This window comes from Streptomyces sp. CG 926, assembly GCF_003148825.1.
GTDB lineage: Bacteria > Actinomycetota > Actinomycetes > Streptomycetales > Streptomycetaceae > Streptomyces.
In genome coordinates, this window is record NZ_QGGZ01000011.1 from 338,143 (window position 1) to 394,253 (window position 56,111).

General features: G+C 71.9%; 55 protein-coding genes and 1 riboswitch (2 of these 56 only partly in view). Of the genes, 32 read left to right on the plus strand and 23 right to left on the minus strand.

Annotation, left to right across the window (positions count from 1 at the left end):
* Positions 1-14, minus strand: a riboswitch (cobalamin riboswitch); it reaches 139 nt to the left of the window's first position.
* Positions 15-160: 146 nt separating this feature from the next.
* Together BCL76_RS28615 and BCL76_RS28620 are read right to left on the minus strand one after the other, a co-directional pair.
* Entirely contained in the window at positions 161-382 is a 222-nt protein-coding gene (locus BCL76_RS28615; protein ID WP_030762632.1) for a hypothetical protein, read from the minus strand.
* Between the two features lie 40 nt (positions 383-422).
* Positions 423-1,724, minus strand: a complete 1,302-nt coding sequence (locus BCL76_RS28620) for an inorganic phosphate transporter (RefSeq protein WP_109782250.1) — start codon at positions 1,722-1,724, stop codon at positions 423-425.
* A 321-nt stretch (positions 1,725-2,045) separates the two neighbouring features.
* Between BCL76_RS28620 and BCL76_RS28625 the strand changes: the two genes are divergently transcribed.
* Positions 2,046-3,173 (plus strand): alpha/beta hydrolase family protein, encoded by a 1,128-nt coding sequence (locus tag BCL76_RS28625; protein ID WP_109782251.1) that lies wholly within the window; start codon positions 2,046-2,048, stop codon positions 3,171-3,173.
* Positions 3,174-3,352: 179 nt separating this feature from the next.
* Positions 3,353-4,777 (plus strand): hypothetical protein, encoded by a 1,425-nt coding sequence (locus BCL76_RS28630; protein WP_375137973.1) that lies wholly within the window; start codon positions 3,353-3,355, stop codon positions 4,775-4,777.
* Positions 4,778-4,819: 42 nt separating this feature from the next.
* Here the strand turns inward: BCL76_RS28630 and BCL76_RS28635 are convergent, their stop codons facing one another.
* The gene (locus BCL76_RS28635; protein WP_109782329.1) at positions 4,820-5,215 is read right to left on the minus strand and encodes a VOC family protein; all 396 of its coding nucleotides are present in this window, start codon (positions 5,213-5,215) and stop codon (positions 4,820-4,822) included.
* A 63-nt stretch (positions 5,216-5,278) separates the two neighbouring features.
* Positions 5,279-6,175 carry a KPN_02809 family neutral zinc metallopeptidase gene (gene ypfJ / locus BCL76_RS28640; protein WP_109782252.1) on the minus strand — a complete coding sequence of 299 codons (897 nt, stop codon included), beginning with the start codon at positions 6,173-6,175 and terminating at the stop codon, positions 5,279-5,281.
* Between the two features lie 290 nt (positions 6,176-6,465).
* On the opposite strand from ypfJ, the gene BCL76_RS28645 reads away from it, so the two are divergent.
* The 8 genes from BCL76_RS28645 to amaP all read left to right on the plus strand — a co-directional run bounded on the left by BCL76_RS28645 (position 6,466) and on the right by amaP (position 11,859).
* The gene (locus tag BCL76_RS28645; RefSeq protein ID WP_030010788.1) at positions 6,466-8,064 is read left to right on the plus strand and encodes an ABC-F family ATP-binding cassette domain-containing protein; all 1,599 of its coding nucleotides are present in this window, start codon (positions 6,466-6,468) and stop codon (positions 8,062-8,064) included.
* Between the two features lie 364 nt (positions 8,065-8,428).
* Positions 8,429-8,650: a helix-turn-helix domain-containing protein gene (locus BCL76_RS28650; protein ID WP_030010789.1), complete on the plus strand. Its 222-nt coding sequence runs from the start codon at positions 8,429-8,431 to the stop codon at positions 8,648-8,650.
* Positions 8,651-8,809: 159 nt separating this feature from the next.
* A complete protein-coding gene (locus BCL76_RS28655) occupies positions 8,810-9,589 on the plus strand; it encodes an enoyl-CoA hydratase/isomerase family protein (RefSeq protein WP_030762652.1) in 780 nt (259 codons plus the stop codon).
* Positions 9,590-9,716: 127 nt separating this feature from the next.
* Positions 9,717-10,148, plus strand: a complete 432-nt coding sequence (locus tag BCL76_RS28660; RefSeq protein ID WP_109782253.1) for an Asp23/Gls24 family envelope stress response protein — start codon at positions 9,717-9,719, stop codon at positions 10,146-10,148.
* 15 nt (positions 10,149-10,163) lie between these two features.
* A complete protein-coding gene (locus tag BCL76_RS28665; RefSeq protein ID WP_030762666.1) occupies positions 10,164-10,349 on the plus strand; it encodes a hypothetical protein in 186 nt (61 codons plus the stop codon).
* A gap of 7 nt (positions 10,350-10,356) precedes the next feature.
* Positions 10,357-10,722, plus strand: a complete 366-nt coding sequence (locus BCL76_RS28670) for an Asp23/Gls24 family envelope stress response protein (protein WP_109782330.1) — start codon at positions 10,357-10,359, stop codon at positions 10,720-10,722.
* Positions 10,623-11,297 (plus strand): DUF6286 domain-containing protein, encoded by a 675-nt coding sequence (locus BCL76_RS28675; protein WP_219933983.1) that lies wholly within the window; start codon positions 10,623-10,625, stop codon positions 11,295-11,297. Before BCL76_RS28670 ends, BCL76_RS28675 begins: the two co-directional genes overlap by 100 nt.
* A gap of 4 nt (positions 11,298-11,301) precedes the next feature.
* Positions 11,302-11,859 carry an alkaline shock response membrane anchor protein AmaP gene (amaP, locus tag BCL76_RS28680; protein WP_109782254.1) on the plus strand — a complete coding sequence of 186 codons (558 nt, stop codon included), beginning with the start codon at positions 11,302-11,304 and terminating at the stop codon, positions 11,857-11,859.
* Between the two features lie 15 nt (positions 11,860-11,874).
* On the opposite strand, the gene BCL76_RS28685 is transcribed toward amaP, so the two are convergent.
* The 6 genes from BCL76_RS28685 to BCL76_RS28710 form a co-directional block, all read right to left on the minus strand.
* Entirely contained in the window at positions 11,875-12,630 is a 756-nt protein-coding gene (locus BCL76_RS28685) for an SDR family oxidoreductase (RefSeq protein ID WP_109782255.1), read from the minus strand.
* A 9-nt stretch (positions 12,631-12,639) separates the two neighbouring features.
* Positions 12,640-13,431, minus strand: coding sequence for an SURF1 family cytochrome oxidase biogenesis protein (locus BCL76_RS28690; RefSeq protein WP_109782331.1), 792 nt, complete (start codon positions 13,429-13,431; stop codon positions 12,640-12,642).
* Between the two features lie 121 nt (positions 13,432-13,552).
* A complete protein-coding gene (locus BCL76_RS28695) occupies positions 13,553-13,786 on the minus strand; it encodes a hypothetical protein (RefSeq protein ID WP_051782373.1) in 234 nt (77 codons plus the stop codon).
* A 92-nt stretch (positions 13,787-13,878) separates the two neighbouring features.
* Entirely contained in the window at positions 13,879-14,856 is a 978-nt protein-coding gene (locus BCL76_RS28700) for a DEDDh family exonuclease (RefSeq protein WP_109782256.1), read from the minus strand.
* A gap of 53 nt (positions 14,857-14,909) precedes the next feature.
* Complete coding sequence (locus BCL76_RS28705; protein WP_109782257.1) at positions 14,910-17,513, minus strand: MXAN_6230/SCO0854 family RING domain-containing protein; 2,604 nt, start codon at positions 17,511-17,513, stop codon at positions 14,910-14,912.
* Positions 17,514-17,663: 150 nt separating this feature from the next.
* A complete protein-coding gene (locus BCL76_RS28710) occupies positions 17,664-18,365 on the minus strand; it encodes a TetR/AcrR family transcriptional regulator (RefSeq protein ID WP_109782258.1) in 702 nt (233 codons plus the stop codon).
* A gap of 130 nt (positions 18,366-18,495) precedes the next feature.
* On the opposite strand from BCL76_RS28710, the gene BCL76_RS28715 reads away from it, so the two are divergent.
* The 4 genes from BCL76_RS28715 (at position 18,496) to BCL76_RS28730 (ending at position 22,797) form a co-directional block, all read left to right on the plus strand.
* Entirely contained in the window at positions 18,496-19,305 is an 810-nt protein-coding gene (locus BCL76_RS28715; protein WP_109782259.1) for an acetoacetate decarboxylase family protein, read from the plus strand.
* A 1-nt stretch (position 19,306) separates the two neighbouring features.
* Positions 19,307-20,191, plus strand: coding sequence for an SDR family NAD(P)-dependent oxidoreductase (locus tag BCL76_RS28720; RefSeq protein ID WP_109782260.1), 885 nt, complete (start codon positions 19,307-19,309; stop codon positions 20,189-20,191).
* Positions 20,192-20,278: 87 nt separating this feature from the next.
* A complete protein-coding gene (locus BCL76_RS28725; protein ID WP_109782332.1) occupies positions 20,279-21,580 on the plus strand; it encodes an amidohydrolase family protein in 1,302 nt (433 codons plus the stop codon).
* On the plus strand, positions 21,577-22,797 hold the full coding sequence (locus tag BCL76_RS28730) for an amidohydrolase family protein (protein WP_109782261.1): 1,221 nt from the start codon (positions 21,577-21,579) through the stop codon (positions 22,795-22,797). The genes BCL76_RS28725 and BCL76_RS28730 overlap by 4 nt, the downstream gene beginning before the upstream one ends.
* 24 nt (positions 22,798-22,821) lie before the next feature.
* On the opposite strand, the gene BCL76_RS28735 is transcribed toward BCL76_RS28730, so the two are convergent.
* Positions 22,822-25,890 carry an NACHT domain-containing protein gene (locus tag BCL76_RS28735; protein WP_109782262.1) on the minus strand — a complete coding sequence of 1,023 codons (3,069 nt, stop codon included), beginning with the start codon at positions 25,888-25,890 and terminating at the stop codon, positions 22,822-22,824.
* A gap of 115 nt (positions 25,891-26,005) precedes the next feature.
* Between BCL76_RS28735 and BCL76_RS28740 the strand changes: the two genes are divergently transcribed.
* Genes BCL76_RS28740 through BCL76_RS28750 form a run of 3 tightly spaced genes read left to right on the plus strand, consistent with a single transcriptional unit; the run spans position 26,006 to position 28,841 of the window.
* Positions 26,006-27,058 carry a sterol desaturase family protein gene (locus BCL76_RS28740; RefSeq protein ID WP_109782333.1) on the plus strand — a complete coding sequence of 351 codons (1,053 nt, stop codon included), beginning with the start codon at positions 26,006-26,008 and terminating at the stop codon, positions 27,056-27,058.
* Entirely contained in the window at positions 27,055-27,741 is a 687-nt protein-coding gene (locus BCL76_RS28745) for a lysoplasmalogenase (RefSeq protein WP_109782263.1), read from the plus strand. Before BCL76_RS28740 ends, BCL76_RS28745 begins: the two co-directional genes overlap by 4 nt.
* A 56-nt stretch (positions 27,742-27,797) precedes the next feature.
* Positions 27,798-28,841 (plus strand): zinc-dependent alcohol dehydrogenase family protein, encoded by a 1,044-nt coding sequence (locus BCL76_RS28750; RefSeq protein WP_030773053.1) that lies wholly within the window; start codon positions 27,798-27,800, stop codon positions 28,839-28,841.
* A 120-nt stretch (positions 28,842-28,961) separates the two neighbouring features.
* Here the strand turns inward: BCL76_RS28750 and BCL76_RS28755 are convergent, their stop codons facing one another.
* Positions 28,962-30,518, minus strand: coding sequence for a S8 family serine peptidase (locus tag BCL76_RS28755; RefSeq protein WP_109782264.1), 1,557 nt, complete (start codon positions 30,516-30,518; stop codon positions 28,962-28,964).
* A 263-nt stretch (positions 30,519-30,781) separates the two neighbouring features.
* On the opposite strand from BCL76_RS28755, the gene BCL76_RS28760 reads away from it, so the two are divergent.
* The 3 genes from BCL76_RS28760 to moaA all read left to right on the plus strand — a co-directional run bounded on the left by BCL76_RS28760 (position 30,782) and on the right by moaA (position 33,940).
* Positions 30,782-31,147, plus strand: a complete 366-nt coding sequence (locus tag BCL76_RS28760; protein WP_109782265.1) for a DUF485 domain-containing protein — start codon at positions 30,782-30,784, stop codon at positions 31,145-31,147.
* Positions 31,144-32,772: a solute symporter family protein gene (locus tag BCL76_RS28765; protein WP_109782266.1), complete on the plus strand. Its 1,629-nt coding sequence runs from the start codon at positions 31,144-31,146 to the stop codon at positions 32,770-32,772. Before BCL76_RS28760 ends, BCL76_RS28765 begins: the two co-directional genes overlap by 4 nt.
* Positions 32,773-32,950: 178 nt before the next feature.
* Positions 32,951-33,940, plus strand: coding sequence for a GTP 3',8-cyclase MoaA (gene moaA, locus BCL76_RS28770; RefSeq protein WP_109782267.1), 990 nt, complete (start codon positions 32,951-32,953; stop codon positions 33,938-33,940).
* A gap of 25 nt (positions 33,941-33,965) precedes the next feature.
* Here the strand turns inward: moaA and BCL76_RS28775 are convergent, their stop codons facing one another.
* Positions 33,966-34,217 (minus strand): hypothetical protein, encoded by a 252-nt coding sequence (locus BCL76_RS28775; RefSeq protein ID WP_109782268.1) that lies wholly within the window; start codon positions 34,215-34,217, stop codon positions 33,966-33,968.
* A 136-nt stretch (positions 34,218-34,353) separates the two neighbouring features.
* Positions 34,354-34,695, minus strand: a complete 342-nt coding sequence (locus BCL76_RS40015) for a DUF3099 domain-containing protein (RefSeq protein WP_037884192.1) — start codon at positions 34,693-34,695, stop codon at positions 34,354-34,356.
* Between the two features lie 176 nt (positions 34,696-34,871).
* Between BCL76_RS40015 and BCL76_RS28785 the strand changes: the two genes are divergently transcribed.
* On the plus strand, positions 34,872-35,147 hold the full coding sequence (locus BCL76_RS28785) for a GlsB/YeaQ/YmgE family stress response membrane protein (protein WP_109782270.1): 276 nt from the start codon (positions 34,872-34,874) through the stop codon (positions 35,145-35,147).
* 100 nt (positions 35,148-35,247) lie between these two features.
* Here the strand turns inward: BCL76_RS28785 and tyrS are convergent, their stop codons facing one another.
* The 3 genes from tyrS to BCL76_RS28800 form a co-directional block, all read right to left on the minus strand.
* Positions 35,248-36,516 (minus strand): tyrosine--tRNA ligase, encoded by a 1,269-nt coding sequence (tyrS, locus tag BCL76_RS28790; protein ID WP_109782271.1) that lies wholly within the window; start codon positions 36,514-36,516, stop codon positions 35,248-35,250.
* A gap of 72 nt (positions 36,517-36,588) precedes the next feature.
* Positions 36,589-37,989 (minus strand): metallopeptidase TldD-related protein, encoded by a 1,401-nt coding sequence (locus tag BCL76_RS28795; RefSeq protein WP_109782272.1) that lies wholly within the window; start codon positions 37,987-37,989, stop codon positions 36,589-36,591.
* Complete coding sequence (locus BCL76_RS28800) at positions 37,986-39,509, minus strand: TldD/PmbA family protein (protein WP_109782334.1); 1,524 nt, start codon at positions 39,507-39,509, stop codon at positions 37,986-37,988. Before BCL76_RS28800 ends, BCL76_RS28795 begins: the two co-directional genes overlap by 4 nt.
* Positions 39,510-39,693: 184 nt before the next feature.
* On the opposite strand from BCL76_RS28800, the gene fabG reads away from it, so the two are divergent.
* From fabG to BCL76_RS28815, 3 genes are all read left to right on the plus strand, one after another.
* Positions 39,694-40,413 carry a 3-oxoacyl-[acyl-carrier-protein] reductase gene (gene fabG / locus BCL76_RS28805; protein WP_109782273.1) on the plus strand — a complete coding sequence of 240 codons (720 nt, stop codon included), beginning with the start codon at positions 39,694-39,696 and terminating at the stop codon, positions 40,411-40,413.
* A 5-nt stretch (positions 40,414-40,418) separates the two neighbouring features.
* Positions 40,419-41,189, plus strand: a complete 771-nt coding sequence (gene fabI / locus BCL76_RS28810) for an enoyl-ACP reductase FabI (protein ID WP_109782274.1) — start codon at positions 40,419-40,421, stop codon at positions 41,187-41,189.
* 267 nt (positions 41,190-41,456) lie between these two features.
* Positions 41,457-41,825, plus strand: coding sequence for a hypothetical protein (locus BCL76_RS28815; RefSeq protein ID WP_181382777.1), 369 nt, complete (start codon positions 41,457-41,459; stop codon positions 41,823-41,825).
* Here BCL76_RS28815 and BCL76_RS28820 read toward each other — a convergent pair.
* Positions 41,806-42,510: a FadR/GntR family transcriptional regulator gene (locus BCL76_RS28820; protein ID WP_109782276.1), complete on the minus strand. Its 705-nt coding sequence runs from the start codon at positions 42,508-42,510 to the stop codon at positions 41,806-41,808. The genes BCL76_RS28815 and BCL76_RS28820 overlap by 20 nt on opposite strands.
* A gap of 102 nt (positions 42,511-42,612) precedes the next feature.
* On the opposite strand from BCL76_RS28820, the gene BCL76_RS28825 reads away from it, so the two are divergent.
* The 4 genes from BCL76_RS28825 (at position 42,613) to BCL76_RS28835 (ending at position 45,014) form a co-directional block, all read left to right on the plus strand.
* Positions 42,613-43,905, plus strand: coding sequence for a CynX/NimT family MFS transporter (locus BCL76_RS28825; RefSeq protein ID WP_109782277.1), 1,293 nt, complete (start codon positions 42,613-42,615; stop codon positions 43,903-43,905).
* 5 nt (positions 43,906-43,910) lie between these two features.
* Complete coding sequence (locus tag BCL76_RS40020) at positions 43,911-44,030, plus strand: SGM_5486 family transporter-associated protein (RefSeq protein WP_252309064.1); 120 nt, start codon at positions 43,911-43,913, stop codon at positions 44,028-44,030.
* Positions 44,031-44,201: 171 nt separating this feature from the next.
* Positions 44,202-44,432 (plus strand): hypothetical protein, encoded by a 231-nt coding sequence (locus BCL76_RS28830; RefSeq protein WP_030720123.1) that lies wholly within the window; start codon positions 44,202-44,204, stop codon positions 44,430-44,432.
* 60 nt (positions 44,433-44,492) lie between these two features.
* Complete coding sequence (locus BCL76_RS28835) at positions 44,493-45,014, plus strand: SixA phosphatase family protein (protein WP_030720119.1); 522 nt, start codon at positions 44,493-44,495, stop codon at positions 45,012-45,014.
* Positions 45,015-45,100: 86 nt separating this feature from the next.
* Here the strand turns inward: BCL76_RS28835 and serB are convergent, their stop codons facing one another.
* Together serB and BCL76_RS28845 are read right to left on the minus strand one after the other, a co-directional pair.
* The gene (gene serB, locus BCL76_RS28840; protein WP_109782278.1) at positions 45,101-46,300 is read right to left on the minus strand and encodes a phosphoserine phosphatase SerB; all 1,200 of its coding nucleotides are present in this window, start codon (positions 46,298-46,300) and stop codon (positions 45,101-45,103) included.
* A gap of 136 nt (positions 46,301-46,436) precedes the next feature.
* Positions 46,437-48,071: a streptophobe family protein gene (locus BCL76_RS28845; RefSeq protein WP_109782279.1), complete on the minus strand. Its 1,635-nt coding sequence runs from the start codon at positions 48,069-48,071 to the stop codon at positions 46,437-46,439.
* Positions 48,072-48,303: 232 nt separating this feature from the next.
* Between BCL76_RS28845 and BCL76_RS28850 the strand changes: the two genes are divergently transcribed.
* The gene (locus BCL76_RS28850) at positions 48,304-50,853 is read left to right on the plus strand and encodes an FHA domain-containing protein (RefSeq protein ID WP_109782280.1); all 2,550 of its coding nucleotides are present in this window, start codon (positions 48,304-48,306) and stop codon (positions 50,851-50,853) included.
* A 114-nt stretch (positions 50,854-50,967) separates the two neighbouring features.
* Here BCL76_RS28850 and BCL76_RS28855 read toward each other — a convergent pair whose 3' ends face one another.
* From BCL76_RS28855 to BCL76_RS28865, 3 genes are all read right to left on the minus strand, one after another.
* Positions 50,968-51,648, minus strand: coding sequence for a transglycosylase SLT domain-containing protein (locus BCL76_RS28855; protein WP_109782281.1), 681 nt, complete (start codon positions 51,646-51,648; stop codon positions 50,968-50,970).
* Between the two features lie 282 nt (positions 51,649-51,930).
* Positions 51,931-53,103: an S-adenosylmethionine:tRNA ribosyltransferase-isomerase gene (locus BCL76_RS28860; RefSeq protein WP_258309948.1), complete on the minus strand. Its 1,173-nt coding sequence runs from the start codon at positions 53,101-53,103 to the stop codon at positions 51,931-51,933.
* Positions 53,100-53,819 (minus strand): SDR family NAD(P)-dependent oxidoreductase, encoded by a 720-nt coding sequence (locus tag BCL76_RS28865; RefSeq protein ID WP_109782282.1) that lies wholly within the window; start codon positions 53,817-53,819, stop codon positions 53,100-53,102. The genes BCL76_RS28860 and BCL76_RS28865 overlap by 4 nt, the downstream gene beginning before the upstream one ends.
* A gap of 157 nt (positions 53,820-53,976) precedes the next feature.
* Between BCL76_RS28865 and BCL76_RS28870 the strand changes: the two genes are divergently transcribed.
* The 3 genes from BCL76_RS28870 to BCL76_RS28880 all read left to right on the plus strand — a co-directional run.
* Positions 53,977-55,140: a GAF domain-containing sensor histidine kinase gene (locus BCL76_RS28870; protein WP_109782283.1), complete on the plus strand. Its 1,164-nt coding sequence runs from the start codon at positions 53,977-53,979 to the stop codon at positions 55,138-55,140.
* Positions 55,133-55,795, plus strand: coding sequence for a response regulator (locus tag BCL76_RS28875; protein ID WP_181382770.1), 663 nt, complete (start codon positions 55,133-55,135; stop codon positions 55,793-55,795). The genes BCL76_RS28870 and BCL76_RS28875 overlap by 8 nt, the downstream gene beginning before the upstream one ends.
* A 150-nt stretch (positions 55,796-55,945) precedes the next feature.
* Positions 55,946-56,111, plus strand: the 5' portion of a protein-coding gene (locus BCL76_RS28880) for a chaplin (RefSeq protein ID WP_109782337.1). Its footprint extends 80 nt past the window's final position; 166 of the gene's 246 nt are visible here — the first part of the coding sequence; it begins with the start codon at positions 55,946-55,948; its stop codon lies off the right edge, out of view.

Consider the following 56,111-nt stretch of genomic DNA (forward strand, 5'->3'; position numbering starts at 1 on the left):
ACGCACCTCGAACGCCCGTCAACTCGCCGTTGACCTGCGGTGCGGCGGGGGCGGAGGGCGCGGGATGGACCGGTGGGCGGACGCGGGAGGGAACGCGAAAGCTCCCCCCGGGACGAACCCGGAGGGAGCCTTCAGACCCGACCCGCCCTGCGAGGGCGGATCAGGCGACGATCAGGTAGATCCCGTACGTCACGGCCGCCGCGACGAGCGCGAAGCACAGGTACGCGCCGGTGCGGGCGAGGGTGGCGGTGCCGCCCTGCTCGGTGGCGGTCTCGTGCTTGGACAGGCCCACCAGGCCCAGGGTGAACAGGGCCACGAGCGCGACGGTGGCGGAGAGGCTGACCCCGAAGACGGAGCCGAGTGCTTCCCAGTCGATCTTCATACTGCCACTTTCTGAGTGTCCGGGTCTCTGTATGTCTCGGTCAGACCGCGGCGGCCGGAGCCGGTGCGGTCGTCGGTGCGGTCGTCTCGGCCGGGATGGTTGCCTTGAGGTCCTCGTCCGTGACCGCGGCGGTCGTACCGGCGGCCGCTGCCGTGGACGGACCGGCGGCCGCGACGGTCGGCGGGACGGTGACGGCGGCGATCGCCGTGGTGACGACACCCGGCTCCTGCGCGGTGGCCGACTCCACGTCGTTGACGTTGTGGTGGTCGACGACCTGGCGGCGGGAGATGACCCAGATGGCGAAGCAGGAGGCGACCAGGAAGACGGCGACGGCGGCGATGCCGATGTCACCGGAGCGCATGACCAGCTCGGCGCCGGCCGAGACCAGCGCGGCGGCCGGCAGGGTCAGGCCCCAGGCGGCGAACATGCGGGTCGCGGTGGACCAGCGGACCACACCACCCTTGCGGCCCAGGCCCGAACCCATGACGGCGCCGGAGCACGCGTGGGTCGTGGAGAGCGAGAAGCCGAGGTTCGAGGAGGCGAGGATGACGGACGCGGCCGAGGTCTGGGCGGCGAAGCCCTGCTGCGGCTGCAGGTCGGTCAGGCCGGTGCCCATGGTGCGGATGATGCGCCAGCCGCCCAGGTAGGTACCCATCGCGATGGCCATACCGGCGGAGACGATGACCCAGACCGGCGGGTTCGCGTCGGGCGCGATCGCGCCGCCGGCGATGAGGGCCAGGGTGATGATGCCCATCGTCTTCTGCGCGTCGTTGGTGCCGTGCGCGAGGGAGACGAGACCGGCCGAGGCGATCTGACCGGCGCGGTAGCCCTTGGCGGAGGTCTTCTCGCCGACCTTGTCACCCAGCTTGTACGTGACCTTGGCGGCCAGGTACGCGGCGATGCCGGCCACCAGCGGGGCGGCGATCGCGGGGATGAGGACCTTGGTGACGACGACGCTGCCGTTGACGGCGCCGATGCCGGCGGAGGCGACCGCGGCACCGATCAGGCCGCCCATCAGGGCGTGCGAGGAGCTGGAGGGGAGACCGACCAGCCAGGTGACGAGGTTCCAGAGGATCGCTCCGACCAGGGCGGCGAAGATCACCTCTGGCTGGATGCCTTCCTCGTTGACCAGGCCCTTGGAGATCGTCTTGGCGACCTCCACGGACATGAACGCGCCGACGAGGTTGAGCACGGCGGACATGGCCACCGCCGTCTTGGGCTTGAGGGCGCCGGTCGAGATGGTGGTAGCCATCGCGTTGGCTGTGTCGTGGAAACCGTTCGTGAAGTCGAACACGAGAGCGGTGATGATCACGATCCCGAGGAGAAGCGTTATGTGCTCCATTTACCCAGGCTTCTGTTTGACGTCAGTGGCTCGGCGACCGTAGGCAATCTGGGTGAACGGAAGATGAACTGGCGCGGGCGGAGCGGTGTACTGGCGCGGGGTGTGATCGGGCCATTCGTCCTGATTCTTCCGTAGATAACGCGATTAATGCACGTCAAAGCCGGGTGAATGAGCCCCTCCGGCGGCTGTCCCACGCACGTCCGCCCCCACCGCCGGAGCGCCGAAAGAGACTTAGATCACTCGGCGGCGGACCGGCTCGCGGCGACGGCGGAGGGATCCGCTCCGGTGGCCCGCCGAAGACCCCGACCCGACACTGGAGCAGTGCGTACCGCGACAGCGACGGCAGCGGCCGTCACCACGACTCTGCTGGGTGCCGGCGCGGCCGCCGTCGTCATCGGCAGGCACGCCGCCGACGCGGCCCTGCGGCCCGAACCCGGACGACCCCTGCCCGGCGGACGGCTCAGCGTCCACTCCGTGGCCGACGGCCGGATCACCCTGACCCGCTCGCTCGCCTCCCTGCGCCCAGGTACCTACGGCCTGGTCGCACCCGGCGTGCACGCCGTCGTCGGGCCCGTGGTCCCGGGCGCCGACCCCGGCCCGGACGCGGTCGTGCGGCGACTCGTCTCCGTCGGTCACGGCACCCTCGCGCCCGGCACCCGGGTCTCCCTCACCCCCCAGGTGTACGTGGGCAACCCGCGCACGGCCCTCGGGCTCGACCACGCCGACGTGGACATCCCCGGGGAGCTCGGCGCCCTGCCCGCCTGGTTCCTGCCCGCCGCTCGGGACACCTGGGTGATCACCGTGCACGGGCTCGGCGCCGGCCGCGAGCACCCGATGGTGGTCATGCCCTTCCTGCACCGCCATCAGCTGCCCGTCCTGGACCTCGGCTACCGGGGCGACCTGGGCGCCCCCGCCTCCCCGGACGGCCTCGGCCACCTCGGTGAATCCGAATGGCGTGACCTGGACGCCGCCATCCGCTACGCCCTGCGCTACGGAGCCCGCCGCGTGATCCTGTACGGCTGGTCCACCGGCGCCACCATGGCCCTGCGCGCCTTCGAGCGCTCGCCGCTGGCCCACCGGATCTCCGGGCTGGTCCTCGACTCCCCGGTGCTCGACCGGGACGCCACCCTGCGGGGCCTCGCCGCGGCGCGCGGCGTCCCCCGGGTGGTCCTGCCGCTGGCGGTCCGGGCCGCCGAGGGCCTCACGGGCCTGCGCGCCGCCCCCCGGCCGGCGGACGCCGACCCCACAGTGCTGCGCGTCCCCGTACTGATCGTCCACGGCCCGGACGACAGCCTCGCCCCCTGGGGCCCCTCCCGCGCACTCGCCGCCGCCCGCCCCGACCTCGTCACGCTGCACACCGTGGCCGGGGCCGGGCACGGCGCGATGTGGAACGCTGACCCGGCCGGTTACGAGGAGGCCCTGCGCCGCTTCCTCACCCCTCTCATGTGAAGACCGTGTCGAGGCCCGCGCCGAAGCCCTCGTGAACGGCCGTGTGAAGGGGTCTCATGTGAAGGCCCTGTGACGGACAGGGCCTCACGGGCGGCTTGTCCCGGTCTGCGCTGCGGGTGGGCGGCGGCAACGGCCGGTTCCGTTTGGGCTTTCGGCCAGTGACGGGCGAGACTGCTTCCGTGACGTCCCGAAAGCCTGATGAGCAGTTGGCTCGCGACTCCAGACTCCGACTCGTCTCGCCGCGTTCCGTCGCCGCGGCCCGCAAGGCGGTGACCGACCGACGCACCCGGCCCGCGCCCAGGCCCCCGGCGGGTACACCCGCCACGGCCGACCTCGCGAACCGGGCCCGGGCCTCGCTCGCCGACGCCGTACGCCTGACCCGCTGGGCCGAGCGCAACCTCGGCGCCGGAGACGGCGGCCGGCCCGCCCCCACCGGCGCCCTGCCCGCGTCCGACGTCGAACGCGCCGCCGAGGAACTGGGCCTGACGCACGGCCAGATCCAGGTCGGCTGGGACCGCGCCCGCCTCGCCGGACTGGTGGAGGTGCACGGCGGTCACGCCCGCCCCGGCTGGCGGCTGCGCGCCTGGGACCGCGACGACACCGCCGTACTGCGCGGCTGGGTCGCCCTCTTCGACGCCTGGTCGCTGGTCCATCCCGCACCCGCCGACATCGCCCCCTCGGCCGTCGCCGAGGTCGTCGAGGCGATGCCCCAACTCCTCTCCCTGCTCCAGCTGTCCGCCGGCCCGGTGACCGTCCCCGACCTGCTCGACCTGCTCGGGCAGCGCGTCACCGAACTGCGCGACGAGCGGTGCGAGATCCCCTACGAGTCCGAGCCGACCGTGGCACTGACGTCCGCCGCGGGATCCGCGGAGGCCCGCCCCGTCCCGCTCGCCCGGCTGCTGCGCTGGGCGCTCGGCGGACTCGCCGCCGTGGACGCCGTCACCCTCGGCCCCGCCCGGGCCACGCTCACCCCGCTCGGCAGCTGGGCCGTCTGGGTCAAGCTGGAGCAGATCTGCGTCGCCGCGCAGAGCCCCGCCGGGAACATCGAGCAGTCCGCCGCCGCCATGCTGCACGGCTGCGCGCGGCTCACCCCGGGACCCGCCCGCGCCGAGTACCAGGCCTGGCTCGCCGCCCGGCCCGTCGGCCACGCCGTGACCGAGCTGCTGCAGGCCGCCCGGGGCGAGGACGCCCTGCTGCGCGGCCTCGCCTTCGAGGCGCTGCGCGTGGTCGGCGCCCCCGCCGAGCCCGAGGTGCGCGCCGCCGTGCGCGAACCGGCCCTGCGCCCCTACGCCCTGCTCTGGCTCGCCGTGCACGACGGGGTCGACCCCGACGACGCCCAGGACGTCCTGACCGCCGAGGAGTCGACCTGGCTCTGGGTGGACACCGCGGCCGCCATCGCCGACCACGGGGAGGCCGAGCTGCTGGCCCGCCACCTGGACTCCGCCGTGCGGACCACCGTCCCCCGGCTGCTGGACGAGGTCCGCGCGGTCGGCCATCCGCGCACGGTGCAGGTGCTGGTCGCGCTCGCCGCGGCTCACCCCGACCCGACGCTGGCCAAGGCGGTCCGCCGGGCCGCCTTCCAGGTCCACACCGGCGGCGAGTGATCCCGTAGGAGAACGCGGGTGGGAACGGGCGCGCCGTCGGGGTCAGACCTGCGGCGCGTACGTCCCGAAGCTCCAGACGTTGCCCTCCGCGTCACGGGCCATGTAGTCACGGGAGCCGTAGTCCTGGTCGGTGGGCTCCATCACGATCTCCGCGCCGTGCTCGACCGCCCGCCGGTGGTGGGCGTCCACGTCGGCGACCACCACATAGACCCCCGAGGGGCCGGCTCCCTCCATGGCCTTGTCGAAGGCTCCGCCCCGGCCCGAGCTGCCCAGCATCACCATGCCGTTGCCGTACGCCAGCTCGGCGTGCATCACCGAGCCGTCCTCACCTTCGTAGACGGCGACCTGGCTGAAGCCGAAGGCCTCGGTCAGCAGCTTGATGGCCGCCTTCGCGTCGCGGTAGACCAGGGTGGGACAGATGGACGGAACGCCTGACATGACGATCACTCCCTCTCGTGACGGTGACCCGCGTCACACCAGCATGGCAGGCGTCACCGACAGTCAGCGGAAGGTGTTGCACTGGGCCATGTCGCCGGTCCGGTAGCCCTGGTAGAACCACTGCTGACGCTGCTCGGCCGAGCCGTGCGTCCAGGACTCCGGGGACACCCGGCCCTGGAACTTCTCCTGGATCCGGTCGTCGCCGACCGCGGCCGCCGCGTTCAGCCCGTCCCGGATGTCCGCCTCCGTCAACGACGTGATCAGCGGGCGCCCGGTGGAGGCGTCCGCGACGTTCGTCGCGTTGTGCGCCCACACCCCGGCGTAGCAGTCGGCCTGCAGCTCGACCTTGACCGCGTTGCTGTTCGGACCCACCCGGCCGTCCTGGGCCCGCTGGAGGGTTCCGGTCAGGTTCTGGATGTGGTGCCCGTACTCGTGGGCGACGACGTAGGCCTGGGCGAAGGGGCCGCCGGTCGCGCCGAACTTCGTCCGCAGGTCGTCGAAGAAGCCCAGGTCCAGATAGACCTGCCGGTCCGCCGGGCAGTAGAAGGGGCCCACCGCCGCGCTCGCGGTCCCGCACGCGGTGTTCACCCGGTTCTCGAAGAACACGGTCGACGCCGGGCTGTACCGGCCGCCGCGCTCGGCGAACTCCTGCTTCCAGAAGGCCTGGGTGCTCCGGACGACCGCCACCAGCCGGCAGTCCTCGCGCGCGTTCGCGTCCCGCCCCGACTTGCAGGCCTGCTGCACCTGGTTGAGCGACGAGGAGATCGGCGTCGGCTCGGGCTCACCGGTGGACAGCCCCAGCTGGTCCGGCCCCACGCCGAACAGCAGCCCGATGACCAGCGCGATCAGACCGACGATGCCGCCGCCGACGGTGGCCTTCCCGCCCGGGATCCGGCCGCCACCGCCCCGCATGTCCTTGACCTCGGAGCTGTCGAGACTGGCGTCGTCGTCGAACTGCATCCCGCACCGCCCTCCATCCGTGACCCAGGCGCGGTCGCGTCTCCGCCCATGCGGCGAGTATCAACCCAATCGTCCCTGTATGCGCCTCGGCCGCTCCGTGGGGCCGCCGGCCCGAACGGGGGATACGGGGGAGCGGATCCCGCAGGCCGGACGGCCGGGCCCGGGCCCGGAAAGTAGTTGCGCACCCCCGGTAGAATGTCTCTCATGGCAAATCTCCTCGCGGATTAGCGGCGTCGAAGCTTCGCGTCCTGCCCCCCTTCCGCCGACCCGACCCGCCCTGGAGTATTTCCGTGATCACCGCCACCGGCATCGAGCTGCGCGCCGGCGCCCGCGTCCTTATCGAGTCCGCTTCCTTCCGTGTCGCCAAGGGCGACCGCATCGGCCTCGTCGGCCGCAACGGAGCGGGCAAGACCACCCTCACCAAGTGCCTCGCCGGCGAGGGTCAGCCCGCCGCCGGCTCCATCGCCCGCTCGGGCGAGGTCGGCTACCTCCCGCAGGACCCGCGTACCGGCGACCTCGACGTGCTGGCCCGCGACCGGATCCTGTCCGCCCGCGGCCTCGACGTGCTGATCAAGAAGATGCGCGCCAACGAGGAGCGCATCGCCACCGGCACCGGCGGCACCCGCGACAAGGCGATGAAGCAGTACGAGCGCCAGGAGACGGAGTTCCTGACCAAGGGCGGGTACGCCGCCGAGGCGGAGGCCGCGACCATCTCGGCCGCCCTCGGCCTGCCCGACCGGGTGCTCGGACAGCCGCTGCACACCCTCTCCGGAGGTCAGCGCCGGCGCGTCGAGCTGGCCCGGATCCTCTTCTCGGACGCCGACACCCTGCTCCTCGACGAGCCCACCAACCACCTCGACGCCGACTCCATCGTCTGGCTGCGCGACTACCTGAAGACCTACCGCGGTGGCTTCATCGTCATCTCCCACGACGTCGACCTGGTCGAGACCGTCGTCAACAAGGTCTTCTACCTGGACGCCAACCGCTCCCAGATCGACGTCTACAACATGGGCTGGAAGCTCTACCAGCAGCAGCGCGAGGCCGACGAGAAGCGCCGCAAGCGCGAGCGCCAGAACGCCGAGAAGAAGGCCGCGGCCCTCAACTCGCAGGCCGACAAGATGCGCGCCAAGGCCACCAAGACCGTCGCCGCGCAGAACATGGCCAAGCGCGCCGACCGGCTGCTGGCCGGCCTGGAGGCCGTCCGCGTCAACGACAAGGTCGCCAAGCTCCGCTTCCCGGACCCGGCGCCCTGCGGCAAGACCCCGCTGACCGCCGAGGGCCTCTCGAAGTCGTACGGCTCGCTGGAGATCTTCACCGACGTCGACCTGGCCATCGACAAGGGCTCCCGCGTCGTCATCCTCGGCCTCAACGGCGCCGGCAAGACCACCCTGCTCCGTCTGCTCTCGGGCACCGAGAAGCCGGACACCGGCACGGTCGTCCCCGGCCACGGCCTCAAGCTCGGCTACTACGCCCAGGAGCACGAGACCCTGGACCCGGAGCGCACGGTCCTGGAGAACATGCGCTCCTCCGCGCCCGACCTGGACCTGGTCGCCGTACGCAAGACCCTCGGTTCCTTCCTCTTCTCCGGGGACGACGTGGACAAGCCCGCCGGGGTGCTCTCCGGCGGCGAGAAGACCCGTCTGGCCCTGGCCACGCTGGTCGTCTCCTCGGCGAACGTCCTGCTGCTCGACGAGCCCACGAACAACCTCGACCCGGCCAGCCGCGAGGAGATCCTGGGCGCGCTGCGCACGTACAAGGGCGCGGTCATCCTCGTGACGCACGACGAGGGCGCGGTCGAGGCGCTGGAGCCGGAGCGGATCATCCTGCTCCCGGACGGCGTCGAGGACCTCTGGGGACCGGACTACCGGGACCTGGTCGCCCTCGCCTGATCGGGTTCCGGTTCCGGTTCCGCTTCTGATCCAATTCCTTATGGATCATTCGGCTCACGGGTGATCCATCATCTGAGTGAGACGGTCTCGTACCGTTGCGCGTCGTACGACGGCCCCGGCCGCACCTTCGAGGGTGCGCGACCGGGGCCGTTCATTTTCCGCTTCCGCGCCCCTGACCTGGAGATTCCTGGCGCGGGCAGCGGAGTGTGACGGAAGTCATGCAGCGGAAGGGAAGATTCCGTTCTGCTCGGGTGTCCACCGGTCGAGAAATGCCGTCGTACCGACCTTGCTGAATGGGTGGCCAGGAAGCGTGGGAGGGGTGATCATGAGAAGTCCAGAGCGCACTTCCCATGAGGAGGCACGGGTGGCCGAGACTCTGAAGAAGGGCAGCCGGGTAACCGGCGCCGCGCGCGACAAGCTCGCGGCAGACCTGAAGAAGAAGTACGACTCCGGTGCGAGTATCCGGGCGCTGGCCGAAGAGACCGGCCGGTCCTACGGATTCGTCCATCGGATGCTCAGTGAGTCCGGGGTGTCGCTGCGTGGTCGCGGAGGCGCGACGCGAGGCAAGAAGGCTGCTACGGCCTGACCCCGGGCCCATCGGTTCCGACGTTCCAACAGCTTCAAGGTTCATCATGATCCGACGGTTCCTTCGGTGACCCCCGGTCGGCCTTCCGGTCGACCGGGTGGTTACTGTGCAGTCACTTAGGCCGAGCTTGCGGCCGACTGCACACCGGAGGCATGAGAGATGGCTCTGCTCGACAAGGACGGCGTACGACTCACCGTCGACGACACGGTCGCCACGGTGACACTGACCAATCCGGCCAAGCGAAATGCCCAATCCCCCGCGCTCTGGCGGGCTTTGGCCGAGGCCGGGAGGTTGTTGCCGGGCACCGTCCGGATCGTTGTGCTGCGCGGTGAGGGTATGTCCTTCTCCGCAGGGCTCGACCGGCAGGCGTTCACCCCCGAAGGTTTCGAGGGCGAGCCGTCCTTCCTCGATCTGGCACGCGGTTCGGACGAACTGCTCGACTCCACGATCGCCGAGTACCAGGAGGCATTCACCTGGTGGAGGCGTAACGACATCATCTCCGTCGCCGCCGTGCAGGGGCACGCGATCGGCGCCGGCTTCCAGCTCGCGCTCGCGTGCGACCTGCGCGTGGTCGCGGACGACGTGCAGTTCGCCATGCGCGAGACCAGCCTCGGTCTGGTCCCCGACCTGGCCGGTACCCAGCCCCTGACCTCCCTGGTCGGCTACGCCCGCGCGCTGGAGATCTGCGCGACGGGCCGTTTCGTGCACGCCGAGGAGGCGGAACGGGTCGGCCTCGCCAACCTCGTCGTGCCCGCGGACGAGCTCGACGCGGCCGTCCAGGACCTCACCACGGCCCTGCTGGCACCCCCGCGCGACGCCGTGATCGAGACGAAGACGCTGCTGCGTTCCGCCCAGGCCCGCCCCTACGACGACCAGCGCGCCGCCGAGCGCGCGGCCCAGGCCCGCCGCCTGCGGGACCTGGCCGGTCTCTCCGACTGAGGGTCGCCGCGACACCGGAGCCCCGGGCGAAGTCGGCCAGCCGACCGGCGTAGTCCCGGGGCGCCGTCGCGTTCCGGCGCCTAACGTGGTGCGGAGTGAGTCCGCTCTCCACGCGAAGGGACACGCGATGACCGAATCCGTATCAGGGGGCTCCGGCAAGGAGCCCGGCGACCGGGGACGTACGAGCATCGCCGACGGGGTGGTCGAGAAGATCGCCGGACTGGCCGCCCGCGAGGTGGTCGGCGTGCACGCCATGGGCAGCGGCAGCGGCCTCTCCCGCACCTTCGGCGCCGTCCGCGACCGGGTACCAGGCGGCCAGAAGGCCCAGGTCAGCCGCGGGGTCAAGGCAGAGGTCGGCGAGGTCCAGACCGCCCTCGACCTGGAGATCGTCGTGGACTACGGGGTCTCCATCCGCGACGTGGCGCGGGCGGTCCGGGAGAACGTCATCTCGGCCGTCGAGCGGATGACCGGCCTGGAGGTCGTCGAGGTCAACATCGCGGTGAGCGACGTCAAGCTGCCGGATGAGCCCGACGAGGAGCCGGAATCCCGACTCCAGTAGCCGAGAGGACCCCGCATGAGCATGGCGATCGCCGGAATGTTCGCCGGCATGGCCCTCGCGTTCGCCGGCTACTTCGGTGGATTCGGGGCCTTCCTGCTGGTGGCCGCCCTCGGCGCCATCGGTTTCGTCGCCGGACGGTTCCTCGACGGGGACCTGGAACCGGGTGACCTGTTCCGCCGCCGAGACGACCGGCGCGGGTGAGGCGCCGATGAGCAGCCCACCACGCTCCGCCCCGCCCCGGGTGGACGCCGCCGAGCGCGGTGCCACCCGAATCGCCGACCGGGTCGTCGCGAAGATCGCCGCCCAGGCCGCCCGGGAGGCGCTCACCACCACCCCGGGCACGCCCCCGCACGCCGCCGTCACCGTGCACCACGACATCGCCCGGGTCCGGATCAGCCTGGAGCTGGACTACCCCTCCGACCTGGCCGCCCAGTGCGCGTCCGTCCGCCGGCAGGTCGCGCTGCGGATCGAGGAGTGCGCGTCGATGTCCGTACCCGAGGTGGACATCGACATCGAGCACCTGCACTCCGCCCAGGCCCGGACCGCCACCGGGCGCGACCGGCGGCTGCGGTGACGGCCCGCGGATCCGGGGCAGGCCCGGCCTCGGGCTCTCGCCGGGTCCACCGCCTCCGCTCCGCCCGCCGGGTGCCCGCCGCGCTCACCGCCCTGGTCGTGCTCGGGGTGGCGGGCTTGTTCCTGTACGACCTGGCCGCCGTACGGGCCGGCCGACCCGGGATGAGCTGGCGCGGCGACCTGGCCGACCGGCTGGCGACGCACACCCCCGCGGACCTGGAGGTACAGCTGATCGCCGGGGCCCTGGCCCTGGCCGGGGCGCTCCTCCTGCTGCTGGCGATCACCCCCGGGCTGCGCCGGATCCTGCCGATGCTGCCCCCGGACCGGCCGGCGGGCGTCCGGGCCGGGCTCGGCCGCAAGGACGCCGCGCAGATCCTGCGGGACCGGGCCATGGAGGTGTCCGGAGTGCGGTCGGTCCGGGTCAAGGTCGGCCGGTCCCGCGTCGGGGTGCGGGCCACCTCGCACTTCCGTGAGCTGGACGACGTACGGGCCGACCTCGACGCGGTGGTCGCCGTCGGCATCGAGGAACTGGGTCTCGCGCGTCCGCCGCAGCCGCGCGTACGGGTCAGGAGGTGAACGGATGCTCGCGACGGTGAACCGGATCCTGCTGGCCGTGGTCGGAACGATCCTTCTGGCGGCCGGGATCGTGGTGCTGAGCGGCGTTCGGCCGCTGCACGGTCGCCACGCGCCGCTGCTCGGCGAGGCGACCAGGGACCGGTACTGGCACGCCGACGGCTGGTGGTGGTGGGCGGTCATCGCCGCTCTCGCGGTGACCGTGCTGCTGGCGCTGTGGTGGCTGCTGTCCCAGCTCAGGCGGCCGCGACTGCCGGCGGTGGTCGTGGACACCGGGGACGGGGCGTACGCCGTGCTGCGCGGGCGGGCGCTGGAGGAAGCGGTGGCCGCGGAGGCCGGAGCCCTGGACGGGGTCGCCGGGTGCCGGGTCGCCCTGCGCGGGCGGCGCGGATCGCCGGCGCTCCGGGTCGCGCTGGAGCTGGAACCCCACGCGGTCCCCGCCGACGCCCTGGCCGCTGTGGCCGGCCCGGTCCTGACCCACGCCCGAACCTCGGCGGGCCTCCCGGAACTGCCCGCGGAGGCCCGCCTCAAGGTGACGTCCCACCGCGCCCAGCGGGTGACGTAGCCAGGTCGCGGTGGGTCAGAAGCCGTGCCGGGAGCCGCCGTCGACCGGCAGCATGACGCCCGTCAGGTACGACGCCGCCGGGGAGAGCAGGAAGGCCGCCGTGCGGCCGAACTCCTCCGGGGCGCCGTAGCGGCGCAGCGGAATGCGGGACTCGTTGCCCGCCCGCGCGGCGGCCGCGTCACCGGACAGCGCGTCGAGCTCGCGCACCCGGTCGGTGTCGATGCGGGCCGGCAGCAGGCCGACCACCCGGATCCCGCGCGGGCCGAGCTCCAGCGACAGGGACTTCGCGAACCCCGCGAGGCCCGGGCGCAGGCCGTTGGAGATGGTCAGGCCGGGGATCGGCTCGTGGACCGAGCCCGACAGGACGAAGCCGATCACCCCGCCCTCGCCCAGCTCGGCGGCCGCCGCCCGGGCCAACCGGACCGCGCCCAGGAAGACCGAATCGAAGGCCGCCGACCACTGCGCGTCGGTGTTGTCCGCGGCGAAACCCGGAGCCGGGCCGCCCACGCTGATCAGGATGCCGTCGAGGCGGCCGAAGCGCTCCCGCGCGGTGGCGACCAGCCGCGCGGCCGCCTCCGGGTCGGAGTTGTCGGCCGCCACACCGGCCGCGTTCGGGCCGAGCTCGGCGGCGGCGTCCGCCGCCCGCTTCTCGTCACGGCCCGTCAGGAGGACCTTCGCGCCGTCGGCGGTCAGTTCCCGGGCGGAGGCGAGGCCGAGGCCGCGCGTGGCCCCGGTGACGATGTAGACACGGTCTTTCAGTCCAAGATCCATGCCGACACGCTACGCCGTCGCCGGCTCCTGCCGGGAGGTCTCGGCCCGGGCGGCCTCTTCCTCGCGCTCGCGCTTCTCCCGCCGTACGAGGACCACCCAGCCCACCGGAACCGCGGCGGCGAACAGCCACCACTGGACGGCGTACGCCATGTGGGGGCCGATCGAGTCGTGGTCGGGGTCGGCGACGGTCTCCGGGCTGCCGTCCGCCGGGGCCGGAGCGGTGAGCTCCAGGTATCCGCCGAGGACCGTCCGGCCCAGGTACTGCGCCTGCTGCTCGCTGTTGATCAGCATCACCTGACGGTCCGGCAGGCCCTTGCGGTCCTTGATGCCGCTGCCGCCGCTGGTCTCGTCGGCCTTCAGCCGGCCGGTGACGGTGACCTCGCCCGCGGGCGCGGTCGGCACCGGCGGGTAGGCGCGCGGGTCGTCGCCGCCCGGCACCCAGCCCCGGTTGACCAGGACCACCCGGCCGTCGGAGAGGACCAGCGGGGTCAGGACGTGGAAGCCGACCTTGTCGTCGTTGTCGGTGCGCATCCGTACGACGACCTCGTGCGCGGTGTCGTACGTGCCGGTCGCGGTGACCGCCCGCCAGAAGTCCGCGCGGGGCACCCGGTGCCCGGGGGAGGTGACCTCGGTCATGGGGACCGGCTTCGCCCGCAGGTTGGCCTCGATCAGCTGGTTCTGCGCGACCCGGTGCTCATGGCGGTGGTACTGCCAGAACCCCAGCTTGATCATCGCGGGGATGAGGGCGAGGGCCATCAGGGTGAGGAACACCCACTGCCGGGTCAGCACAAAGCGGTACACGCCCACGACGGTACCCGCAACGCGAAGGACCCCGGCGGCCGGGTGGCCGTCCGGGGTCATGGCGTACGGATCGGGGTGTCGGCGCGGGGATGCCCGCACCGGGTTTCGAGGGCCGCGGGCGTCAGACGCGGTCGACGATGCCCACCTTCCCCTCCTCCCGGGCGCAGTGCGCCCCGCAGAACCACTGCCCCTCGACCTCGACGCCCTGACCGATGATCGAGACCCGGCAGTGCTCGCAGACGGGCGCCATGCGGTGGATGGCGCAGGAGAAGCAGTCGAAGACGTGCACGGCGCCCTGCGCGTGCACCTCGAAGGACATGCCGTAATCGTTTCCGCAGACCTCACAACGTGCCATGGCCCGAATGCTGCGCACGGGGAACGAGCGGAACAAGATCCAGCGGGGTGAGTCGCCGCGCCTGCACCCGGCCGGCGCAACGGCCCCGCCGTTCAGGACTCGGCCGCAGCCACGTCCCGCAGCAGCTGGGTGAAGGCCGCCTCGTCGACGACCGGCGTCCCGAAGCTCTTCGCCTTGACCGTCTTGGAGGTCGCCGAATCGGGGTCGTTGGTCACCAGGAGGCTGGTGAGCCGCGACACACTCGTCGCGATGTGCAGACCCGCCTCGACGGCACGGTCCTCCAGCAGCTCCCGCTCCACCGAGGTGTCACCGGAGAAGGCGATCCGCATGCCCTGCTTCAGCGGCTTGCCGTCCTCGAAGCGCCCCGGATTCGGGTGCGGGCACGGCGGCCGCTTGCGCGAGGGCCGCCAGCTGTTGCCCCGGTAGGAGGCCTGGTATCCGATCCGCGGGGTGACGGGGGAGTCCGACCACTCCGTCAGCGGCCGGCACTCCAGCAGAGGAAGCCGTACGCCGCCCTCCGCGGCCGCGTGCAACGAGGGGCGGAACGCCTCCGCGAGCACCCGGGCGTCGTCGAGCGCGTGGTGGGCGCGCTGCTGGACCACACCGAAGTGCGCGGCGAGCGACTCCAGCTTGTGGTTGGGCAGCGGCAGGTTCAGTTCCTTCGACAGGGCGATGGTGCACAGCCGCTGACGGACCGGTGCGGTCGCGGCGGCCCGCGCGTACTCCCGGGCGATCATCTGCCAGTCGAAGATGGCGTTGTGCGCGACCAGCACCCGGTCGGCGAGCCGGTCGGCGAACTCCTCGGCGATGTCCTCGAAGAGCGGGGCGTCGGCGAGCATCGCGCTCGTCAGCCCGTGGATCCACACCGGTCCCGGGTCCCGACGCGGATTGACCAGCGTGTACCAGTGGTCCTCCACATTGCCCTGGGCGTCGAGCCGGTAGACGGCGGCGGAGACTATCCGGTCGTCGCGAGCGAGCCCGGTGGTCTCCACGTCGACGACCGCGTACCCCTTTGGGTACGCGGTCGGCCACATCGTCTCTGCGGTCGTACGGTCGTCGAGCATGGTCACAGAGGATATCGGCCCCGACTGACACCCGTGGCCGCGCAGGCGCTTCCCGGCCGTCAGCCGAGGGCGGCGACCAGGTCGCCCGCCGCGAGCTGTTCGAGGCCACAGCCGTCAACCGGCCCCGGCAGCAGCCGGTATACGGAGCCGCTCGCGCCCGCGGGCGCCACCTCGCCGTCCACCAGCGCGAGGAACACCGACCGGCCCGAGGCGGCGCTGCCGGCGAGGGAGTCGACCTCCGCGGAGGCCAGCACGGCGTCCGGATCGCGCAGCTCGACGAGCCGCGCGGCGAAGGCCGCGGTGTCCTCGCCGGAGCCCCGGCGGTAGGTCCACAGCTCGTCGGGATCGCTCGGCCGAGGGGTGCGGCGCAGCACGGTCACCTCGCGGCAGCGCGCGGCCGCGTGCCAGCCGGCCAGCTCCCACAGCGTGGTGCGGCCGGTCGAGAAGTACTGGAACAGGTCGCGCCCGATCCGCGCCAGGTCCTCCTGGTGCGCCCACACGCTGTGGTAGCCCTCGTCGTCGGGCAGGTGGACGTCCGTCCACAGGAAGCCGCGCCGCTCCAGGTCGACGAGGAGCGGCACATGGATCCGGGAGTTGCCGACCAGGTCGTAGCGCTGGCGCACGGTCCGGGGGTCGTAGCGGGCGGTGCGGCCGGAGCGGGTGGGCAGGGCCATGAAGCCGGCGAAGGCGTCGGGCAGCAGCTCGAAGGGGATGTTGTTGTAGCTGAAGACGACGGGCATGGCGAAACGCACACCGGTGTCGGCGAGGGCGTCCAGGTCGATGTCCACGTACTCGCTCGCCCCGTGGGGCGCCGGCGCCGAGACGAGGTCGCCGGAGTGGACGACGGCCCGCGCGCCGTGGACGAGGTTCGTGTAGTCGCACAGGCCCACGTAGTTCCAGTCGGTGTCGAACAGCACCACCGACAGGTCCAGGTCCACGCGGTTGCGCGCGGGTTCCATCCAGTGCAGGAACATGCGCAGCACCTCGCCGTCCGGCAGCGCCTGGAAGCTGCCCTTGGGTACGGTGACCAGCGCCTTGGCCGCCGCGCGCTCGGCGGAGGGGACGTGCAGGTGGGCGAGGCGGGAGTCGAGGACCGCCAGGTCGCAGGGGTCGGCCGAGGCCAGCCTGCGCAGCACCTCGTTCTCGAACAGCGCGCACACCGAACGGGTCACCGCCTCGGCCAGTGGGGCCCGGTCGTCCGTGACGGTGAAGGAGTGGGCGACCTGCCCGCGCGGGAAGAACACCCGCCGGGTGCCGGGCAGATGGCGGATCCGCAGCCGTCCGAGCGCGGACAGCAGGGGTCCGGGGCCGGCCTTCGGCAGCCGCTCGGCCAGCACCTCGGCGACCCGGGGCGCCAGGGTGTCGGCCGCGTACAGCCGCAGCAGGTGGTCGAGGCGCCGGACGAGTTCGCCGGGGCGTTCGGCCAGTACGGCGAGCGCCCGGTCCGGATCCCCGCCGCGCAGGGCCTCTTCGGCGCGCGCGAGCCAGGTGGCCGCCCGGACCCGCGAGCCGTCGACCCGGACCGCGTGCGGGTACGCGGCGGCGGTGGCGAGCAGTGCGGTGCCGAGGGCGGTGCCGGTGGTGGCGGTCCCGGTGATGTCGGTGCCGCGCAGTACGGCGAAGGCGAGGGCGGCCCGCGGGTGGCGGGCGTGCTGCTCGAAGGGGTGCAGGATCTCGGAGGCCCGCTTCCACAGGTCCTCGTGGCGCAGTACGTCCTCGACGAGCAGCGCGGGATCGAGCCCGTCCAGGACGGCCAGCAGTTCACGCCGCAGCGGGCGCGGCAGGGAGCGTACGCGCGGGGGTTCCAGGAGGTCGGCCTCCCCGCCGGACCACACGGCGAGCAGCCGCAGCACATCGGTGGCGGTGGTGAGCCGCTCCGGCAGCAGGGCCCGTACGGCCTCCCGCGTACGGCGCTCGCGCAGCAGGGTGCCCAGGACCAGGGCCTTGGTCTCCCGAACCGGTATGTCGTCCGGGAGCCAGTCGAGGTCGGCCGGCGCGTGGGCGAGGAGCACCCGGGTCTCGGTCCTGTCCTGCGGGGAGAGCGGGGTACGGCGGGCGAGCAGCTTCCCGAGGGCGGTGACGGAGTCGGCCGCGCGGTCGGTGGAGAAGGCCAGCAGCCGCAGCGGGCCGCCCCCGGTGGGCACCTCCCCCGCGGGCGGGGACGGCCGGATGAACGGGTCGGCGGGGTCGACGCGTCGGTGGCAGACCGGGCAGCCGCTGTAGTCGGCGCCGTCCCAGCAGGTCCGGCAGACCAGGTGGGCGCACGGCGCGACGGGATGCACGCTGCCGACGGCCCGACACAGCACGCACGGCTGGTCCGGCCACTGCAGGAGCAGGGTCAGGACCCGGTCGGTCCACAGCGCGAGGGTGTCGTCGGGCACCGAGGCCGGGAACGAGCGGAACAGCGGCATGTGGGTGCGGTCCGCGCCCAGCAGGATGTCGATGTCCCGGATCAACTGCGCGCCGGCGGCGGCGAGTCCGGCGGGTCCGAGCCAGGCGAGCGCCGAACGCAGCGGGACCGTGAGGGCGTAGCCCCGGTCGAGCAGTTCGGCTTCCAGGGCCGTCAGGCCCTCGGTCGTCGACGGGTCGCTCGGGCGTGGCCCGGCCTGGTCGACGTAGACGGTGTGCAGACGGCGCAACAGGACGGTCGACAGCTCGGGCAAAGGGGGGAGTCCTCCGGAACCGGAAAGGGAGAGTGGGCGGGGCCGGAGAGGGGACGCGCTACGGTTTTCGGAGAAGTGAGAAGGAAGCACGTCGCGGAGCCGCCCCCGCGCCGCAGATACAACCACGGGCACGGGAGCGCGCCAAGCGATTTATCGCGGCGGGGCGGCGCCGGTCGCATCGCACGCGTCGGTCGCATCGGACGTGCCGGACGCGCCGGCAGCGTCGGCCGCGCCGCCCGGCGCGAGCAGGGCGTGCACCAGGGCCCGTACGGACAGCAGGAACAGCCGGTCCGGATCGGCCGGGCGGGCCAGGGCGCGGGCGAGGGCCGGATCGTGAGGGGCCGCGGCCGGGTCCCAGAGCTCGCTCTCGGCCGGGGACTGCGCGGGGGAGCGCTCACGGTTGCGCTCGACGAGCAGGTACCCGACGACCTGGAACTGGACGGCGCGCACCGCGTCCGCCGCCCGGGCGCCGCGCAGCCCGGCGGCGTGCACCTCGTGGACGAGCGCCTGCTGGGCGGGCAGGAACATCCGCTCGGTGAGCCCGCGTTCGTGGACCATCGCGATCAGGTGCGGACGCTTGCGCAGTTCCCGGCGCAGGACCCGGGCCACGGACAGGATCCGGTCGGCCGGGGTGCGGCCGGTGGGCCGGATCGCCCCCATCTCCTCCACGGTCCGCTCGACGAGGGCGTCCAGCAGCGACTCCCGGTTGCCGACGTGCCAGTAGATGGAGGTCACGGCGGTGCCCAGCTCGGCGGCGAGTTTGCGCATGGTGAGCGCGGCCGGACCGTGCTGCATCACCAGGGCCGCGGCGGCGTCGAGCACCTCGTCGCGAGTGAGCGTGGTTCTGGCCACGGCGGCCCACCACCAATCTGTCGATCCGTCAATTCTGGTCCGTGCAAGGGTCTTTACCCTTCATCGGTGGCGGTGTAACTGTGTTACAGAACCGAACCGACTCCCCCCGAGCCGAGGGATGGTGCGAGACATGGCACGCGTACGGTACGGAGCGCGGACCGAGGCCGAGATCGCGGCGTCGCGCGAGAAGAGTTCCGAACTCCCCGACATCTGGTCCACCGGCGTCGTGGCCGTCTGGGAGAGCGACCCCGACGTGGTCGCGGCGGTCCTGCCGCCGCCGCTGAAACCGGCCGACCGGCCCCTGGTACGGGCCAACATCAGCAAGGTCGACCTGCCCGGCTACCCGCTCGGCGCCGGCTCGGTGGCCGTCGCCGCCCGGCACGACGGGATCGAGGGCTGGTACCCGCTGGTCATGCCGATGACCCTCGAACGCGCCCTGACCGGCGGCCGCGAGGTCTTCGGCGAGCCGAAGAAGCTGGGCGAGGTCACCGTGGAGCGCGACGGCCTCGTCGTACGGGCCGCTCTCGCCCGGCACGGGATCGCCTTCGTCGAGGTGCGCGGGGCGGTGGACCGCGCGCTGCCACTGCCCGAGCCCACCCGGAAGATCGACTTCTACTTCAAGTTCCTGCCCGCCGTGGACGGTTCGGGCTTCGACGTGGACCCGGTGCTCGTGCACTGCACGCGCAACGAGAAGGTCCGCAAGCTGGAGCACATCACCGGCGACGTCGTCCTGCGCGAGTCGATGTACGACCCGGTCGCCGACCTGCCCGTCCGCCGGATCGTGGAGATCACCATCGGCGAGAAGACCACCGACCAGAGGGGCCGCGTCGTCGAACGGGTCAGCGCCCAGGCCCTGCTCCCGTACATCCACCAGCGCTACGACGACCCGATGCAGATCCTCGACGCGCCCCCGGAGGGATCGTCAGGGGGGAGGGGCTGATATGCGACTCGAACCAGGACAGGTGGCCGTGGTCACCGGAGCCGCCGGCGGCATCGGCCTGGCCATGGCCCGCCGCTTCGCCGCCGAAGGGCTGAAGGTGGTCCTCGCCGACGTCGAGGAGGGCGCCCTGCGCAAGGCCGCCGACGAACTCGCCGCGGACGGGGCCCAGGTGCGCGCCGAGCTCGTCGACGTGAGCGACCGCGACTCCGTGGTCGCGCTGGCCGACGCCGCCTACGAGACCTTCGGCGCCGTGCACGTGCTCTGCAACAATGCGGGCGTCGGCTCCGGCGCCGAGGGCCGCATGTGGGAGCACGAGCCCAACGACTGGAAATGGGCCTTCTCCGTCAACGTGTGGGGCGTCTTCCACGGCATCCAGGCCTTCGTCCCGCGCATGATCGCCGCCGGCGGCCCCGGCCACATCGTCAACACCTCCTCCGGCGACGGCGGTATCGCCCCGCTGCCCACCGCCTCCGTGTACGCCGTCACCAAGGCGGCCGTGGTCACCATGACCGAGTCGCTCTACGCCCACCTCAAGGCGGAAGGCGCCGCCGTCGGGGCCTCCGTCCTCTTCCCCGGCCCGCACATGCTGCGCACCGGGCTGTGGGAGTCGCACCGCAACCGGCCCGAGCGGTACGCGAAGGAACGGCCGCGCAAGGCTCCGTACCGCACCCTCGACCAGTACGAGGCGGCGATGAGGCAGGCCGGCCACGAGGTGCGCTTCACCCCGGTCGAGGAGGTCGCCGAGCACGTCGTCGACGGCATCCGCGCCGACCGCTTCTGGATGCTCCCGGCGAGCGAGCACAGCGACCGGCAGATCCGCGCCCGGTCGCAGTCGATGCTCGACCGGAGCAACCCCGGCTACCTGGAAAGCTTCATCCTCGACTGAGGGGCGTGTGTGGTGCGTACCGACGAAGACCGGACCGGAAGCGAAACCGGCACCGGAAACGAAACCGGAAACGAAACCGGAACCGGAATCGGAACCGGAAGCGGAGACCGGACCGAAGACCCGTACTTGATCATCTCCTCCGACTGCCACGCGGGCCTGCCCACCGAGCAGTACCGGCCCTACCTGGACTCCCGCTTCCATCCCCAGTTCGACGAGTTCCTCGGCGAACGCGACGCCCGCCGCGCGGAGGCCACCCGGCTCGGCGTCCGCAACGAGGCCTTCGCCGAGAAGTGGTTCCACGACCACGAGGAAGGCCTCAAGGGCGGCTGGGACACCGGGCAGCGGTTGAAGGAACTCGACGGCGACGGCGTGGCCGCCGAGGTCGTCTTCCCCGACGCGGACGCCGTGGACAGCCAGACCGCCGCCCCCTTCGGCGTCGGCCTCGGCCTCTCCGGCGACCAGGACCCCGAGCTCGGCATGGCGGGCGCGCAGGCGCACAACCGCTGGCTCGCCGAGTTCGTCGGACAGCATCCGGAACGCCACTGCGGAGTCGCTCTGCTACCTATCACCGGCGAGCCCTCGAAGGTCGTGGCGGAGATCCACCGGGCCAAGGCGTCCGGGCTGGGCGCCCTGATGATCCCCGCGATGTGGGTGGACAAGGCGCCCTACCACGACCGACGTTACGATCCCGTGTGGGCGGCGGCCGCCGAGACGCAGATGCCGATCGTCACCCACTCCGGGTCCTCGCCGCGCCACGAGTACGGCGACCACCTGGGCATCTTCGTCTCCGAGGTCACCTGGTGGCCGGCCCGACCCCTGTGGTTCCTGCTCTGGTCCGGCGTCTTCGAGCGCCACCCCGGCCTGAGGTTCGGCGTCGCGGAGGCGGGCTGCTGGTGGCTGCCGAACCAGCTGTGGTTCATGGACCGCCTCTACCTCGGCGCGCACGGCGGCAAGAAGCTCTCGCCGTTCGAGGAGCTGAAGCGGCCGCCCAGCGAGTACCTGGACCGCCAGGTCTTCATCTGCGCGACGAACACCAAGCGGCGCGAGCTCGCCCAGCGCTACGAGATCGGGGTGGACAACATCCTGTGGGGCTCGGACTTCCCGCACCCCGAAGGCACCTGGCCGAACACCCGGGCCTGGCTGAAGAACACCTTCCACGACATCCCGGTCGCGGAGACCCGCCGGATGCTGGGGCTCGCGGCGGCCGAGGTCTTCGGCTTCGACACCGCGAAGCTGGCCCCGATCGCCCGCCGGATCGGCCCCACCCCGGCGGAACTGGGCCAGTCCCCGGACCAGGCGGCGGTGGAGGCCTCCTGGGCCCGCTCCCGCGAGGTGGGCCGCCACTGGCTCACCGACAACGACTTCCCCGTACTGGGGGTGTCGTCATGACGGAGGACCGCTACACGGTGATCTCGGCGGACTGCCACGCCGGCGCCGACCTGGTGGACTACAAGCCGTACCTGGCCGAGCGGTACCACGAGGACTTCGACGCCTGGGCCGCCACCTACGTGAACCCGTACGAGGACCTTCTCGCGGACACCGCCGACCGCAACTGGAACTCGGCGCGCCGCCTCGCCGAACTCGAAGCGGACGGCATCGTCGCGGAGGTCCTCTTCCCGAACACCATCCCGCCGTTCTTCCCCAAGGCCTCGCTGATGGCCCAGCCCCCGACGCGGGCCGAGTACGAGATGCGCTGGGCAGGGCTGCAGGCCCACAACCGCTGGCTCGCGGACTTCTGCGCGGACGCGCCCGGGCGGCGGGCGGGGGTGGCGCAGATCCTGCTCAACGACGTGGACGCGGCGGTCGGGGAGATCCGCCGGACGCGGGCGGCCGGCCTGACGGGCGGCATCCTGCTGCCGGGCGTCCCGCCCGGGTCCACCGTCCCGGAGCTCTACTCCGCCGCCTACGACCCCATCTGGGCGGTGTGCGACGAGCTGGACGTCCCGGTCAACCACCACGGCGGCTCGGCCTCACCCCCGCTGGGCGACGAACCGGCGGCCCGGGCCGTTTTCATGGTGGAGACGACCTGGTTCTCGCACCGCGCCCTGTGGCACCTCGTCTTCGGCGGGGCCTTCCATCGGCACCCGGGCCTCAAGCTGGTCCTGACAGAGCAGGGATCGGGGTGGATCCCCGGCGTGCTGGAGATGCTGGACTACTACCACGGACGGCTGGTCGCGGCGTCGGCCACGGCCGAGTCCAAGTTCGGGGCGGGCCTGGCGGAGTCGATGGGCCGGGGCCCGAGCGAGGTCTGGCGGGACAACTGCTTCGTGGGAGCGAGCTTCATGCGCCCCCACGAGGTCCCGTTGCGGGAGCGGATCGGCCTCGACAAGATCATGTGGGGCAGCGACTACCCCCACGACGAGGGCACGACGCCCTTCTCCCGCGAAGGCCTCCGCATCGCCTACGCGGGCCTCCCCCGCGAGGAGGTCGCCGCGATGGTCGGCGGCAACGCGGCCCGCGTGTACGGCTTCGACCTCGCCCTGCTGGACGCGGTGGCGGCCAAGCACGGCCCCCTGGTCACGGAGATCGCGGAACCCCTGACGGCCGTACCCCCACAGGCCACCAGCCCGGCCTTCGCCAAGGGCGGCTCGGTCCGGGTCTGGTAGCCGTCGGACTCCCGCCGGGGTGGCTCAGCTCATGTAGCGCAGCCGCTCCGGCGGGAACAGCTCGGTGCCGAGCAAGTTGTTGGGGCCGTACACCTCGACGACGAGGTCGTCCTTCGCCGCCAGCGGCGAGAGGTCGACCGGCCCGCCGCAGAAGCTCACCACGAACCGGGTCAGTTGCGGCAGTGTGAGAAGGGGTTCCAGCCCCGAGCCCAGTGTGCACTTCAGCAGGGTGAGGTCGGTCAGTTCCTGATGCCGGACCAGCATCGAAGCAACGACCACCATCCCGTTCAGCTGGAGCAGTCTCAGAGCCGGCACCGACTGCTGGTCCGCCAGCTGACGGGCCTGCCGTTCGCCGGAGATGACCAGCGATCCGAGCTCCGACCAGCGCTCGATCCCGTCGAGACCGACGCGGAGCGCTCCCTTGAACAGTGCGAGCGAGCGCAGCGTGCTGGGCAAGGGGAGATCGGAGAGTGCGGCAATGCCGGCGTTGTAATCCAGCGTGAATCCGGTGAGCGAGGAGAGCGTGGCCAGCGGCGCCAAGGACACACCGGACGCGATCCGCGAGAGGCTCAGGGAACGCAAGGGCAGCTCGGACAACGGGGTGAGGTCGCAGATCCCGGGACATTCGTAGAGCCCCAGGTACCTGAGGTCGTGGAGGGCGGTCAGCGGTGAGAGGTCTGTGAGCCGGTCGTCGCGGTGAACGGTCAGCGCTTCCAGATCCGGCCGGGCGACGACGACGTCGGGCAGCCAGTGCCCGTCCCTGAGGCTGATGTGCCGGGCGTGCACCAGCAGCGACAGATGGGCCAGTTCCTCGGAGGTGTAGACACTCACGTAGACGGTGGTCAGATCGGCGTGCGCAAGGACGGACTCGACGTAGGCGGAGGTGGGGAACCTCCGCCAGTTGTCGGCCAGTTCAATCGCTACTTGCGGGCGGGTGTCCGTCCGGAAGCGGGCGATGAGGCCGAGTGCCTGCGGACCGCCCACCAGGGCGGCGGTTCGGACGGTGACTGCGGCCTCCCTTTCGGTGAGGTCGGCCGGGCCGGGCAGCAGGTCCAGGACCAGCTCACCGGCCCTGGCCAGTTCCTCCGCCTGCGGGAACCGGCTGGGGGGCAGCAGGTCGGCGGTACGCGCCTGGACTTCGGCGCGGACCGCCGGGTCCAGTTCGGGGGCGTGTTCCAGGCAGGCCGCCGCCAGTAGGACGAGGCGGTCGTGGACCGACTTCACCTTGTCCGCCCGGCGGAGCAGACCCCTCAGCAGGCGGACGCGTTCGTCCGGGCGGGCGTGGCCCACCGCCATGCGGACCACGTCGTCCCAGGAGTCGTCCTGCGCGTTCTTCACCAGCACGCCGAAGTCCCGCGACTCCACCGCCGCCTTGGCACCCAGATAGTCCTGGAAGGTGCGATGGACGAAGACCACCGATCCCGGGGTCGGCTCCAGGAGCAGTCCGCTGCGGATCAGCAGGTGGGTGAAGACCTGCTCCGCCCCGCCCTGCGCCCGCACCTGCGGCATCGCGTCCAGCCACTCGGCCACCATCTCGACGGCCTCGCCCCGGCCCGCCTCCAACTGCCCGTTGCGGATCAGCCAGTACGCCAGTCGCTGGAGCAGCGCGATCTGCTCCTCGCGGGTGAGGTGGACCCCCTCGACCCCGCAGATCTCCCGTTCCGTGTCCCGCCGGACCAGCAGCATGTCCAGCGCCGCGTCGTACAGCTCCTTACGGGCCCGGGGGAGCTGCATCCGGCGGTCCTGGTTCAGGGCGCACAGCAGCGCGCACATCAGCGGGTTCGTGGCCAGCCGGGCCAGATCCCGCCGGGAGGAGACCGCCTCCAGCAGCGAGGCCTCGTACGCGTCCACCTCCTGCCCGCCCGCACGGGCCGCCGCGTGCCAGTGCTTCACGAAGGCACGGATGTCCCGCTGGTCCATCGGCAGCATCGTGTGCGTGGCGAACCCGAGGCCCGCGAGCCAGTCCTCCGGGACCGCCGACGGGCGGGTGGTCACCACGTACCGCGCCTTCGGATAGGCGGCGACGAGCGAGCGCAGCCAGGTCTCCGTGCGGGTGCGCAGCCGCTGCGGGACTTCGTCCACCCCGTCCACCAGGACCAGCGCCCGGCCGCTCAGCATGAGGTCCTCGACCCAGCCCGACGGCGCGGACAGCGGTACGCCACCCGCGCGCGGGAAGTCCTCCGGCAGGGGCAGGTCGCCCGACGCCGTGAACGAGCGCAGCCGCAGCACGAACGGCACGCACGTGTTCCACGGGCCGGCGCTCTGCCGGGCGGCGTTCAGGGCCAGCCACTGGACCAGGGTCGACTTTCCCGAGCCCGCCGGGCCGCGCAGCAGGACCCGGTCGGCACGGGCGAGGGCCTGCTCGGCCCGGACCTGGGTCCGGTGGAGCTCCGGCTCGCCGGGCAGCAGCGGCTGCTCACCGCTGACCGCGAGGCTGATGTACGCCACGTCCAGCGGCCATTCCTGGCGGGAGCGGCTGAGGGTCAGGCCGAACAGCTGGAGCCGGCCGTGGGTGTGCTCGATGTACTGCGCGTACCGGGCCTCGAAGGCGTACGCCGTCCCGTCCCCGGTGGCGCCGAGTCGGTCCACCGCTCGTGCCAGCTCGCCCGTCCGGCGGACCAGTTCCACCCCCGTCCGGGCTCCGAAGGCCGGCAGGGTCGTCACGTACTCCACCGCGTGCGCGCAGCACAGTCGCACCAGCCGGCCGTACAGGGCCTCGGCCGAGGGGGACAGGCCCGCCGGGGGTGGGGGGACGGTCGCCGCCAGGGCCGCCGGGTCGAGGTCCGTTGCGAAGAGGGCCTCCGCGTCCAAGGGGCCGAGCGCCGCGAAGGCGTCGCCGACCGCGTCCAGTGCCGCCAGACGCTCGTGCTCCGGCAGCGCCGCGCACTCCGGGCCCAGCCGGGCCGCCAAGGCTTCGGTCAGGCGCCGCATCTCGCCGTCGCCGAGCTCCGCCGGGGGCTTGCGCCACCTCGGGGCCGGCCGCGCCGGATCGGGCGCCAGGCCCGCCCCCGGGGCCCGCGCGAGGAGCGACTTCACCAGCGTCCCCGCCGCCGTCCCCGCCACCCGTAAGAGAACCGTCTCGACGCCCGTCATACCCCGCCCTCCCCTTGGCCCGGACATCATCTCGCGAACCGCTGGTAACCCCGATGGATACCGATCGGTAACAACCCCTAGCGGCACCCCCGAGAGCGCCTCTATGGTGCGGGACATGCCGAACCTGCCCGATGTCGTGCTGTGGTCCATACCTGCCTTTGTGCTGCTCACCGTCATCGAGGTGGTGAGTTACCGGCTCCATCCGGACGAGGATGCGGTCGGTTACGACACCAAGGACGCCGCCACGAGCATCACCATGGGGCTCGGCAGCATCGGCTTCGACCTGCTCTGGAAGATCCCGGTCGTCGCCGTCTTCACCGCGGTCTACGAACTGACCCCGCTGCGGGTGCCGTTCCTGTGGTGGACCGCCCTGCTGATGCTGCTGGCGCAGGACTTCCTCTACTACTGGCAGCACCGCCTCCACCACGTGATCCGCATCCTGTGGGCCTGCCACGTGGTCCACCACAGCAGCAAGCGGTTCAACCTCACCACCGCCCTGCGTCAGCCCTGGACCAGCGCCACGACCTGGTGGTTCTACCTGCCCATGGTGGCTCTCGGCGTACACCCGGCGGCGATCCCGTTCTGCTACGGACTCAACCTCCTCTACCAGTTCTGGGTCCACACCGAGCGCATAGGCAAGCTGCCGCGGCCGTACGAGTACGTCTTCAACACCCCCTCCCACCACCGCGTCCACCACGCCTCGCAGGGCGGTTACCTGGACCGCAACTTCGGCGGCATCCTGATCGTCTGGGACCGGATGTTCGGCTCCTGGGTGGGGGAGACGGACAAGCCCGTCTACGGGCTGACCAAGAACATCGGCACCCACAACCCGCTGCGCGTGGCCACGCACGAGTACGCCGCCATCGCGCGTGACGTGCGCGCCGCCGGGAGCTGGGGCCAGCGGGCCGGACACGTCTTCCGCGGCCCCGGCTGGCAGCCCGCCCCCGCCCCAGTGGGGGCGGCCACCGCCGCGCCCGCCCCGGAGCCCGCCCCGGCAACCGCCCCCGCCGCCCCGGAACCCGCCCCGGCAACCGCAGCCGCCCCGGCGACGGGCACGGCGATCGCCCCCGCCCCGGCGACCGGCACCGCAGCCGCCCCGGCGACCCGCGCCACCCCCGCCCCCGCGGCTTCCGACGCCGCCCCGGCCGTGCAGGAGACCACCGCGTGAGCACCGCCGAGTCCCCGGGCCGACCCGCCCCCGCCTGGGCGGCGGACCAGGCTCCGGCCGGCCCCTCGCGCCTCGGGCAGATCGCCCTCGTGGCCTTCGCCGTGGCCGCCGCCGTCGACCTGATCTCGCTGCTGGCCGGCTGGCACCCCGGGCACCTCATCGCCAAGCCGCTGCTGATGCCGCTGCTCGTGACCCACATGGCCACCCGCGGCGCGCCCCGCCTGCTGCTCGCCGCCCTGCTGTTCGGCTGGGGCGGCGACCTGGCCCTGCTCTTCGACGCCGACATCGCCTTCCTCGTCGGCATGGGCTCCTTCGCCGTCGGGCACGTCTGCTACCTGGTCCTCTTCGGCAAGCGGCCCGCGAACCCCCTGCTCGGCGGCGCGTACCTGCTCGCCCTCCTCGGCACGGTCGCCCTGCTGTGGTCCGATCTGCCGGCCGACCTGCGGATCCCCGTGGCCGGCTACAGCCTGCTGCTCACCGCCATGGCGTTCCGCTCCAGCGCGCTCGGCCTGCGCGCCGGCATCGGCGGCGCGCTCTTCCTGCTCTCCGACACCCTCATCGCCACCGGTGTCGCCGAATGGCCCCAGCTGCCCCGCCCGGACTTCTGGATCATGGCCACCTACCTGGCCGCCCAGTACCTTCTGGCCACTGGCGCGATCACGCGGGAAGCAGGCGTACGGTAGGACGGTTCCACAGTCGTACAAGACTGAACGATCCCGATCCGGAGGACTGCACCACCATGCGCGCCACCGTCATCCACGCCCCGCACGACATACGCGTGGAGGAGGTGCCCGACGCTGCGATCCAGCGCCCCGAGGACGCCGTCGTCCGCGTCCTGCGTGCCTGTATCTGCGGCAGCGACCTGTGGGCCTACCGCGGCGAAGCCGCCCGTCAGCCCGGCCAGCGCATCGGCCACGAGTTCCTGGGCATCGTCGAGGAGACCGGCTCCGCCGTGTCCGACCTGCGAGCCGGCGACCTGGTCGTCGCGCCCTTCATGTGGTCCGACGGCACCTGCGAGTACTGCGTCGAGGGCCTCTTCACCTCCTGCGAGCACGGGGGCTTCTGGGGCTCGGTCGGCCACGACGGAGGCCAGGGCGAGGCCGTCCGCGTCCCGCACGCCGACGGCACCCTGGTGAAGCTGCCCGCCGAGGCCGTCTCCGACGACCACCTGCTCACCGGGCTGCTCGCGCTGTCCGACGTGATGGGCACCGGCCACCACGCGGCGCTGGGCGCCGGCGTCCGCGAGGGCTCCACGGTCGCCGTCGTCGGCGACGGCGCGGTCGGCCTGTGCGGCGTCCTCGCCGCCAAGCGTCTGGGCGCCGAGCGGATCATCGCCCTGGGCCGCCACACCGTACGTACGGACATCGCCAAGCTCTTCGGAGCCACCGATGTCGTCGCCGAGCGCGGCGAGGCGGCCGAGGCGGCCGTGCGCGAGCTCCTCGGCGGCCGGGGCGCGCACGCCGTCATCGAGGCGGTGGGCACCGAGCAGTCCATGCGCACCGCCGTGAACATCACCCGTGACGGCGGGGCCATCGGCTACGTCGGCGTCCCGCACGGCAGCGGCACCGGTCTCGACCTCGGTGTCATGTTCGACCGCAACATCACCCTGCGCGGTGGCGTGGCCCCGGTCCGCGCCTACATCCCGGAGCTGCTGAAGGACGTGCTCAGCGGTGTGATCGACCCGGCGCCCGTCTTCGACCGCGCCGTGTCCCTGGACGAGGTCCCGGACGGCTACCGGGCGATGGACGACCGCAGCGCGCTCAAGGTCATGATCAAGCCCTGACGGGCCGAGGCCGAGCGAAAGGGACGGGCCGGGCGGGAGATCATCCCGCCCGGCCCGTCGCCTTTTATCCGTCCCCTTTCACCTGAGCCCGTGCGCGTGCCCGTGCCCGCGTGACCGGACCTACTTCACGGCCTTGAGCGCGTCGATCACGCCGTAGCCGTAGTAGCCCGTCTGCCCCCACTTGCTCGTGCAGGTGGTGGCGTCGATCAGGGTGCCCGCGGCGTCGTATATCTGCGTCGGGCAGGCCGCCTTCGTGGCCTGGGCCTTCAGCATCGCCTGGAGCTGCGAGGGCGTGGCCGACGGGTGGGCGCTCTTGAGGAGCGCGGCGACGCCCGCGACGTGCGGGGCGGCCATCGAGGTGCCCTGCTTGTAGCCGTAGCCCCCGCCCGGGACGGTCGACAGCACCCGCCCGTTGGCGTCCGGGGTGTTCGGGACCTGCCACTTGTCACCGCCAGGGGCGGCGACGTCCACGACCCCGAGGCCGTAGCTGGAGTAGTAGGAGCGCAGGCCCTTGTCGCCGGTCGCCGAGACGGTGACCACACCCGGCAGCTGCGTCGGCAGGTCCAGGCAGACCTTCGGGTCGATGGTGCGCGGCACCGGGGTGGCGTCGTCCGGGCTGGTCTCGTCGACGAGGGAGTCGGCCGCCAGGTCCTGGTCGGAGTTGCCGGCCGAGGCGATGTGGAGCGTGCCCTTGCGCTCGGCGTACTTGGTGGCCCGGCCGATGGCCTCCACCAGCGCCTTCTGGTCGTCGTCGGACTTGCAGTTGAAGAGCCACGGGTCGACGTAGTAGCTGTTGTTGGTCACCTCGATCCCCTTCTCGGCGGCGAACATGAAGCCGCAGACGACCGCCTCGGTGTAGAAGAGGCTGGTCCCGGGCTCGCTCACCTTGATCGCGGCGATCTTCACGCCCGGCGCGACACCGCTGACGCCGATGCCGTTGCGCGCGGCCCCGATGGTGCCCGCCACGTGCGTGCCGTGGTCGCTGCCGTCGGCGTACGGGCGCCAGGCGCCTTCCGTGGTGTCGGCGACGCCGCCCACGCAGTTGGCCGACTGGCTCTTGGAGAAGTTCGGGGCGAGATCGGGGTGGGTGTCGTCGACACCCGTGTCGATGATGCCCACGGTGACGTTCCGACTGCCATCGTTGATCTTGTGAGCCTTGTCGGCCTTGATCGTCCGCAGGTCCCACTGGTTGGGCTCCAGCGGCTCCTGACCCTCCTGGGCCGCTGCCGCCGCCTTGGCGGCGTCCGCCGAGCTCAGCTGCTGGGTCGCGCCCTCCTCGGTGGTCCGGGCCGCCGTCATCGGGGCCGTCCGGGTGGCGCCGACCGACACGAACAGACCGCGCTGGGCGCGCAGCTGCTTGGCGAAGTCCGGGTTCTGGGAGTGTGCGACCACGACCCCTATCTGCTCGTAGGCCGTCACGACCGTTCCGCCGGCCCGCTCGACGGCCTTCTTCGCCGCCTTCATCGTGGCGTATTCGTTCAGGTTGGCCACGTACGACAGCTTGGGGCCGGAGGGGTCGGCCTTCGAGGCCGGCGCCGTGTCGGCCGCGCCGCCCAGCGGGACGGCCGAGGCCGAGACCGTGGGCAGGAAGGCGAGCGAGGCGGTGAGCGCCAGGCCGACCGGTACGGCGAGAGCACGGCTGCGCTTCTTGGGCGCACGCGACCCCAGCTGATCCATGGGTTCTCCAGATCATCTCGGAATGGGAAAAAGCCGCCCGGACGCGATCGCGCCGGACGGGTTCATGACAAGCGAACCTAGCGTCGCCGTTCCCCTCCACGCCATCAGTTCGAGAAATCAGTTCCCCAAGAATCACCGGGTGTTGAACCGTCCCGACGCGCCGTCCGTGCCGTTGACAGGGGGGATCGGCACCACCGTCCCCCCACACGGAGGTTGTTTTGTCCGTCGTCCCCACCGCACCCGCGTCACAAGGAGAGCCCCCCGTGACCACCGAAGCAGCGCCGCCCCCGGGCAGCGCGGGAACGCCACCGGCGACCCCCACGGCCGATGACTACACGAGCGTCCAGCAGAGCGCGGAATTCGGCGAACTGCGCAGCTCCTACCGCTCCTTCGCCTTCCCGCTCACCGTGGCCTTCATCGCCTGGTACCTGCTCTACGTCCTGCTGTCCAACTACGCGGGCGGCTTCATGGGGACCAAGCTCTTCGGCAACATCAACGTCGCCCTCGTGCTCGGCCTCGCCCAGTTCGCCACGACCTTCCTGATCGCCTGGTTCTACGCGCGGTACGCGGCGAGGAAGCTCGACCCCCAGGCGGAGGCCATCAAGGCGCGGATGGAGGCCGCCGAATGAGCGGCACGCACCACCTGACGACGCTCGCCGCGGGAGCCACCGAGCACCGCCCGCTGATCATCACCCTCTTCGGGCTGTTCGTCGTCGCCACGCTGATCATCACCGTCTGGGCCGGCCGCCAGACCAAGGGCGCCGCCGACTTCTACGCGGGCGGTCGCCAGTTCACCGGCTTCCAGAACGGCCTCGCCATCTCCGGCGACTACATGTCGGCCGCGTCCTTCCTCGGCATCGCCGGAGCCATCGCCCTCTTCGGCTACGACGGCTTCCTCTACTCCATCGGCTTCCTCGTCGCCTGGCTGGTCGCCCTGCTGCTCGTCGCCGAGCCGCTGCGCAACTCCGGCCGCTACACCATGGGCGACGTCCTGGCGTACCGGATGCGCCAGCGGCCCGTCCGTACCGCCGCCGGCACCTCCACCATCGTGGTCTCGATCTTCTACCTGCTCGCCCAGATGGCCGGCGCCGGCGTGCTCGTCTCCCTGCTCCTGGGCATCACCAGCGACGGCGGCAAGGTGGCCGTGGTCGCCCTGGTCGGCGTACTGATGATCGTCTACGTGACCATCGGCGGCATGAAGGGCACCACCTGGGTCCAGATGATCAAGGCGGTGCTGCTGATCGCGGGCGCGCTCCTGATCACCTTGCTGGTCCTGGTGAAGTTCAACTTCAACATCTCCGACCTGCTGGGCAAGGCGGCCGAGAACAGCGGACAGGGGGCGAAGTTCCTCGAACCCGGCCTCAAGTACGGCAAGGACTCCACCTCCAAGCTGGACTTCATCTCGCTCGGCCTCGCCCTCGTCCTCGGCACCGCCGGACTGCCGCACATCCTGATCCGCTTCTACACGGTTCCCACCGCGCAGGCCGCCCGTAAGTCCGTCCTGTGGGCCATCGGCATCATCGGCGGCTTCTACCTGATGACGATCGCCCTCGGCTTCGGCGCCGCGGCCCTGCTCGAGCGGGCCGACATCATCGCCTCCAACAAGGCCGGCAACACCGCCGCCCCGCTGCTCGCCCAGGCCGTCGGCGGCGGCCCCGACTCCACCGGCGGCGCCATCCTGCTCGCCGTGATCTCCGCCGTCGCCTTCGCCACCATCCTGGCCGTCGTCGCCGGCCTCACCCTCGCCTCCTCCTCGTCCTTCGCGCACGACCTGTACGTGAACGTGATCCGCAAGGGCAAGGCCACCGAGAAGGAGGAGATGCGCGCGGCCCGCTGGTCCACCGTCGTCATCGGAGCCGTGGCCATCGGCCTGGGAGCGCTGGCCCGCGACCTGAACGTGGCCGGCCTGGTCGCGCTCGCCTTCGCGGTCGCCGCCTCCGCGAACCTGCCGACCATCCTCTACAGCCTCTTCTGGAAGCGCTTCACCACCCAGGGCGCGCTCTGGTCCATCTACGGCGGGCTGATCTCGGCCGTCGGCCTGGTGCTGTTCTCCCCGGTCGTGTCCGGAAAGCCCACCTCGATGTTCAAGGACGCCGACTTCTTCTGGTTCCCGCTGGAGAACCCGGGGATCATCTCCATCCCCCTCGGCTTCCTCCTCGGGTGGCTGGGAACGGTCCTCACCAAGGAGAAGGCCGACCCCCAGAAGTTCGCCGAGCTGGAGGTGCGCTCCCTCACCGGAACAGGGGCGCACTGACATCGTCCGAACACCCAGCGTGGCCGCGTGGTAGTTCCCTACGACGCGGCCACGTCACGTCTCGTTCATTTGGGCACCTCTCGATGACACAGGCGTCACGTAGTCTCGAAATAGAACGCGTGAAGTAGATCCACTATCCGCGCGTACCTCTACTTCCGGACAGGGGAGGGGGCCCACAGTGCTTCTCGACACCTATGGCCGCGTGGCCACTGACCTGCGCGTCTCGCTGACCGACAAGTGCAATCTGCGCTGCACCTACTGCATGCCCGAAGAGGGGCTGCAGTGGCTCGGCAAGTCGGACCTGCTCAGCGACGACGAGATCGTCCGGCTGATCCGGATCGCGGTCACGCAGCTGGGGATCACCGAGGTCCGCTTCACCGGCGGCGAGCCGCTGCTGCGGCCCGGCCTGGTCGGGATCGTCGAGCGGTGCGCCGCCCTGGAGCCCCGCCCCAAGATGTCCCTCACCACCAACGGCATCGGTCTGAGGCGCACCGCGCAGGCCCTGAAGGCCGCCGGCCTGGACCGGGTGAACGTGTCCCTGGACACCCTGCGGCCCGAGGTCTTCAAGACCCTCACCCGCCGCGACCGGCACAAGGACGTCATCGAGGGCATGGCCGCGGCCCGCGAGGCCGGCCTCACCCCCGTCAAGGTCAACGCCGTGCTCATGCCCGGCCTCAACGACGACGAGGCCCCCGACCTGCTGGCCTGGGCCGTGGAGAACGAGTACGAGCTCCGCTTCATCGAGCAGATGCCCCTCGACGCCCAGCACGGCTGGAAGCGCGACGGCATGATCACCGCCGGGGACATCCTGGAGTCCCTGCGCACCCGCTTCACGCTCACCGAGGAAGGCGCCGACGAGCGCGGCTCCGCCCCGGCCGAGCGCTGGGTGGTCGACGGCGGCCCGGCCACCGTCGGGGTCATCGCCTCGGTCACCCGACCGTTCTGCGGCGCCTGTGACCGTACCCGGCTCACGGCCGACGGCCAGGTGCGCACGTGCCTGTTCGCGACCGAGGAGTCGGACCTGCGCGCGGCCCTGCGCTCGGGCGCCCCGGACGAGGAGATCGCCCGGCTGTGGAAGGTCGCGATGTGGGGCAAGAAGGCCGGCGCCGGTCTCGACGACCCGTCCTTCGTGCAGCCCGACCGCCCGATGTCGGCGATCGGCGGCTGACCCGGGGCGCGCGACGCGGGTGCGGTCAGCGGGGGCGTTCCGAGCCCTCCGGCTGCACCCACTCGTCCAGCTTCACCGCGTCCTTGAGGAAACCGCGGACCCCCAGGAACTGGGAGAGGTGTTCGCGGTGCTCCTCGCACGCCAGCCAGGTCTTGCGTCGTTCAGGCGTGTGCAGCGTCGGGTTGTTCCACGCCAGGACCCACACGGCCACGTCGCGGCAGCCCTTGGCGGAGCAGGTGGGATTCTCGTCGGTGCCGGAGGCGTCGGAGGAAGTCACGACCCCACATTAGAACGGAATGGCGACGCCGAGCAGCCACGGGGGGAGCTGCCCGGCGTCGGTCCGTCGCTCCGACGGGGGATGCGGAGCGCGTGAGCAGTATGTCACGCAGGACCCGGTGGAGTGCACAGGAACTTCACGATTGATCTGAGCTTTTATTGAGGTTCCCCGCGTCCAGCGCCGGCCGCACGGGGGCCGGAATGAAGTGCGAGGGCAGTGAGGGCGTCGACTCCCGCCCGGCGTTGGCGATGACCACGGCGATGTAGGGGAGCAGGGCTCCGGCCACGAGCGTCACGACGGCCACCGGGCGCTGAACGTTCCACAACAGCACGGTCGCGATGACCGACAGGGTCCTGATCCCCATCGAGATCACATACCGACGCTGGCGGCCCCGCACGTCCTCGTCGAGGCCCATGCGCGCGCCGGTGATCCGGAAGACCTCGGCCCCGTTCCGCTTCTGCCGCTTCGTCCGCTCCACGCTCCACCACCCGATCGCCCGCCGGGCACTCCCGGCCCGGACCCCTCCCACGGTACGCCCGCCCCCGTGCCGTGAGGAGAGGGGGACCCCCGTACGGGGCTGTTCGAAATGCGTGGTATGCCGGATGGGTCGAGACTGGGCCCACGTGCGCACAACGCGCCAGGAGGAGGCTCGACATGGGTTGGTTGTGGGCGATCATCGTCGGTTTCGTGCTGGGGCTGATAGCCAAGGCCATCCTGCCGGGCAAGCAGCACCAGCCGCTGTGGCTGACCACCCTCTTCGGCATCGCCGGTGCCGTCCTCGGCAACGCGGTGGCCACATGGATCGGTGTCGGAGAGACCAGGGGCATCGACTGGACCCGCCACCTGCTGCAGATCGTCGGTGCGGTGGTCATCGTCGCGCTCGGCGAGATGGCGTACGGGGCGATCAAGGGCAAGCGGCGGACGGCCTGACGCACCGCGGGCCATGACGAAGGGGCCGGCCGGACGATGTAAGCGTCCGCACCGGCCCCTCCGCCGTGCTCCGTGGTGCTCCGTGGTGTCCTACGACACGTCAGGCGCCGGTGACCTCCACCGCGGCCAGGTTCTTCTTGCCCCGGCGCAGCACCAGCCAGCGCCCGTGCAGCAGGTCCTCCTCGGCGGGGACCGCGTCCTCGGCGGTGACCTTCGCGTTGTTCACGTAGGCGCCGCCCTCCTTCACGGTCCGGCGGGCGGCCGACTTGCTCGCGACCAGGCCGGTCTCCGCGAGCAGGTCCACCACCAGGCCGAGCTCCGTCACCTGTGCGTGCGGCAGCTCGGACAGGGCCGCGGCCAGCGTGGCCTCGTCCAGCTCCGCCAGGTCGCCCTGACCGAACAGCGCCTTCGACGCGGCGATCACGGCGGCGCACTGGTCGGCGCCGTGCACGAGCGCCGTCAGCTCCTCGGCCAGCGCCCGCTGGGCGGCGCGCGCCTGCGGCCGCTCGGCGGTCTGCGCCTCCAGTGCCTCCAGCTCCTCACGGGACTCGAAGGACAGGATCCGCATGTAGGTGGAGATGTCCCGATCGTCCACATTCAGCCAGAACTGGTAGAACGCGTACGGCGTGGTCATCTCCGGGTCGAGCCACACGGCCCCGCTCTCGGACTTGCCGAACTTCGTGCCGTCCGCCTTGACCATCAGCGGCGTCGCCAGCGCGTGCACGACCGCGCCCGGCTCGACCCGGTGGATCAGGTCGAGCCCGGCCGTCAGGTTGCCCCACTGGTCGGAGCCGCCCTGCTGGAGCACGCAGCCGTAGCGCCGGTACAGCTCCAGGAAGTCCATGCCCTGGAGCAGCTGGTAGCTGAACTCCGTGTAGCTGATGCCCTGGTCGGAGTCGAGCCGCTTGGCGACCGAGTCCTTCGTCAGCATCTTGTTGACGCGGAAGTGCTTGCCGATGTCCCGCAGGAACTCGATGGCGGACATGCCCGCCGTCCAGTCCAGGTTGTTCACCATCAGCGCCGCGTTCTCGCCCTCGAAGGACAGGAACGGCTCGATCTGGGTGCGCAGCCGGGTCACCCAGTTGGCGACGGTCTCCGGGTCGTTCAGGGTCCGCTCGGCCGTCGGTCGCGGGTCGCCGATCTGCCCCGTGGCCCCGCCGACCAGCGCCAGCGGCCGGTTACCGGCCTGCTGGAGCCGGCGCACGGTGAGCACCTGGACCAGGTGCCCCACGTGCAGCGAGGCCGCGGTCGGGTCGAAGCCGCAATAGAAGGTGACCGGACCGTCCGCGAAGGCCTTGCGCAGCGCTTCTTCGTCGGTGGACTGGGCGAAGAGCCCGCGCCACTTCAGTTCGTCGACGATGTCAGTCACGGTCGTGACTCTCCTTGAGAGATGGAGTGAGTAGGGATGTGGATGAGGGGTCTACCCGCACATTCTAGGTGGTCAGACGCCCTTGCTCACCGAACTCATGTTGAAATCCGGGATACGCAGCGCCGGCATCGCGGCGCGCGTGAACCAGTCGCTCCACTCGCGCGGCAGGGTCTTCTCGGTCCGGCCCGCCTCCGAGGCCCGCGACAGCAGGTCCACGGGGGACTCGTTGAACCGGAAGTTGTTGACCTCGCCGACGACCTGCCCGTTCTCCACCAGGTAGACGCCGTCCCGGGTCAGGCCCGTCAGCAGCAGCGTCGCCGGGTCCACCTCGCGGATGTACCAGAGGCAGGTCAGCAGCAGACCCCGCTCGGTGGCCGCGACCATCTCCTCCAGGGACTTCTCGCCGCCGGCGTCCAGGATCAGGTTCCCGAAGCCGGGGGAGAGCTGCATCCCGGTCAGGCTCGCCGTGTGCCGGGTCGTGCTCAGCCGGTTCAGGTGGCCGTCCGCGATCCACTCGGTCGCCGGGACCGGCAGACCGTTGTCGAACACCGAGGCGTCGTCGCCGGAGCTGTGCGCGATCACGAACGGCGCGGACTCCAGGCCCGGCGCGTTCGGGTCGCTGCGCAGCGAGAGCGGCAGCTCGGACAGCTTCTCGCCGAGCCGGGTGCCACCGCCGGGCTTGGAGAAGACCGTACGGCCCTCCACCGCGTCCCGGGCCGCCGCCGACCACATCTGGTAGATCAGCAGGTCCGCCACCGCGGTCGGCGGCAGCAGCGTCTCGTACCGGCCCGCGGGCAGGTCGATCTTCCGCTCCGCCCAGCCGAGCCGCACGGCCAGCTCCGCGTCCAGCACGGTCGGGTCCACGTCCTTGAAGTCCCGGGTGGAGCGGCCCGCCCAGGCGGAGCGCTGCCGGTCCGGGGACTTCGCGTTGAGCTCCAGGGTGCCGTTCGGCTGGTCGTGGCGCAGTCGCAGGCCCGTCGAGGTGCCGACGTAGGTGGAGACCAGCTCGTGGTTGGCGAAGCCGTACAGCTCACGGCCGCCCTCGCGGGCCCGGGCGAAGGCCTCGCCGAGGGCCGGGGCGAAGTCCGCGAAGACCGCCGAGCTCGTCTCGGCGGGCGCGTCGGTGAAGTCCGGCGAGGCCGGCGTCCCGGTGACCAGCCGCTGGGCGTCCTCGGCCGGGCCCGCCCCGCGGGCGGCCGCCTCGGCGGCCCGGACCAGCGGCTCCAGGTCGTCCGCGGTCACGGCGGAGCGCGAGACGACCCCCGAGGCCGTGCCCTCCTTGCCGTCGACCGTGGCGATGACCGTCAAGGTCCGGGAGCGGGTCACGCCGTTCGTCGTCAGGGCGTTGCCCGCCCAGCGCAGATTGGCGCTCGACCCCTCGTCGGCGATGACGACGAGGCCGTCGGCGGTGGACAGCTCCAGGGCCCGCTCGACGATCTCGTGGGGCTTGGTGATGCGGTTCGACGAGCTCATCGCCCGGCCTCCTGCGTGGTGTTCAGGATGTTCACGTCGCGGAACAGCGCGGACGGGCAGCCGTGCGAGACCGCCGCCACCTGGCCCGGCTGGGCCTTGCCGCAGTTGAAGGCGCCGCCCAGGACGTAGGTCTGCGGGCCGCCGACCTTCTCCATCGAGCCCCAGAAGTCGGTGGTGGTGGCCTGGTACGCCACGTCGCGCAGCTGCCCGGCCAGCCTGCCGTTCTCGATCCGGAAGAACCGCTGCCCGGTGAACTGGAAGTTGTAGCGCTGCATGTCGATCGACCAGGAGCGGTCGCCGACCACGTAGATCCCGCGCTCCACCCCGCCGATCAGGTCCTCGGTCGAGAGCCCGCCCGGATCCGGCTGCAGCGACACGTTCGCCATCCGCTGGACGGGCACGTGCCCGGGGGAGTCGGCGAAGGCGCAGCCGTTGGAGCGCCCGAGGTCGGTCAGCTTCGCGATCCGCCGGTCCAGCTGGTAGCCGACCAGCGTGCCGTCCTTGACCAGGTCCCAGCTCTGCGCCTGGACGCCCTCGTCGTCGAAGCCGACGGTGGCCAGCCCGTGCTCGGCGGTGCGGTCACCGGTCACGTTCATGATCGAGGAGCCGTACTTGAGCTTGCCCAGCTGGTCGAAGGTGGCGAAGGAGGTCCCCGCGTACGCCGCCTCGTAGCCCAGCGCCCGGTCCAGCTCGGTGGCGTGGCCGATGGACTCGTGGATGGTGAGCCACAGGTTGGACGGGTCCACCACCAGGTCGTAGCGGCCGGCCTCGACGCTCGGCGCGCGCATCTTCTCGGCGAGCAGGCCGGGGATCTGCTCCAGCTCGGAGTTCCAGTCCCAGCCGGTGCCGGTCAGGTACTCCCAGCCACGGCCGGCCGGTGGGGCGATGGTGCGCATCGAGTCGAACTCGCCGGTCGCGGCGTTCACGGCGACCGCGGTGAGCTGCGGGTGGATCCGGACCCGCTGCTGCGTGGTCGAGGTACCCGCGGTGTCGGCGTAGAACTTGTTCTCGTGGACGGCGAGCAGCGAGGCGTCCACGTGGGCCACCCCGTCGGCCGCCAGCAGGCGCGAGCTCCAGTCGGCGAGCAGCGCCGCCTTCTCCGCGTCCGGTACCTCGAAGGGGTTCACGTCGTACGCGGAGATCCACGTCCGGTCGGCGTGCACCGGCTCGTCCGCGAGCTCCACGCGCTCGTCCGAACCCGCGGCCTTGATCACCTGGGCGGACAGCTTCGCCATGGCCACGGCCTGCGAGGCCACCTTGGCGGCGGCGTCCATGGTCAGGTCGACACCGGAGGCGAATCCCCAGCTGCCCCCGTGCACGACCCGGACCGCGTACCCGAGATCGGTGGTGTCGGAACCACCGGCAGGCTTGGCGTCCCGCAGGCGCCAGGAGGCGCTACGGATCCGCTCCAGCCGGAAGTCGGCATGCTCGGCGCCCAGCGCGCGGGCCCGGGCGAGCGCCGCGTCGGCGAGCGCCCGCAGGGGCAGCGCGGTGAAGGCCGCGTCGATGGAATGGGGCACGGAAGTCCTCCCGTGGTCGGAGCCGGTCGCCCCGATCATGTCGCGATCAGGGCCCTTGTGCCTACATCTTTCTGTAGGGATTCGACAGAGCCGGTCGCAAGGCCCTGTCGGGGGTCGATTCTCCGTACGAGCGATGCGACCTATAGGTTTTTGGTATTCAGACCGCTAGCGAAAGGGTGATCCGTTGAGCCGCTCGGTTCTCGTCACCGGAGGAAACCGGGGCATCGGCCTCGCCATCGCCCAAGCCTTCGCGGAGGCCGGCGACAAGGTCGCGATCACGTACCGGTCGGGCGAGCCGCCGCAGGCGCTCACCTCGCTCGGTGTCCTGGCGGTGCGGTGCGACATCACCGACTCCGAGCAGGTGGAGCAGGCCTACAAGCAGATCGAGGACGCGCACGGCGCGGTCGAGGTGCTCGTGGCCAACGCCGGCATCACCAAGGACACGCTGCTGATGCGCATGTCCGAGGAGGACTTCGCGTCCGTCGTCGACACCAACCTCACCGGCACGTTCCGCGTGGTCAAGCGCGCGAACCGGGGCATGCTCCGGGCCAAGAAGGGCCGCGTCGTCCTGATCTCCTCCGTCGTCGGGCTCCTGGGCTCGGCCGGTCAGGCCAACTACGCCGCCTCCAAGGCCGCGCTGGTGGGCTTCGCCCGCTCCCTCGCCCGCGAGCTGGGTTCCCGCAACATCACCTTCAACGTCGTCGCCCCCGGTTTCGTGGACACCGACATGACGAAGGTGCTCACCGACGAGCAGCGCGCGGGCATCGTGGGCCAGGTGCCGCTCGGCCGTTACGCGCAGCCCGAGGAGATCGCGGCAGCCGTCCGCTTCCTGGCGTCGGACGACGCCGCGTACATCACCGGAGCCGTCATTCCCGTTGACGGCGGATTGGGCATGGGTCACTGATCACCATGAGCGGAATTCTCGAGGGCAAGCGCATCCTCATCACGGGTGTGCTGATGGAGTCCTCCATCGCCTTCCACACGGCCCGGCTGGCCCAGGAGCAGGGCGCCGAGGTCATCCTCACCGCGTGGCCGCGTCCGTCGCTGACCGAGCGCATCGCGAAGAAGCTGCCGAAGCCGGTCAAGGTGATCGAGCTCGACGTCACCAACGACGAGCACCTGGCCCGCCTGGAGGGCCTCGTCCGTGACGAGCTCGGCGGCCTCGACGGCGTCGTCCACTCCATCGGCTTCGCGCCGCAGGACGCCCTCGGCGGCAACTTCCTGAACACGCCGTTCGAGTCGGTGGCCACCGCCATGCACGTCTCGGCGTTCTCGCTGAAGTCGCTGGCCATGGCCTGCAAGCCGCTGTTCCCGGCGGAGGGCGCGGCCATCGTCGGCCTCACCTTCGACGCGCAGTTCGCCTGGCCGCAGTACGACTGGATGGGCCCGGCCAAGGCGGCCCTGGAGGCCACCAGTCGCTACCTCGCCCGCGACCTGGGCAAGGAGAACATCCGCTGCAACCTGGTCTCGGCCGGTCCGATCGGCTCGATGGCCGCGAAGTCCATCCCGGGCTTCGGTGAGCTGGCGGAGGTCTGGAACACCCGCTCCATGCTGAACTGGGACATGAGCGACCCGGAGCCGACGGGCAAGGGCGTCGTGGCGCTGCTGTCCGACTGGTTCCCGAAGACCACGGGCGAGATCGTCCACGTGGACGGCGGCCTGCACGCGATGGGTGCCTGATCCCCGATCGGTCCCCCACGTCGTACGGCGGCGGCCGCGCTTCCCTTCCGGGAGGCGCGGCCGCCGCCGTTTTCGCGCTCCGCGGGGGCGTGCTCGATCGCATGTTCACCGGCCGACCGGATCTTCCCGAGTCGAAAACCGGGACAGATGCCTGCAAACTGACCAGGCCGGGATCTTCTCGGCTCCTGCGGGGAGGAGGTAGGAGTGCGCGCGAGGCCGAGCCGAGTTGTATCCGTGCTGGTCACGTCCGTGATCCTGACCGGACTCATGGTCCCCGGAGCCGCCGCGCAGCCCGTGGGGGAGGAATCCGCACCCGGCCCCGAGGCGGCGGCCCCCGCCGTCGTGGACCTCGCCGACATCCCCGCCGAACCCCCCGCGCAGCCCGCACGGCCCGCAGGGGGTGAACTCTTCGGAGCCGACTGCGACACCGTGATCCAGGGCTCCCAGGTGTCGGCGTACTGCCACAACGCCTATCCGGAGACCGACCTCGTACGGCTGCACGTCGAGTGCGACCGCTGGTGGGACGTGGACGGCGACGGCGTCGCCGTGGCCATCGGTCCGGCCGGCCGGACCGAGCTCGTCGGCCGCTGCTGGAAAGAGGTCCGCTCGGCCTGGGTCAGCCACCGGCGCCCGTGAGCGGGGCGTCCTGCGCGTTCTTGCTGAGGCAGACGAAGGGATAGGCCGCGGCCTCCGAGGCCGCCGCGTCCCCGTCGCCCCGCCGGATCGCCTCGATCAGCCGGGCGTGGTCCAGATGGGCCGAAGGGTTCAGCTCGCTGCCCACGTCCGCCCGCAACCAGTCGGCCACCAGGTCGCCGAGGTCCGCGTACAGCTCGATCAACACGTCGTTGTGCGAGGCGGTCACCACCGCCATGTGCAGACTCACGTCCGCCGCCACGAACACCTCCGCGTCCCCGCCCGCCCAGGCCTCCTCGCGGCGCGCCAGCAGGGCGTCCAGCTGTACGAGGTCCCGCTCGGTGCGCCGCTCCGCCGCCAGTCGGGCGGCCGAGGACTCCAGCGTGGACCGCAGCTCGGCGATGTGCCGCGGCTCGGCCCCGGCGAAGCGACGGTGCATCACACCGGCCAGCTCACTGGTGGCGATGACGTACGTACCCGAGCCCTGCCGGATGTCGAGGAGCCCGTTGTGCGCCAGGGCCCGAACGGCCTCGCGCACCGTGTTGCGGGCGACCCCGAGCAGCTCGACGAGCTCCGGCTCGGTCGGGATGCGGGCGCCCACCGGCCACTCGCCGGACGTGATCTGGTTCCGCAGCTGGGCGATCACCTGATCGACGAGTGCGGAGCGCCGGGGCGAGGTCAGCGGCATGGGTTCCTCTCGGGAGCGACTTCACGAACGACTTCACGAACGACCGGCGAGCGGCTACCGGCGACTGGACAACCAATCATCCCATGATTCTATGATGGTTGAATGCCCGACGAAGAAACCCAGACGCTCGACCGGTCCGCCGGGGCCGCCGCGACGCGTGCCCCGGCCATCACCCCGCAAGCAACGGCGCAGCCGACCTGGCTCGGCCCGGTGCTCGTCGTCGGCATCGTGCTGGCCGCCCTCAACCTGCGGCCCGCCATCACCAGCCTCGGCGCCCTCTTCGAGGAGACCCGCACGGGCCTCGGCATGAGCGGCACCGTCGCCGGACTGATCACCTCCGTCCCCGCCCTCTGCTTCGCCGTCTTCGGTGTCACCGCACCCCGGCTCTCCCGCCGCTTCGGCCCGGCCGCCGTCGTCTGCGCCGGCATGGTCGCGGTCGCCGCCGGCCTGCTCGTCCGGCCCTTCGCGAACGGCCCCGTCGGCTTCCTCGCCGCCAGCGCCCTGTCGCTGGCCGGCATAGCCCTCACCAACGTGCTGCTCCCGGTGATCGTCAAGCGCTACTTCCCGGACCGGGTCGGCACCATGATCGGCCTGTACTCCATGTCCCTGGCCGCCGGCACCTCCCTCGCCGCCGCCGCGACCGTCCCGCTGACCGACGCGCTCGGCGGCAGCTGGCGCACCGGCCTGCTGGTCTGGGCCGTGCTCGCGCTGCTCGCCGTACTGCCCTGGCTGCCCGTCGCCCGCGCCTCCCGGCGCGTCGACCGGGCCGTGGCCACCGCCGGCCCCGTCGCCCCGGGGGCCGGCCCCCGGGTCGGCCGCAGCCGCACCGCCTGGGCCCTGGCCTGCTACTTCGGCCTCCAGGCCACCGGTGCGTACATCACCATGGGCTGGCTCCCGCAGATCTTCCGCGACGCCGGGGTCTCCGCCTCCACCGCCGGAGTGCTCCTCGCCGTCACCATGGTCATGGGCGTCCCGCTGGCCTTCGTCATCCCCGGCCTCGCCGCCCGGATGAAGAACCAGGGCGCCATCGCCGTCACCCTCGGCGTCTTCGGCCTCATCGGCTACGTCGGGCTCTACCTCGCCCCCGCCGCCGGCGCCTGGGCCTGGGCGCTGCTGCTCGGCGTCTCCAACTGCGCCTTCCCCCTGGTCATCACCCTCATCGGGCTGCGCGCCAAGTCCCCGGCCGGCGTGGTCAAGCTCTCCGCCTTCGCCCAGAGCACCGGCTACCTCATCTCCATCCCCGGCCCCCTCCTCATCGGCGCCCTCTACCAGCACAGCGGCGGCTGGGACCTGCCGCTCGCCCTGATGGCAGGACTGCTCCTGCCGCAGATCGTCCTGGGCGTCCTCGCCGGACGGGACCGCACGATCGAGGACGAATGCGGCATGGGAGACTGACCGACATGTCGCCCGTACTTGAACCGAACCCGCAGGACGGCCGCAAGAAGCTCGGCCTCGTGCTCGGGGCGTTCCTTGCCGTGACCGTGATCATCTCCGTCATCGCCACGATCGCCTCCCCCTGAGCACGGCGTCCCCGCGCGGGCGGACCCCAGGGGGAGAGGGGGGTTAACCCCACCACCCCTAGGGGGTCAGGCTCAGGGTGAAGTGGGGTGTGCCCCGGATGGGAAGCCCTGCCCCGGATCCATAGATTCGTAGGCAGCGAGTCAGTCCGGTCCACACCCACGGAGGCGGCCATGTCGGCCCCCACGCACATCAGGCCCCTCCCGCCGGGCCCGTCCGGCCCCCGGGCCCGCGCCACCACCGCCGTCGGCACCCGACTGCACTGGTGGGCCCTCGCCCTGCCCGCCCTCGCCTTCGGGCTCCTCCTGCTGCTCCTCGCCGGATCCGGTGAGGCCCACGCGGCCACCGGCGAGGCCTCGGGACTGGTCCAGGTCGCCGAGCAGCTCCTGCGCGCCGTCGGCTGACCTCCCGCGCTCCCTCAACGCCCTGCACCCCGTGGCTCGTTTCGTGCGAAGCTGGGAGTCATGAGCGCCGACACACCCCGCAGGATCGCCCTCCTCCGGCACGCCAAGGCCGACTGGCCCGAGGTGTCCGACCATGATCGCCCGCTCGCGGAACGAGGCCGCAAGGACGCGCCGGCCGTCGGTCTGAAGCTCGCCGAAACCGGCATCGTCTTCGACCTGGCCCTGTGCTCCACCGCGGCCCGCACCCGCGAGACCTGGAAGCTGGCCGTCCAGGAGATGCCGCACCGGCCGAAGACCCACTACGAGGAGAGGCTCTACGACGCCTCGCTGGGCGAGCTCATCGCCCTGCTCAACGAGACCTCCGACGAGGTCTCGGACCTCCTCGTCATCGGGCACAACCCCGGCATGCACGCCCTCGCCGACGCCCTCTCGGGGCGCGCGGAGGGCGACACCCTGACGCGCATGACCCGTACGGGTTTCCCGACCGCGGCCCTCGCGGTGGTCTCCTTCACCGGATCGTGGAAGTCCGTGGAACACGGAGTGGGCACACTGCTCGACTACTGGACCCCCAAGGGCCTCTGACCCACCCCGGACCCCGGTCCGGCCCGGACGACGACGGGCCCCGGCAACCGCATCGGCTGCCGGGGCCCGTTCGCGCGCGTCTGGGGTCAGGCCAGGTCCGCGGCCTCGATCTCCTCGCGGGTGATCCCGAGCAGATACAGCACCGCGTCGAGGAATGGCACGTTCACCGCGGTGTGCGCGGCCTCGCGTACCACCGGCTTGGCGTTGAAGGCCACGCCCAGCCCGGCCGCGTTCAGCATGTCCAGGTCGTTGGCGCCGTCGCCGATCGCCACCGTCTGGGACAGCGGTACGTCGGCCTCCGCGGCGAAGCGCCGCAGCAGCCGGGCCTTGCCGGCCCGGTCCACGATCTCGCCGGTGACCTTGCCCGTCAGCTTCCCGTCGACGATCTCCAGGGTGTTGGCGGAGGCGAAGTCCAGCCCCAGCCGCTCCCGCAGATCGTCCGTCACCTGCGTGAAACCGCCGGAGACCACACCCACCTGGTAGCCGAGCCGCTTGAGCGTACGGATCAGGGTCCGCGCGCCCGGGGTCAGCTGCACCTCGGCGCGGACCTTGTCCACGACCGACGCGTCCAGGCCCGCGAGCAGCGCCACCCGGGCGTGCAGCGACTGTTCGAAGTCCAGCTCACCGCGCATGGCCCGCTCGGTGACCTCGGCCACCTCGGCCTCGCACCCGGCGTGCGCGGCGAACAGCTCGATGACCTCGTCCTGGATGAGGGTCGAGTCCACGTCCATGACGACCAGGCGCTGCGCCCGGCGGTGCAGTCCGGCGGAGACCACGGCCACGTCCACGCCGATGTGCGCGGAGGCGGTGGCCAGTGCGGTGCGCAGCGGCTCGGTCTCGACGCCGGAGACGGCGAACTCCACCGCTGTCACCGGGTACTTGGCGAGGCGGAAGATACGGTCGATGTTGCCGCCGGTCTCGGTGATCCGGGCGGCGATGGCGGCCGTGGACTCGGCGGTGAGCGGGTGCCCGAGCACGGTGACGTGCGAGCGGCCGCTGCCACGCGGCCGGTTGTCACCGGTGCCGGAGAGGATCTCGGCCTGCATCTTGAGGGATTCGGCCCAGCTGTGGACGGTGGCCCGCAGGTCGCCCTCGGCTCCGCCGGTGGGCTTGGTGACGAGGGCGCACAGGACGATGCGGCCACGGGTGACGACCTGCTCGATGTCGACGACGTCGACGGAGTAGGCGGCGAGGGTGTCGAACAGCCCGGCGGTGATCCCGGGACGGTCCTTGCCGAAGATCTTGACGAGGAGGGTGGGGACGTCGGAGGTCTGCGATGCGCTCATGGTGCCCTCACCGTATCTTCCCGGCCCGGCCCCCCGGACCCCCGTCCCACGTCTTGAACGCTCGCGCCGACCGCGGGCCGGCGCGGCGGCGTAAGGGCGGACGGGGAACAGGGCTCCGCAACCCGCCGCCGCCCCCTCACCGCGGTGGCGGTGGCGGCGGCGGGTTCAAAGGCTTCGGCGGAGGCGGCGGACCTCCCGGCGGGGGAGGCGGAACGAACGGTTCCCGGCGGGGCGGCTTCGACGTCCTGGGCGACCTGGGCGACCTGGGCGATCCGGGCGACCAGGGCGGGACGCCGGTCACGGTCACGTCCCAGGAGCCGTCCGCCTCCCCGCCCCCCGCGGGCCGCGGACCACCGGGCGGGGGCCCGCCGTACGGTCCGGCACCGGAGTACGGGGCCGTGGGCGCCCCGGGACCCGGCCACCCCGGTACGGGCCACCCGGGTGCGGGCCCCGGCGCGCCGGCCGACCGGGGCAGGGCCGACCGCCCCCGGGGAACCAGGGCCGCACCCGCCGCACCGGCCACCGCCCCCCAGAGCGCGCCCAGCAGCAGCGCGTACAGCACGTCCCCGCGCAGCTCCACCCCCGCGTCCACCGCGTCCACACCCGGCACCGCGAGCGAGGCTCCCGCTGAGAAGCCCGTCAGCCACACCAGCACCGCCAGGGCCACCCCGGTGGCGGCCGACAGCCGCGCCGCGCACCCCAGGACCCCGCGCGCCGGTGTCCGTACGGCCGCCAGTACGCCCGCGTAGAGCAGCAGCACGGCCGCCCCCGCGACCAGCAGCCAGATCCGTCCGTCGTACTCCGCCAGGCGGGCCACCGTCACCGGATCCCGCGCGGGCCCCGCCACCAGATCGTCCAGCGGATCGGGCAGCAACCGGGCCGGAGCCCCGGTGACCTGGCCGCGGACCGGCACGAACAGCCCCGACAGCACCCCCAGCCAGCTCCCGTTCGGCGCCCCCAACAGGGCTCCGCCCAGCACCCGACGGGGGTGGTCGTCGCCCAGCGCCGCCCACACCGCCGCGGCCCACCCCGCCGCCACCGCGACCAGCAGCATCGCCACCACCGCCGAGACCACCGGACGCAGCCGGGCCGCCGTGGCCGGCCCGCGCCGCGAGACCAGCAGCGCGAGCGCCAGTACGGCGAGCACCCAGAGCCCCGCGCCCAGCAGGGTCGGCCCCAGCTCCACCGAGAACCCCACCCGGGTCCGGGTCTCGATCAGGTCCCCGACGCGGTCCGGGAGCAGCCCGCCGATGTCGCCGATCCCCGGGATCTCGACCTTCGCGGGGGTCCTCGGCAGCGGCAGCGTCCCGTCGAGCGTGACCGCGTCGTGCCCGGCCCACGCCAGTGCGCCCGCCGTCGCGACGAACAGTGCCGCGAGGACCGCCACCCTGGCCGCCGTCTCCCCGTGGCCCGCCCCGGCCCGCAGCGAACGCAGGAACAACAGCGCCAGGACCAGCGCTCCGGCCAGTGACACCCCCAAGGGCATCACGTCCAGGGAGGTTTCGGCGCCCGCGCCGGTGACTCCGAGGACCGAGACGTCACCGGAGGGGGTCACGGTTCCACCGACCGCGAGGACCACGGCGGCGGCCGTCATCGCGCCGAGCGAGCCTTCCGTGGCACCGGCGTCGGTACCGGCGGCGGCACCGAAGGCCGCGGCGTCGGCGCCCAGCAGGTGCAGCCCGACTCCGGCCACTCCCGCCATCACGATCAGGGACCAGCCCACGGTGGCGACGGCGGACAGCAGCACGTCCCCCCAACGGATGCGGCGCATACGGTGAACCCCCGATGCCTACCGAGCGGTACGCGACGGGACCACCGGGCGAGAAGTCCCGTATCTCACTCTCCGGGTGACTTTCGACCCCGTCAACGGGCAGTCGTAGACGCCCCGGCAAGGCCCGGATTCCACATACGGCTGTAGGCCTGAAATAGTTCCCCCGGATGTTCGCCATCCCTAGACTCCCTGACGTCATGGGGGATTCTCGGGGGACTTAAGTGGGGCTGGAGTGCCGGAACTCGTACTGGAATTGAATGGAAGGACCTGGACGCTCGATCCGTCCAGGTCGTACTCGCTGGGGCGTGACCCCCAGGGAGACGTGGTGATCGACGATGCCCGGGTGTCGTGGCGGCATGCCACCATCACCTGGAACGGCCGGGGTTGGGGCATCGAGGACCACGGCAGCACCAACGGCACCTACGTGCACGGGGCCAGGGTCCAGCAGACCGAGCTCGTGCCCGGCACGCCGGTCCACCTGGGCAACGCGACGGACGGCCCGCGGCTGAATCTGAGCACCGTCGGAGCCGCTGCGCCGCAGCCGGCCGTGGCGCAGCAGGCACAGCAGGCACAGCAGGCCCCGGCCCAGGCGTACGCCCAGCCGCAGGCCCCGGCCTACCAGGTCCCGCAGCAGCAGCCCCAGCAGCAGGCCTGGGAACAGCAGCAGCACGCGCAGCAGCCGCCTCAGCAGCAGCAGGTCCACCTCCCGCACCAGCAGGGCGCCGCGGCTCCCCACCTGGCGCAGGGCGGGGCCCCGGCCTACGGGGACCGCAGCCCGACGACGTTCCACCAGCTCTCGCTGGGCCACGTCATGCGGATCGGCCGTGCGCTGGAGAACGAGCTGGTGGTCTCCGACCTCCAGGTCTCCCGCCACCACGCCGAGTTCCGCTCGATGCCCGGCGGCCGCTTCGAGATCCACGACCTCGGCAGCCACAACGGCACCTACGTCAACGGTCAGCCGCTGGCGAAGTCCGGCACCGCGCTGCTCGGCCCGAACGACATCGTCGGCGTCGGCCACTCGACGTTCCGGATCGTCGGCGACCGCCTCGAGGAGTTCGTCGACACCGGCGAGGTCTCCTTCTCGGCCCGCCACCTCACGGTCACGGTCGACGGCGGCAAGCAGATCCTCAAGGACGTCACCTTCGGCGTCCCGGAGAAGTCGCTGATCGGCGTCATCGGACCCTCGGGCTCCGGTAAGTCCACCCTGCTCAAGGCGCTGACCGGCTACCGGCCCGCCGACCAGGGCGACGTCCTCTACGACAACCGCAACCTGTACAAGCAGTTCGCGGAGCTCCGCCAGCGCATCGGCCTGGTCCCGCAGGACGACATCCTGCACAAGGAGCTGCGCGTCCGTACGGCCCTGAAGTACGCGGCCAAGCTCCGCTTCCCCGGCGACACCGCCGAGTCCGAGCGCGCCGCCCGTATCGACGAGGTGCTGCGCGAGCTCAAGCTCGACATCCACAAGGACAAGAAGATCACCGCGCTCTCGGGTGGTCAGCGCAAGCGCGTGTCCGTGGCCCTGGAGCTGCTCACCAAGCCGTCGCTGATCTTCCTGGACGAGCCGACCTCGGGCCTCGACCCGGGCATGGACCGCGACGTCATGCAGCTGCTGCGCGGCCTCGCCGACGACGGCCGCACGGTCCTCGTCGTCACCCACTCGGTCGCCGAGCTGGCCATCTGCGACAAGCTGCTGGTCATGGCCCCGGGCGGGTCGGTCGCGTACTTCGGTCCGCCGGACGAGGCGCTGAACTTCTTCGGCTACACCACGTGGGCGGACGTGTTCTCGGCCTTCGAGAACTACCGTGACTACGACTGGGCCGGCCGCTGGAAGGGCTCCCAGCACTACCAGCTCTACGCCGCCGACATCGACGCGGTCGCCCCGCAGTCCGTCGCGATGCCTCCGGCCCAGCACATGCGCCCGACCAAGCCGCAGGGCTGGGGCTCGCAGCTGTGGACGCTGATGCGCCGCTACGTCTCGGTGATCGCGTCGGACGTGGGCTTCCTGGCGCTGATGGTGCTCCTGCCCGCGGTCCTGGGCGTGGTCTCCACGGTGATCCCCGCGAAGTTCGGTCTCGCGCCGCCCGTCGCGCCGTCCCGCTTCAACGGCGACGCCGGCACGATCATGCTGATCCTCGCGGTCGGCATGTGCTTCTCGGGCGCCGCCAACTCGGTCCGAGAGTTGATCAAGGAACGGGTCATCTACGAGCGAGAACGCGCGACGGGCCTGTACCGCTCCGCGTACCTCATGTCGAAGGTGATCGTCCTCGGTGTCATCACGGCCATCCAGGGCGTGATCATCTGCGCGATCGGCTTCTTCCCGCGCGACCTGCCCGCCGAGGGCCTGATCATGCCGCCGGCCGTCGAGATCTGCCTGTCGGTCATCGCGCTCGGCTTCACCTCGATGATGTTCGGCCTGGTGATCTCCTCGCTGGTGAAGACCGCCGAGAAGACCATGCCGCTGCTGGTCATGTTCGCGATCGTCCAGGTCGTCTTCACCGGCATCCTCTTCCAGGTGTACGACTCCCCGGGCCTGGAGCAGTTCGCCTGGCTGATGCCGTCCCGCTGGGCCATCGCCGCCGCCGGCACCACGCTGAACCTCGGCAAGCTCATGCCGCCGTGGGACGCGGAGAACCCGACGAACACCGACCCGCTCTGGGACGCCACGATCGGGCAGTGGAGCCTGAACATCACCATCCTGCTGCTCATCGGCGTCGCCTGCGGCTTCGCGGTGCAGCGCCTGCTGCGCCGCCACGAGCCCGAGGTCATGCGCGCGGGCAAGTAGGACCCGGGCGCGCGGGCGGCAGGACCGCTCGCGCGCACGACGAACGCCTCAGGGCGGCATCCGGAAGTCCGGGTGCCGCCCTGAGGCGCATGGGGGGTTTGGGTACGTCAGGGCCTAGTAGGCGCTGTTGACGTTGTCCATGGAGCCGTAGCGGTCGGCCGCGTAGTTGCAGGCGGCGACGATGTTGGCGACCGGGTCGTACTGGTCGAACTTGGTGCCCTTGACGTGGTACGCCTTGAAGGTCGGAAGGATGACCTGGAGCAGACCCTTGCTGGGGATGCCGTTCTGGGCGTTGATGTCCCAGTTGTTGATCGCCATCGGGTTACCGCTGGACTCGCGCATGACGTTCTTGTGGATTCCGGCGTAGGTGCCCGGAATGCCCTCCTTCTTCATGATGAAGAGGGCTTCCTTGATCCAGCCGTCGAGGTTGTTCGCGAAGACCGGGGTGCGGGCGGCGGAGCGGCTGGCGGCAGCCTTCTGCTCGCGGGCCTTCTTCGCGGCGGCCTCGGCCTTGGCCTTCGCGTCGGCGTCGGCCTTGATCTTGGCGGCGGCCTTGGCGTTCGCCTGGGAGATGACGTTCTGCGCGGAGAGGTGGCCCTGCAGCGTCTTCGTCTGCGCGCCACCGACGGCCTGGGTCCAGGCGACGGGGGCGGCGTTGACCGTCTGGACCTCGGCGGCGCCGGCCGGTGCGAGGGAGAAGGCGACGGCGGCGGCGCTCAGGGTGGCGACACCGGCGATGGACAGCTTGTGTGCCTTCGTCAGACGACTGTGACCGGGGATACGGGAAGCAGACATGGCGGGGCAACCTCTTCGAATAGCGGGAGTCGCAGGAAGGCGCTTTGTGGATCCGGGGATCCGCGGTGCTGTGCGACGGGAGCAATTCTTAGCGGCGGCAAAATCCTGTGGCAAAGGTGTGACGTACGATCCTGCTTAGTGGATCACGCGCGGGCGCCGAGGCCCGATTTCAGGCCTCGGCGCTAGGTGGGACAGCACTGACAGGGTCTTTATCCGTCCACTAGGCGACTTCGTAAGTGATGTGGGTCCTATGTGCGGGGTCACATCGGACATGTACCGGTTTCACCGTGCGTTGCTAGAGCAATGCATATGGTCACGGCTCTCATCCTTGAGTAGCAGATGGACGTCCCCGAACTCGTGCCAAAGGCAGAGTCGGGCCCGTGCCTCGGCGTACCCGAGCCGTACCGCGGCCCGCCCTGCGACCGCCTCCAGCATCAGCAGATGGGACGCCTCGGGCTCGTGCAGCCCGGTCAGCAGCCCGTCCACCACCCGTACCCCGCGCTCGGGGGTCACCACCAGATCGGTCCACCCGGCCGCCGGGCGCACCCGCCCCCGCGCGTCCGCCGCCGACTCCAGGGCCCGCACCGCCGTGGTCCCCACCGCGATGACCCGTCCGCCGGCGGCTCGCGCGGCGTTCACCAGCCCCGCCGTCGTGGCGGACACCTCGTACCGCTCCGGGTACGGCGGCTCGTGCGCCTCCTGCGATGCCACCCCCGTGTGCAGGACGAGCGGGGCGAACTGCACCCCCCGGCTCACCAGCCGCGCCACCAGCTCCGCCGTGAAGGGTCGGCCCGCGCTCGGCATCTCCGCCGAGCCCGCCCCGTCGGCGGCCGGCTCCGCGAACACCGTCTGATAGGCCGAGAGCGGCTGGTCCCGCTGCGTGTACGCGTACCGGATCGGCCGCCCGTAGGCCCGCAGCAGCGCCGGTACCCCGTCCGCCGCGGGGGAGGGCCGGGCCGAGGCTCGCGCCGAGGGCGGCGACGAGGGCCCGGCCGAGGCTCGCGCCCACCACAATCGGTCCGCGTCCGCCGCCAAGGGCTCCTCCAAGGTCAGCCGATACCCGCCCGGCAGCTCCAGCGCCGCCCCGGCCGGCCCCCCGGCGCGTCGCCGGGTCGTCCCGTCACCGGCCGGCTCGCGCAGCTCCACCGCCCAGCGGCCGTCGTCGCCACGGGTCGAGAAGTGCACCACCAGGTCCTCGCCGCCCAGCCGGGCGTCCACGGCGGCCGCCAGTGTGGCGGAGGTGTTCACCACCAGTACGTCCCCGGCCCGCAGCAGCCCCGGCAGCTCCCGGAAGGCGTGCAGCGACACCTGCTCGCAGCCCCGGGACACCAGGAGCCGTACATCGTCGCGCCCCCGCCCGGGCCCCCGCTGCTCGGCCGGAATGCGGGCCAGCAATTGTGGCGGTATGTCCGTTATATATAGGGCCTCCTCTCGGAGGGCCCGCTCGCCGCTCACCGCCCGGCCTCCGCATCGGCCTCCGCCGCCAGCTCCGGCGCCGTGTACCGCCCGCTCGGCAGCCCCCGCTCCACCAGCCGCAGCAGCACCGGAGCCACCTCCTCCGGTGTCGGCAGCCCCGTCAGGTCCTCGCCCGGCTCGGCCGCCGCCATCATCCGCGTCCGCATCGACCCCGGATCGGCCCACCACACCCGCAGTCCCGGCTCCTCCACCGCCAGCACGGCCGACATCAGGTCCCCCGCCGCCTTGGTCGCCCCGTACGCCCCCCACGTCGCGTACGCCACCACCGCCGCGTCCGAGCTGATGTTCAGCACCGCCCCGGCCCGCGCCGCCCGCAACAGCGGCAGCCCCTCCTGGACCAGCCCCAGCGGCCCCACCACATTGACCTCGAAGGCCTCCCGCAACCCGTCCAGCGCGTGCTCGGCCAGCGGCACCAACGGCTCGGCCCCGAGCACCCCCGCGTTGTTCACCAGCAGGTCCAGCCCGCCCAGCTCCCGCGCCGCCGCCACCAGCGCCGCCCGGTGCGCCGCCGAGGACACGTCCCCGGCCACCGCCACCACCCGGGCCCCGCCCGCCCGCGCAGACCCCGCCGCGGCCTCCTCCAGCGCCGCCGCACCCCGCGCGCTCAGCACCAGGTCCCAGCCCCGCGCCGCCAGCTCCCCGGCCAGTGCCCGGCCGAGCCCCCTGGACGCCCCCGTCACGATCGCCACCGACATGACAGCACCCTCACCTTCCGTACCGATCAGCAGATGCCCCCAACCTAGGAACGGCCCACCCCCCACCGCGTCGGCCACGAGCCCCACCCCGGCAGGGCCCTTCGACCTACGTCCACGGCCCGATCCCGCAGGTCAAGGCCGCGGGTACGGTGAGCCCATGACCGGTAGCACCCCGCACGGCGGGCCCCCCAGCGGCCTGGCCGCCGTGAGCACCGCCCTGCTCGCCATGAGCCGCCGCCTGGAGGTCCGCGACGTCCTGCGCACGATCGTCGTCTCCGCCCGCGAGCTCCTGGACGCCGAATACGCGGCCCTGGGCGTCCCGGACGACCACGGCGGCTTCGCCCAGTTCGTCGTGGACGGCATCAGCCCCGAGCAGTGGCGCCGCATCGGCCCGCTGCCCCGCCAGCACGGCATCCTCGCCGCGATGCTCCACGAGGGCGGCCCCGAGCGCCTGGCCGACGTACGCCAGGACCCGCGCTTCGAGGGCTGGCCGGCCGCCCACCCGGAGATGTCCGACTTCCTCGGCATGCCCGTGCGCGACGGCGAGGAGACCCTCGGCGCCCTCTTCCTCGCGAACAAGCGCGGCGGGTCCCCGGGCGGCCGCGAGGGCTTCACCGACGAGGACCAGGAACTCCTCTCCCTCCTCGCCCAGCACGCGGCCATCGCGCTCACCAACGCCCATCTCTACGAACGCAGCCGCGAGCTCACCATCGCCGAGGAACGCTCCCGGCTCGCCCACGAGCTGCACGACGCCGTCAGCCAGAAGCTCTTCTCGCTCCGCCTCACCGCCCAGGCCGCCGCCGCCCTCGTCGACCGCGACCCGGCCCGGGCCAAGGACGAGCTCCAGCAGGTGGCCGCCCTGGCCGCGGAGGCCGCCGACGAACTGCGCGCCGCCGTGACCGAGCTGCGCCCGGCCGCCCTGGACGAGGACGGGCTGGTCGCCACCTTGCGTACGCACGTCCACGTGCTCGACCGCGCCCACACCGCGCACGTCACCTTCACCTGCGAGGGCGTACGGGCCCTGCCCGCGACCCAGGAGGAAGCGCTGCTCCGCGTCGCGCAGGAGGCCCTGCACAACGCCCTGCGCCACTCGGAGGGCGACCGCGTCGAGGTGACACTGGCCCGGACGCCCGCCGGGGGAGCGGTCCTCACGGTCCTCGACACCGGCAAGGGATTCGACCCCCAGGTGGTCCGCCGGGCGGGCCGTCATCTGGGCCTGGTCTCCATGCGCGACCGCGCGAGCGGCGTCGGCGGCCGGCTCACCGTGCACTCGGAGCCCGGTCGGGGCACCACGATCGAGATGGAGGTCCCCGGTGGCTGAGCACACCGGCCGCGGCGGCAGCGGCATTCGGGTACTGCTGGTCGACGACCACCAGGTGGTCCGGCGGGGCCTGCGCACCTTCCTGGAGGTCCAGGAGGACATCGAGGTGGTCGGTGAGGCCTCCGACGGCGAGGAGGGCATCGCCCGCGCCGAGGAGCTGCGGCCCGACGTGATCCTGATGGACATCAAAATGCCGGGCACCGACGGCATCGAGGCGCTGCGCAGGCTGCGCGAGCTGGCGAATCCGGCGCGGGTGCTGATCGTCACCAGCTTCACGGAGCAGCGGACCGTGGTCCCCGCCCTGCGGGCCGGCGCGGCCGGCTACGTCTACAAGGACATCGATCCGGAGGCGCTGGCCGGAGCCATCCGCTCGGTCCACGCGGGCCACGTGCTCCTCCAGCCGGAGGTGGCCCTGGCCCTGCTCTCCCAGGAGGACCAAGGCGCCCCGGCGGGCCGGCCCGGCTCGCTGACCGACCGCGAACGCGAGGTCCTGGGCCTGATCGCCGACGGGCGCTCCAACCGCGAGATCGCCCGCGCCCTGGTGCTGTCCGAGAAGACGGTCAAGACCCACGTCTCGAACATCCTGATGAAGTTGGACCTTTCCGATCGGACCCAGGCCGCATTGTGGGCGGTCAGGCACGGAATCGCGGAGTGAATCGACAGTAAATCGGACCGTCTCGTTCCGGACTGAGATTCATACGGTCGGGTGTATGTAGCCCACATGGCGTATCCCGAGCGTGGGCCGGCCGTTCTTCCATGCGTGCCGCGACGGCTGGTCGCGGCAGACGTACTGGAGGACGAGAACGTGAAGAACTTCAAGAAGGCCGCAGCCGTCACCATGATCGCGGGCGGCCTCCTCGCCGCCGGCGCCGGTGTCTCCTCGGCGCACGGCGGTGCGTCGGCGGAGGGCGAGGCCCTGAACTCGCCCGGCGTGGCCTCCGGGAACCAGGTCCAGGTTCCCGTGCACATCC

Coding starts and splice junctions, on each gene's coding strand:
- BCL76_RS28615 (WP_030762632.1), bottom strand. CDS start 382: ATGAAGATCGACTGGGAAGCACTCGGCTCCGTCTTCGGGGTCAGCCTC.
- BCL76_RS28620 (WP_109782250.1), bottom strand. CDS start 1,724: ATGGAGCACATAACGCTTCTCCTCGGGATCGTGATCATCACCGCTCTC.
- BCL76_RS28635 (WP_109782329.1), bottom strand. CDS start 5,215: ATGTCAGGCGTTCCGTCCATCTGTCCCACCCTGGTCTACCGCGACGCG.
- ypfJ (WP_109782252.1), bottom strand. CDS start 6,175: ATGCAGTTCGACGACGACGCCAGTCTCGACAGCTCCGAGGTCAAGGAC.
- BCL76_RS28655 (WP_030762652.1), top strand. CDS start 8,810: ATGGCTCTGCTCGACAAGGACGGCGTACGACTCACCGTCGACGACACG.
- BCL76_RS28660 (WP_109782253.1), top strand. CDS start 9,717: ATGACCGAATCCGTATCAGGGGGCTCCGGCAAGGAGCCCGGCGACCGG.
- BCL76_RS28665 (WP_030762666.1), top strand. CDS start 10,164: ATGAGCATGGCGATCGCCGGAATGTTCGCCGGCATGGCCCTCGCGTTC.
- BCL76_RS28670 (WP_109782330.1), top strand. CDS start 10,357: ATGAGCAGCCCACCACGCTCCGCCCCGCCCCGGGTGGACGCCGCCGAG.
- amaP (WP_109782254.1), top strand. CDS start 11,302: ATGCTCGCGACGGTGAACCGGATCCTGCTGGCCGTGGTCGGAACGATC.
- BCL76_RS28685 (WP_109782255.1), bottom strand. CDS start 12,630: ATGGATCTTGGACTGAAAGACCGTGTCTACATCGTCACCGGGGCCACG.
- BCL76_RS28695 (WP_051782373.1), bottom strand. CDS start 13,786: ATGGCACGTTGTGAGGTCTGCGGAAACGATTACGGCATGTCCTTCGAG.
- BCL76_RS28715 (WP_109782259.1), top strand. CDS start 18,496: ATGGCACGCGTACGGTACGGAGCGCGGACCGAGGCCGAGATCGCGGCG.
- BCL76_RS28720 (WP_109782260.1), top strand. CDS start 19,307: ATGCGACTCGAACCAGGACAGGTGGCCGTGGTCACCGGAGCCGCCGGC.
- BCL76_RS28730 (WP_109782261.1), top strand. CDS start 21,577: ATGACGGAGGACCGCTACACGGTGATCTCGGCGGACTGCCACGCCGGC.
- BCL76_RS28735 (WP_109782262.1), bottom strand. CDS start 25,890: ATGACGGGCGTCGAGACGGTTCTCTTACGGGTGGCGGGGACGGCGGCG.
- BCL76_RS28740 (WP_109782333.1), top strand. CDS start 26,006: ATGCCGAACCTGCCCGATGTCGTGCTGTGGTCCATACCTGCCTTTGTG.
- BCL76_RS28750 (WP_030773053.1), top strand. CDS start 27,798: ATGCGCGCCACCGTCATCCACGCCCCGCACGACATACGCGTGGAGGAG.
- BCL76_RS28755 (WP_109782264.1), bottom strand. CDS start 30,518: ATGGATCAGCTGGGGTCGCGTGCGCCCAAGAAGCGCAGCCGTGCTCTC.
- BCL76_RS28765 (WP_109782266.1), top strand. CDS start 31,144: ATGAGCGGCACGCACCACCTGACGACGCTCGCCGCGGGAGCCACCGAG.
- BCL76_RS28785 (WP_109782270.1), top strand. CDS start 34,872: ATGGGTTGGTTGTGGGCGATCATCGTCGGTTTCGTGCTGGGGCTGATA.
- BCL76_RS28795 (WP_109782272.1), bottom strand. CDS start 37,989: ATGAGCTCGTCGAACCGCATCACCAAGCCCCACGAGATCGTCGAGCGG.
- fabI (WP_109782274.1), top strand. CDS start 40,419: ATGAGCGGAATTCTCGAGGGCAAGCGCATCCTCATCACGGGTGTGCTG.
- BCL76_RS28815 (WP_181382777.1), top strand. CDS start 41,457: ATGGTCCCCGGAGCCGCCGCGCAGCCCGTGGGGGAGGAATCCGCACCC.
- BCL76_RS28820 (WP_109782276.1), bottom strand. CDS start 42,510: ATGCCGCTGACCTCGCCCCGGCGCTCCGCACTCGTCGATCAGGTGATC.
- BCL76_RS28825 (WP_109782277.1), top strand. CDS start 42,613: ATGCCCGACGAAGAAACCCAGACGCTCGACCGGTCCGCCGGGGCCGCC.
- BCL76_RS40020 (WP_252309064.1), top strand. CDS start 43,911: ATGTCGCCCGTACTTGAACCGAACCCGCAGGACGGCCGCAAGAAGCTC.
- BCL76_RS28830 (WP_030720123.1), top strand. CDS start 44,202: ATGTCGGCCCCCACGCACATCAGGCCCCTCCCGCCGGGCCCGTCCGGC.
- BCL76_RS28835 (WP_030720119.1), top strand. CDS start 44,493: ATGAGCGCCGACACACCCCGCAGGATCGCCCTCCTCCGGCACGCCAAG.
- serB (WP_109782278.1), bottom strand. CDS start 46,300: ATGAGCGCATCGCAGACCTCCGACGTCCCCACCCTCCTCGTCAAGATC.
- BCL76_RS28845 (WP_109782279.1), bottom strand. CDS start 48,071: ATGCGCCGCATCCGTTGGGGGGACGTGCTGCTGTCCGCCGTCGCCACC.
- BCL76_RS28855 (WP_109782281.1), bottom strand. CDS start 51,648: ATGTCTGCTTCCCGTATCCCCGGTCACAGTCGTCTGACGAAGGCACAC.
- BCL76_RS28865 (WP_109782282.1), bottom strand. CDS start 53,819: ATGTCGGTGGCGATCGTGACGGGGGCGTCCAGGGGGCTCGGCCGGGCA.
- BCL76_RS28870 (WP_109782283.1), top strand. CDS start 53,977: ATGACCGGTAGCACCCCGCACGGCGGGCCCCCCAGCGGCCTGGCCGCC.